Annotated in this window: 57 protein-coding genes and 1 tRNA gene; 26 read left to right on the forward strand and 32 right to left on the reverse strand. The window is 68.2% G+C overall.

Translation table 11 applies throughout. The features are described from left to right. Window positions 1-25 precede the first annotated feature (25 nt). The 6 genes from rpmE to ACRDPN_RS05515 all read right to left on the reverse strand — a co-directional run bounded on the left by rpmE (window position 26) and on the right by ACRDPN_RS05515 (window position 6397). Complete coding sequence (rpmE, locus tag ACRDPN_RS05490) at window positions 26-232, reverse strand: 50S ribosomal protein L31 (RefSeq protein WP_431446365.1); 207 nt, start codon at window positions 230-232, stop codon at window positions 26-28. A 342-nt stretch (window positions 233-574) separates the two neighbouring features. Continuing rightward, complete coding sequence (locus tag ACRDPN_RS05495; RefSeq protein WP_431446366.1) at window positions 575-1057, reverse strand: glutathione peroxidase; 483 nt, start codon at window positions 1055-1057, stop codon at window positions 575-577. Window positions 1058-1124: 67 nt separating this feature from the next. After that, window positions 1125-2948: a transcription termination factor Rho gene (gene rho / locus ACRDPN_RS05500; RefSeq protein WP_431446367.1), complete on the reverse strand. Its 1824-nt coding sequence runs from the start codon at window positions 2946-2948 to the stop codon at window positions 1125-1127. A 145-nt stretch (window positions 2949-3093) separates the two neighbouring features. After that, entirely contained in the window at window positions 3094-4014 is a 921-nt protein-coding gene (gene thrB / locus ACRDPN_RS05505) for a homoserine kinase (protein WP_431446368.1), read from the reverse strand. Beyond that, window positions 4011-5075 (reverse strand): threonine synthase, encoded by a 1065-nt coding sequence (gene thrC, locus ACRDPN_RS05510; RefSeq protein ID WP_431446369.1) that lies wholly within the window; start codon window positions 5073-5075, stop codon window positions 4011-4013. Before thrC ends, thrB begins: the two co-directional genes overlap by 4 nt. Further along, entirely contained in the window at window positions 5075-6397 is a 1323-nt protein-coding gene (locus ACRDPN_RS05515) for a homoserine dehydrogenase (RefSeq protein WP_431446418.1), read from the reverse strand. The genes thrC and ACRDPN_RS05515 overlap by 1 nt, the downstream gene beginning before the upstream one ends. Window positions 6398-6553: 156 nt before the next feature. Between ACRDPN_RS05515 and soxR the strand changes: the two genes are divergently transcribed. After that, window positions 6554-7012 carry a redox-sensitive transcriptional activator SoxR gene (gene soxR, locus ACRDPN_RS05520; RefSeq protein ID WP_431446370.1) on the forward strand — a complete coding sequence of 153 codons (459 nt, stop codon included), beginning with the start codon at window positions 6554-6556 and terminating at the stop codon, window positions 7010-7012. Here soxR and lysA read toward each other — a convergent pair. Genes lysA through ACRDPN_RS05535 form a run of 3 tightly spaced genes read right to left on the reverse strand, consistent with a single transcriptional unit; the run spans window position 7009 to window position 10512 of the window. Next, entirely contained in the window at window positions 7009-8403 is a 1395-nt protein-coding gene (gene lysA, locus ACRDPN_RS05525) for a diaminopimelate decarboxylase (protein WP_431446371.1), read from the reverse strand. The two genes, soxR and lysA, sit on opposite strands and share 4 nt — an antisense overlap. Before the next feature lie 4 nt (window positions 8404-8407). Then, window positions 8408-10072 (reverse strand): arginine--tRNA ligase, encoded by a 1665-nt coding sequence (gene argS / locus ACRDPN_RS05530; RefSeq protein WP_431446372.1) that lies wholly within the window; start codon window positions 10070-10072, stop codon window positions 8408-8410. Window positions 10073-10128: 56 nt separating this feature from the next. After that, complete coding sequence (locus ACRDPN_RS05535) at window positions 10129-10512, reverse strand: response regulator transcription factor (RefSeq protein WP_431446373.1); 384 nt, start codon at window positions 10510-10512, stop codon at window positions 10129-10131. A 75-nt stretch (window positions 10513-10587) separates the two neighbouring features. On the opposite strand from ACRDPN_RS05535, the gene ACRDPN_RS05540 reads away from it, so the two are divergent. From ACRDPN_RS05540 to ACRDPN_RS05560, 5 genes are all read left to right on the forward strand, one after another. Beyond that, window positions 10588-10662 (forward strand) — tRNA-Arg (locus ACRDPN_RS05540). A 283-nt stretch (window positions 10663-10945) separates the two neighbouring features. Continuing rightward, window positions 10946-11389: an OsmC family peroxiredoxin gene (locus ACRDPN_RS05545; protein ID WP_431446374.1), complete on the forward strand. Its 444-nt coding sequence runs from the start codon at window positions 10946-10948 to the stop codon at window positions 11387-11389. 234 nt (window positions 11390-11623) lie between these two features. Continuing rightward, window positions 11624-15358, forward strand: a complete 3735-nt coding sequence (locus ACRDPN_RS05550; protein ID WP_431446419.1) for a multifunctional oxoglutarate decarboxylase/oxoglutarate dehydrogenase thiamine pyrophosphate-binding subunit/dihydrolipoyllysine-residue succinyltransferase subunit — start codon at window positions 11624-11626, stop codon at window positions 15356-15358. A 3-nt stretch (window positions 15359-15361) separates the two neighbouring features. Continuing rightward, window positions 15362-15541 carry a DUF6104 family protein gene (locus tag ACRDPN_RS05555; protein WP_431446375.1) on the forward strand — a complete coding sequence of 60 codons (180 nt, stop codon included), beginning with the start codon at window positions 15362-15364 and terminating at the stop codon, window positions 15539-15541. Next, window positions 15525-16292, forward strand: coding sequence for a TSUP family transporter (locus tag ACRDPN_RS05560; RefSeq protein WP_431446376.1), 768 nt, complete (start codon window positions 15525-15527; stop codon window positions 16290-16292). The genes ACRDPN_RS05555 and ACRDPN_RS05560 overlap by 17 nt, the downstream gene beginning before the upstream one ends. A gap of 5 nt (window positions 16293-16297) precedes the next feature. Here the strand turns inward: ACRDPN_RS05560 and ACRDPN_RS05565 are convergent, their stop codons facing one another. The 3 genes from ACRDPN_RS05565 to ACRDPN_RS05575 all read right to left on the reverse strand — a co-directional run bounded on the left by ACRDPN_RS05565 (window position 16298) and on the right by ACRDPN_RS05575 (window position 19037). Beyond that, window positions 16298-17263, reverse strand: coding sequence for a zinc-binding dehydrogenase (locus ACRDPN_RS05565; protein ID WP_431446377.1), 966 nt, complete (start codon window positions 17261-17263; stop codon window positions 16298-16300). 38 nt (window positions 17264-17301) lie between these two features. Then, window positions 17302-18504 (reverse strand): NAD(P)-dependent malic enzyme, encoded by a 1203-nt coding sequence (locus tag ACRDPN_RS05570; protein WP_431446378.1) that lies wholly within the window; start codon window positions 18502-18504, stop codon window positions 17302-17304. Window positions 18505-18659: 155 nt separating this feature from the next. Then, complete coding sequence (locus ACRDPN_RS05575) at window positions 18660-19037, reverse strand: hypothetical protein (RefSeq protein ID WP_431446379.1); 378 nt, start codon at window positions 19035-19037, stop codon at window positions 18660-18662. 150 nt (window positions 19038-19187) lie between these two features. Between ACRDPN_RS05575 and ACRDPN_RS05580 the strand changes: the two genes are divergently transcribed. Continuing rightward, window positions 19188-19439: a WhiB family transcriptional regulator gene (locus tag ACRDPN_RS05580; RefSeq protein WP_147685963.1), complete on the forward strand. Its 252-nt coding sequence runs from the start codon at window positions 19188-19190 to the stop codon at window positions 19437-19439. A gap of 64 nt (window positions 19440-19503) precedes the next feature. Here ACRDPN_RS05580 and ACRDPN_RS05585 read toward each other — a convergent pair whose 3' ends face one another. Further along, on the reverse strand, window positions 19504-20970 hold the full coding sequence (locus ACRDPN_RS05585) for a sensor histidine kinase (protein ID WP_431446380.1): 1467 nt from the start codon (window positions 20968-20970) through the stop codon (window positions 19504-19506). Window positions 20971-21026: 56 nt separating this feature from the next. On the opposite strand from ACRDPN_RS05585, the gene ACRDPN_RS05590 reads away from it, so the two are divergent. The 5 genes from ACRDPN_RS05590 to ACRDPN_RS05610 are packed head-to-tail and all read left to right on the forward strand — an operon-like array spanning window position 21027 to window position 24699. Further along, complete coding sequence (locus ACRDPN_RS05590) at window positions 21027-21944, forward strand: DUF2785 domain-containing protein (protein ID WP_431446381.1); 918 nt, start codon at window positions 21027-21029, stop codon at window positions 21942-21944. A 20-nt stretch (window positions 21945-21964) separates the two neighbouring features. Further along, complete coding sequence (locus tag ACRDPN_RS05595; RefSeq protein ID WP_431446382.1) at window positions 21965-23686, forward strand: acetolactate synthase; 1722 nt, start codon at window positions 21965-21967, stop codon at window positions 23684-23686. Then, on the forward strand, window positions 23667-24197 hold the full coding sequence (locus tag ACRDPN_RS05600; protein WP_431446383.1) for a GNAT family N-acetyltransferase: 531 nt from the start codon (window positions 23667-23669) through the stop codon (window positions 24195-24197). The genes ACRDPN_RS05595 and ACRDPN_RS05600 overlap by 20 nt, the downstream gene beginning before the upstream one ends. Before the next feature lie 3 nt (window positions 24198-24200). Continuing rightward, window positions 24201-24590 carry a thioesterase family protein gene (locus ACRDPN_RS05605; protein ID WP_431446384.1) on the forward strand — a complete coding sequence of 130 codons (390 nt, stop codon included), beginning with the start codon at window positions 24201-24203 and terminating at the stop codon, window positions 24588-24590. A gap of 34 nt (window positions 24591-24624) precedes the next feature. Beyond that, window positions 24625-24699 (forward strand): 50S ribosomal protein bL37, encoded by a 75-nt coding sequence (locus ACRDPN_RS05610; RefSeq protein WP_373887156.1) that lies wholly within the window; start codon window positions 24625-24627, stop codon window positions 24697-24699. A gap of 35 nt (window positions 24700-24734) precedes the next feature. Here ACRDPN_RS05610 and rsrA read toward each other — a convergent pair whose 3' ends face one another. From rsrA to ACRDPN_RS05625, 3 genes are all read right to left on the reverse strand, one after another. Continuing rightward, window positions 24735-24992 carry a mycothiol system anti-sigma-R factor gene (gene rsrA, locus ACRDPN_RS05615; protein WP_431446385.1) on the reverse strand — a complete coding sequence of 86 codons (258 nt, stop codon included), beginning with the start codon at window positions 24990-24992 and terminating at the stop codon, window positions 24735-24737. Further along, complete coding sequence (locus tag ACRDPN_RS05620; RefSeq protein ID WP_431446386.1) at window positions 24989-25648, reverse strand: sigma-70 family RNA polymerase sigma factor; 660 nt, start codon at window positions 25646-25648, stop codon at window positions 24989-24991. Before ACRDPN_RS05620 ends, rsrA begins: the two co-directional genes overlap by 4 nt. Before the next feature lie 147 nt (window positions 25649-25795). Further along, window positions 25796-26518, reverse strand: coding sequence for an SOS response-associated peptidase (locus ACRDPN_RS05625; protein WP_431446387.1), 723 nt, complete (start codon window positions 26516-26518; stop codon window positions 25796-25798). A gap of 77 nt (window positions 26519-26595) precedes the next feature. On the opposite strand from ACRDPN_RS05625, the gene ACRDPN_RS05630 reads away from it, so the two are divergent. Genes ACRDPN_RS05630 through rsgA form a run of 3 tightly spaced genes read left to right on the forward strand, consistent with a single transcriptional unit; the run spans window position 26596 to window position 29367 of the window. Then, window positions 26596-27060, forward strand: coding sequence for a DoxX family protein (locus tag ACRDPN_RS05630; protein ID WP_431446388.1), 465 nt, complete (start codon window positions 26596-26598; stop codon window positions 27058-27060). Between the two features lie 37 nt (window positions 27061-27097). Then, complete coding sequence (gene aroA / locus ACRDPN_RS05635; RefSeq protein WP_431446389.1) at window positions 27098-28390, forward strand: 3-phosphoshikimate 1-carboxyvinyltransferase; 1293 nt, start codon at window positions 27098-27100, stop codon at window positions 28388-28390. Further along, entirely contained in the window at window positions 28387-29367 is a 981-nt protein-coding gene (gene rsgA / locus ACRDPN_RS05640; RefSeq protein ID WP_431446390.1) for a ribosome small subunit-dependent GTPase A, read from the forward strand. The genes aroA and rsgA overlap by 4 nt, the downstream gene beginning before the upstream one ends. Before the next feature lie 6 nt (window positions 29368-29373). Here rsgA and ACRDPN_RS05645 read toward each other — a convergent pair whose 3' ends face one another. Next, window positions 29374-29859 carry a DUF2231 domain-containing protein gene (locus ACRDPN_RS05645; protein ID WP_431446391.1) on the reverse strand — a complete coding sequence of 162 codons (486 nt, stop codon included), beginning with the start codon at window positions 29857-29859 and terminating at the stop codon, window positions 29374-29376. A 61-nt stretch (window positions 29860-29920) separates the two neighbouring features. On the opposite strand from ACRDPN_RS05645, the gene ACRDPN_RS05650 reads away from it, so the two are divergent. The 3 genes from ACRDPN_RS05650 to ACRDPN_RS05660 all read left to right on the forward strand — a co-directional run bounded on the left by ACRDPN_RS05650 (window position 29921) and on the right by ACRDPN_RS05660 (window position 32001). After that, entirely contained in the window at window positions 29921-30853 is a 933-nt protein-coding gene (locus ACRDPN_RS05650; protein ID WP_431446392.1) for an inositol monophosphatase family protein, read from the forward strand. Between the two features lie 59 nt (window positions 30854-30912). Beyond that, on the forward strand, window positions 30913-31344 hold the full coding sequence (locus ACRDPN_RS05655; protein WP_431446393.1) for a CBS domain-containing protein: 432 nt from the start codon (window positions 30913-30915) through the stop codon (window positions 31342-31344). A 72-nt stretch (window positions 31345-31416) separates the two neighbouring features. Continuing rightward, a complete protein-coding gene (locus ACRDPN_RS05660) occupies window positions 31417-32001 on the forward strand; it encodes a PadR family transcriptional regulator (RefSeq protein ID WP_431446394.1) in 585 nt (194 codons plus the stop codon). 64 nt (window positions 32002-32065) lie between these two features. On the opposite strand, the gene ACRDPN_RS05665 is transcribed toward ACRDPN_RS05660, so the two are convergent. Then, on the reverse strand, window positions 32066-32635 hold the full coding sequence (locus tag ACRDPN_RS05665; protein ID WP_431446395.1) for a hypothetical protein: 570 nt from the start codon (window positions 32633-32635) through the stop codon (window positions 32066-32068). Between the two features lie 92 nt (window positions 32636-32727). On the opposite strand from ACRDPN_RS05665, the gene arfB reads away from it, so the two are divergent. Then, a complete protein-coding gene (arfB, locus tag ACRDPN_RS05670) occupies window positions 32728-33138 on the forward strand; it encodes an alternative ribosome rescue aminoacyl-tRNA hydrolase ArfB (protein WP_431446396.1) in 411 nt (136 codons plus the stop codon). Here the strand turns inward: arfB and ACRDPN_RS05675 are convergent. The 3 genes from ACRDPN_RS05675 to ACRDPN_RS05685 form a co-directional block, all read right to left on the reverse strand. Then, window positions 33107-34030, reverse strand: coding sequence for a GNAT family N-acetyltransferase (locus ACRDPN_RS05675; protein ID WP_431446397.1), 924 nt, complete (start codon window positions 34028-34030; stop codon window positions 33107-33109). The two genes, arfB and ACRDPN_RS05675, sit on opposite strands and share 32 nt — an antisense overlap. Window positions 34031-34038: 8 nt before the next feature. After that, window positions 34039-34425, reverse strand: a complete 387-nt coding sequence (locus ACRDPN_RS05680) for a hypothetical protein (protein WP_431446398.1) — start codon at window positions 34423-34425, stop codon at window positions 34039-34041. Window positions 34426-34527: 102 nt separating this feature from the next. After that, a complete protein-coding gene (locus tag ACRDPN_RS05685; RefSeq protein ID WP_431446399.1) occupies window positions 34528-35304 on the reverse strand; it encodes a 3-hydroxyacyl-CoA dehydrogenase in 777 nt (258 codons plus the stop codon). Between the two features lie 55 nt (window positions 35305-35359). Here ACRDPN_RS05685 and ACRDPN_RS05690 point away from each other — a divergent pair, with 55 nt between their 5' ends. Both ACRDPN_RS05690 and ACRDPN_RS05695 read left to right on the forward strand, forming a co-directional pair. Further along, window positions 35360-36178, forward strand: coding sequence for an enoyl-CoA hydratase (locus ACRDPN_RS05690; protein WP_431446400.1), 819 nt, complete (start codon window positions 35360-35362; stop codon window positions 36176-36178). An 11-nt stretch (window positions 36179-36189) separates the two neighbouring features. Then, window positions 36190-36909, forward strand: coding sequence for an acetoacetate decarboxylase family protein (locus ACRDPN_RS05695; protein WP_431446401.1), 720 nt, complete (start codon window positions 36190-36192; stop codon window positions 36907-36909). A 4-nt stretch (window positions 36910-36913) separates the two neighbouring features. Here ACRDPN_RS05695 and ACRDPN_RS05700 read toward each other — a convergent pair whose 3' ends face one another. Together ACRDPN_RS05700 and ACRDPN_RS05705 are read right to left on the reverse strand one after the other, a co-directional pair. Beyond that, a complete protein-coding gene (locus ACRDPN_RS05700) occupies window positions 36914-38089 on the reverse strand; it encodes an NAD(P)/FAD-dependent oxidoreductase (protein ID WP_431446402.1) in 1176 nt (391 codons plus the stop codon). 92 nt (window positions 38090-38181) lie between these two features. After that, complete coding sequence (locus tag ACRDPN_RS05705; RefSeq protein ID WP_431446403.1) at window positions 38182-38538, reverse strand: hypothetical protein; 357 nt, start codon at window positions 38536-38538, stop codon at window positions 38182-38184. 144 nt (window positions 38539-38682) lie between these two features. Here ACRDPN_RS05705 and ACRDPN_RS05710 point away from each other — a divergent pair, with 144 nt between their 5' ends. After that, entirely contained in the window at window positions 38683-39762 is a 1080-nt protein-coding gene (locus ACRDPN_RS05710) for an ABC transporter ATP-binding protein (protein WP_431446404.1), read from the forward strand. A gap of 7 nt (window positions 39763-39769) precedes the next feature. On the opposite strand, the gene ACRDPN_RS05715 is transcribed toward ACRDPN_RS05710, so the two are convergent. Then, complete coding sequence (locus ACRDPN_RS05715) at window positions 39770-41254, reverse strand: adenylate/guanylate cyclase domain-containing protein (RefSeq protein WP_431446405.1); 1485 nt, start codon at window positions 41252-41254, stop codon at window positions 39770-39772. Between the two features lie 102 nt (window positions 41255-41356). Between ACRDPN_RS05715 and ACRDPN_RS05720 the strand changes: the two genes are divergently transcribed. Continuing rightward, complete coding sequence (locus ACRDPN_RS05720) at window positions 41357-42484, forward strand: NAD(P)/FAD-dependent oxidoreductase (protein WP_431446406.1); 1128 nt, start codon at window positions 41357-41359, stop codon at window positions 42482-42484. On the opposite strand, the gene ACRDPN_RS05725 is transcribed toward ACRDPN_RS05720, so the two are convergent. After that, window positions 42485-43444 (reverse strand): S1C family serine protease, encoded by a 960-nt coding sequence (locus tag ACRDPN_RS05725; protein WP_431446407.1) that lies wholly within the window; start codon window positions 43442-43444, stop codon window positions 42485-42487. Between the two features lie 76 nt (window positions 43445-43520). Between ACRDPN_RS05725 and ACRDPN_RS05730 the strand changes: the two genes are divergently transcribed. Both ACRDPN_RS05730 and ACRDPN_RS05735 read left to right on the forward strand, forming a co-directional pair. Further along, window positions 43521-44192 (forward strand): SDR family NAD(P)-dependent oxidoreductase, encoded by a 672-nt coding sequence (locus ACRDPN_RS05730; RefSeq protein ID WP_431446408.1) that lies wholly within the window; start codon window positions 43521-43523, stop codon window positions 44190-44192. Window positions 44193-44296: 104 nt separating this feature from the next. Continuing rightward, window positions 44297-44581, forward strand: coding sequence for a hypothetical protein (locus ACRDPN_RS05735; RefSeq protein WP_431446409.1), 285 nt, complete (start codon window positions 44297-44299; stop codon window positions 44579-44581). 165 nt (window positions 44582-44746) lie between these two features. Here ACRDPN_RS05735 and ACRDPN_RS05740 read toward each other — a convergent pair whose 3' ends face one another. From ACRDPN_RS05740 to ACRDPN_RS05760, 5 genes are all read right to left on the reverse strand, one after another. Then, complete coding sequence (locus ACRDPN_RS05740) at window positions 44747-45214, reverse strand: ZIP family metal transporter (protein WP_431446410.1); 468 nt, start codon at window positions 45212-45214, stop codon at window positions 44747-44749. A gap of 291 nt (window positions 45215-45505) precedes the next feature. Then, window positions 45506-46153 carry a hypothetical protein gene (locus ACRDPN_RS05745; RefSeq protein WP_431446411.1) on the reverse strand — a complete coding sequence of 216 codons (648 nt, stop codon included), beginning with the start codon at window positions 46151-46153 and terminating at the stop codon, window positions 45506-45508. Continuing rightward, window positions 46137-46958 (reverse strand): hypothetical protein, encoded by an 822-nt coding sequence (locus ACRDPN_RS05750; RefSeq protein WP_431446412.1) that lies wholly within the window; start codon window positions 46956-46958, stop codon window positions 46137-46139. The genes ACRDPN_RS05745 and ACRDPN_RS05750 overlap by 17 nt, the downstream gene beginning before the upstream one ends. Window positions 46959-46985: 27 nt before the next feature. Then, window positions 46986-47270, reverse strand: coding sequence for an SHOCT domain-containing protein (locus ACRDPN_RS05755; RefSeq protein WP_431446413.1), 285 nt, complete (start codon window positions 47268-47270; stop codon window positions 46986-46988). Window positions 47271-47293: 23 nt separating this feature from the next. After that, window positions 47294-47749 (reverse strand): DUF6325 family protein, encoded by a 456-nt coding sequence (locus ACRDPN_RS05760; protein ID WP_431446414.1) that lies wholly within the window; start codon window positions 47747-47749, stop codon window positions 47294-47296. Between the two features lie 332 nt (window positions 47750-48081). Here ACRDPN_RS05760 and ACRDPN_RS05765 point away from each other — a divergent pair, with 332 nt between their 5' ends. After that, on the forward strand, window positions 48082-49368 hold the full coding sequence (locus ACRDPN_RS05765; RefSeq protein ID WP_431446415.1) for a YhjD/YihY/BrkB family envelope integrity protein: 1287 nt from the start codon (window positions 48082-48084) through the stop codon (window positions 49366-49368). A 71-nt stretch (window positions 49369-49439) separates the two neighbouring features. Here ACRDPN_RS05765 and ACRDPN_RS05770 read toward each other — a convergent pair whose 3' ends face one another. Continuing rightward, a complete protein-coding gene (locus ACRDPN_RS05770) occupies window positions 49440-49868 on the reverse strand; it encodes an RDD family protein (RefSeq protein WP_431446416.1) in 429 nt (142 codons plus the stop codon). Window positions 49869-49933: 65 nt separating this feature from the next. Then, window positions 49934-50533, reverse strand: coding sequence for a hypothetical protein (locus tag ACRDPN_RS05775; RefSeq protein WP_431446417.1), 600 nt, complete (start codon window positions 50531-50533; stop codon window positions 49934-49936). Window positions 50534-50999: the final 466 nt, after the last annotated feature.

Genomic DNA, 50999 nt, shown 5'->3' on the forward strand with positions numbered 1-50999 from the left:
GGAGTGGGTCGGCGCCGAGTCGAAGCTATTTCTTGCCGTACCGCTTCTCGAACCGGGCCACGCGGCCGCCGGTGTCGAGGATCTTCTGCTTGCCCGTGTAGAACGGGTGGCAGGCCGAGCACACCTCGGAGCGGATGGTGCCCTCGGTGGCGGTGCTACGGGTGGTGAACGAGTTGCCACAGGTGCAGGTGACCTGGGTCTCGACGTACTCAGGATGGATGTCGCGCTTCATGGAGTCCTCTCGTGGCCGCTGGGTCGTTCCGCGTCGCAGACCGTGAACCAGAACCAAGGATTGATTGTGCCTGAAAGGCACACGTATAAGGAAATCGAGCCCTGGAGTATTCCGCTGCCCGCGCCTCAAGCGTCAAAGCCTGCGAAACCCAGTGCCGAGCTCGTGAGCGACTTCAGCACCATCGATGAGCCCGACGACGAGCCGCGGGAGTATCTCGAGGAATCCTTGTCGATGGTGCGGAGTCTCTCGCGAGCGGACGCAACCCGTCACCGACGGATGAAGTCTCTCGCGACCGGGCACTTTCTCTCTCGCGACCGGGCACTTTCTCTCTCGCGAACGTGGCTATGCGGGGAGGAGCGCCTCGATGTCGTCGGCGATCTGGTCGGGCGTGGTCGTGGTGCCGTAGCGCTTGACGACGTTGCCCTCGGGGTCGATCAGGAACTTGGTGAAGTTCCAGCGGATCTTGTTGCCGACGATGCCGCCCTTCTCCGAGCGCAGCCACTGGTACAGGGGGTGCGCCCCGCTTCCGTTGACGTCGACCTTGGCGAAGAGCGGGAAGGTGACCCCGAAGTTGCGCTCGCAGAACGTGGCGATCTCTTCTTCGTCGCCGGGCTCCTGGTTGCCGAACTGGTCGCAAGGGAAGCCGAGCACGACGAGGCCCCGGTCCGCGTACGTGCGGTACAGCTCCTCGAGGCCCTTGTACTGGCCCGTGTAGCCACACTGGGAGGCAGTGTTGACGACGAGGATCACCTGACCCTTGTATTCGGCGAGATGTTGCTCGTCGCCGTCGATCGAGGTGGCCGAGAAGTCGAACGCAGTAGTCATGTCGATGAGCCTACGGGCGCGTCCCAGAGATCGCAGACCAAGCTGCGTTCTCCGGCACGTGCTCCGATCAGTCCTCGCCGTTCGACGTGCCCTGCGGCATCGTCTTGTTGATCGACATGAGGAACTCGACGTTGCTGGACGCCTTCTTGAGCCGGTCGAGCATGAGCTCGAGGCCCTGCTGTCCCTCGAGGCCGGACAGCACGCGACGCAGCTTCCAGACGACGGCGAGCTCGTCCTTGGCCATCAGCAGCTCCTCGCGACGGGTGCTCGACGCGTCGACGTCGATGGCCGGGAAGATGCGCTTGTCGGCGAAGTCGCGGCGCAGCCGCAGCTCCATGTTGCCGGTGCCCTTGAACTCCTCGAAGATCACCTCGTCCATGCGGGAGCCGGTCTCGACCAGCGCGGTGGCGATGATCGTCAGCGAGCCGCCGTCCTCGATGTTGCGCGCCGCACCGAAGAACTTCTTGGGTGGGTAGAGCGCCGAGGAATCGACACCGCCGGACATGATCCGTCCGCTGGCCGGTGCCGCGAGGTTGTAGGCACGACCGAGGCGGGTGATCGAGTCGAGCAGCACCACAACGTCGTGACCCAGCTCGACGAGCCGCTTGGCTCGCTCGATGGACAGCTCGGCGATCGTGGTGTGGTCGGAGGCCGGGCGGTCGAACGTCGAGGCGATGACCTCGCCCTTGACCGTCCGCTGCATGTCGGTGACCTCTTCGGGACGCTCGTCGACGAGGACGACCATCAGGTGGCACTCGGGGTTGTTCTCGGCGATCGCGTTGGCGATGGCCTGCATGATCATCGTCTTTCCGGCCTTGGGCGGGGACACGATGAGTCCGCGCTGTCCCTTGCCGATCGGGGACATGATGTCCATGATCCGCGTGGTCATGATGTGTGGCTCGGTCTCGAGACGCAGCCGCTCGGTGGGGAACAGCGGCGTGAGCTTGGAGAAGTCGACGCGCTTCTGCGCCTCGTCGATCGTCATGCCGTTGACCGAGTCGACCCGCACCATCGGGTTGAATTTCTCCTTGCGCTCGCCCTCGCGGGGCTGACGCACCTGGCCGACCACTGCATCGCCCTTGCGAAGGCCCCACTTGCGGACCATCGAGAGCGAGAGGTACACGTCGTTCTCGCTCGGCAGGTAACCGGTGGTGCGAACGAACGCGTAGTTCTCGAGGATGTCGAGGATGCCGGCGGCCGGCACGAGGACGTCGTCGTCGGTGTAGGTGGGCTCGCCTTCCGGACCGCGGTTGCCGCGGTTGCGACCACGACGGTTGCGCCGGCGACCGCCTCCCGCGCCGAAGTCGTCGTCGTTGCGGTTGCCGCCATCCTGGCCGCCGCCACCTTGGTTGCGGTTGTCGCCACCCTTGTTGCGGTTGTCGCCCTGGTTGCGGTTGTCGCCGCGCTGGCTGCGATTTCCGCCGCCCTGGTTGCGGTTGCCGGAGTCATTCCGCTGGTCGTTCTTCTGACCGTCGCCGGACTTCGGCTTCTGGTCGTCGGGCTTCTCATCGGTGTCCGGAGCGTTGAACTCCTGGTCCGTGTCACCCTGTGGAGCCTCGTCACCGCTCTGGGACTTTGCGCCGCCGCGTGGCTCTCTGGCCTTGCCGGCCCCGCCCTGGACGGGCTTGTCGGTCTCGGCCTGGGCCGTCTTGTCGGCCCCGCCTTGCGCGGCCTTGATGGCGTCGATCAGCTCGCCTTTGCGCATCTTGGACGCGCCGGAGATGTTGAGCCCTCCGGCGATCTCCTGGAGCTCGGCGAGCACCTTGCCGCCCAGTCCACCACCGCTGCGGCGGGGTTTGGACTGCTGGGCCGTCTCTGGCTGCTCAGCAGCGGGAGGGACGGGCTGGGTCGTGGTGTCTGTCACGTGGGTTTCCTTGCTGAGGCCACACATCTTCCGGGGGTTCCCGGATCTCAGGGATGGTGCCTCGTCAACAGGCTGGGCCCGCAGAACGGGCTGAGTGAATGATTCTTGTCGGGGAGATGTTCTCGACTCCGACGTCAACAACTGTAACACCTCGAGTCGGGTGAGGATTCCCCTATTCGACTATGCCGTCAGCCGCCGTTGGACCAGCGCCCACGCCGGTGTCGACGTGTGCCCCGCGCGGCTCGACGTCGAGCTCGTGCGCGGCCCATCCGGTCGGCACGACCCCTTCGAGGCCGCGTCCGAACGCAAGCACGGTCGGCCCGGCACCGGAGATGACAGCCGGGACGCCGGCGGAGCGCAGGCCCTGCACCAGCTCGTGCGACGCCGGCATTGCCTCGGCCCGATACGACTGGTGCAGGAAGTCCTCGGTGGCGGCGAGCAAGTGCGTGGGGTCGCTGGTGAGTGCAGCGACGAGGAGCGCCGCTCGAGCGCCGTTGGCGGCCGCGTCACCGTGTGGAACCTGACTCGGCAGAAGATTGCGAGCGGTCATGGTCGAGACCGGCTCGGGTGGCACCAGAACCGTGACGCGGGCGGCGACGTCGAGCCGTTGCACCGATGCCACCGTTCCGTCTAGCCAGGCGATCGTGAAGCCGCCGAACATCGCGGCCGCCACGTTGTCCGGATGGCCCTCCAGGTCGGAGGCCAGCTGGTACGCGCCGGCGTCGTTCAAGCGTTCGTCGCCCCCCTCCACGAGGGCCCGGGCGAGCACGATGCCGCCGACGATCGCCGCGGACGACGACCCGAGTCCACGAGCGTGGGGAATCACGTTGTCGCATGTCAGGCGCAAACCGGGGGGACGCTCACCGAGGAGATCGAATGCGGCGTCCATCGCGCGGACCACGAGGTGGTCGCGGTCGCGTGGCACGTCGTCGGCGCCCTCTCCCGTCACGTCGACCTCGAGCCCGTCAGCGAGGACCTCGGCCTCGAGCCGGTCGTGCATTGCGAGCGCCAGGCCCAGGGCGTCGTAGCCCGGCCCGAGGTTGGCAGCCGACGCAGGCGTGCGGACTGCGACCGGCCCCTTCACCAGAGTCATGCCAGGCCGGCGATCACGGCGGCTTCGCGGACGTCGACGTCGATGACCGAGTCGACGATGGAGTCGACGCCCGCCATCGCCGTCTCGATGTCCTTCAAGCCGTGCCCGGTGACGGTGACCGTGATCGTGAGGCCGGGCTCGACGTCACCGGCTTCGGTGGCCGCGATCAGGCCTGCGACCCCGGCTGCAGACGCGGGCTCGACGAAGACACCCTCCTTTGAGCCCAGCTCGCGTTGCGCGGCCAGAATCTGCTCGTCGGACACCGCGTCGATCCGGCCGCCGGAGTCGTCGCGCGCCGACTCCGCGAGCAGCCAAGACGCCGGGTTGCCGATGCGGATGGCCGAGGCGACCGTCTCCGGGTTCGCGACCGGCTCGCCGAGCACGAGCGGGGCGGCGCCCTCGGCCTGGAATCCCCACAGGTGCGGAGTCCGGTCCGCGAGACCGGCCTTCTCGTACTGCTTGAAACCGATCCAGTACGCGGAGATGTTTCCTGCGTTGCCCACCGGCAGGACATGCATGTCTGGAGCGTGACCCAGCGCGTCGATGATCTCGAAGGCAGCCGTCTTCTGGCCTTGCAGTCGCAACGGATTGACCGAGTTGACGAGCTCGACCGGATACTGCTCGGCCAGCTCGCGGGAGATCTGGAGGCACTCGTCGAACCCGCCGCGCACCTGGATGACCTCGGCTCCGTGCATGACCGTCTGCGCCATCTTGCCCGCGGCGATGCGACCGTGGGGCACGAGCACGATCGGGGTGAGCCCGGCGCGGGCCGCGTAGGCGGTCATCGATGCCGACGTGTTGCCGGTGGAGGCGCAGACGACCGCCTTGGCACCCTTACCGGCGGCGACCGAGATGGCCGCGGTCATGCCGCGGTCCTTAAACGAGCCGGTCGGGTTGTCGCCCTCGACCTTGAGCCAGACGTCGCCGCTGACCAGCCCGGACAGCCATGAGGAGTGCACGAGTGGTGTACCGCCCTCACCGAGCGTGACGACCGGAGTGTGCTCGTCGACGGGCAGCCACTCGCGGTACTCCTCGATGACTCCGCGCCAGAGGCGTGCCATCAGGAGACCCCCTCGACCCGCATGACCGACGAGATGTCGCGCACCATGTCGAGTCCCCGCAGTGCCGCCACCGTGGACGACAGCGCAGCGTCGTCGGCCTCGTGGGTGACGATGACGAGCTGGGCGTCCGAACCATGACCCTCCTGCCGCACGGTCTTGATGGAGACGCCGTACTCGGCGAACGCATGGGCGACAGTGGCGAGCACCCCGGCGCGGTCGTCGACGTCGATGGCGATGTGGTATCTCGTGCGGGCCTGACCCATGCCGAGGACCTCGAGCTCGGCGTGGGTCGACTCGCCGGGTCCGACGACACCACGGACGCGGTTGCGCGCCACCGAGACGACGTCGCCCAGCACGGCGCTCGCCGTTGGCGCACCGCCGGCGCCGGGGCCGTAGAACATCAGCTGGCCGGCGGACTCACTCTCGACGAACACGGCGTTGTAGGCGCCGCGGACGCTCGCCAGAGGATGGGTGTCGGGGATCATCGCGGGGTGTACGCGCGCCGAGATGGCAGGGCCGTCCGGAGTGTCGAGCTTCTCGCAGATGGCCAGCAGCTTGACGACGCAACCCATCTCGCTGGCCGATGCGACGTCGGCAGCGGTGACCTCGGTGATGCCCTCGCGATGGACATCGCCGATCGATACGCGCGTGTGGAAGGCGAGCCCGGCCAGGATGGCCGCCTTCGAGGCGGCGTCGAAGCCTTCGATGTCGGCGGTGGGGTCGGCTTCGGCGTAACCGAGGCGCTGGGCCTCGTCGAGCGCCTCGGAGTAACCCGAGCCTGTCGTGGTCATGGCGTCGAGGACGAAGTTGGTGGTGCCGTTGACGATGCCGAGCACGCGCGTGACGGCGTCACCGGCCAGCGACTCGCGCAGCGGGCGGACGATCGGGATGGCTCCGGCGACGGCTGCCTCGAACGCGAGGTCACGCTCGGCCTTCTCCGCGGCCTCGTAGAGCGTCGCGGCGTCCTCGGCGAGCAGCGCCTTGTTGGCGGTGACGACCGAGGCGCCATGGTCGAGGGCACTCAGGATCAGCTCGCGGGCCGGCTCGATGCCGCCGATGACCTCCACGACAACGTCGATGTCACCGCGGGCGACGAGGCCGGCGGCATCGGTGGTGAAGAGATCCGTGGGCAGGTCAACAGCACGTTCGCGGTCGATCCTGCGGACCGCGATGCCGCCGAGCTCGATCGGCGACCCGACCCGTTGGGCGAGTTCCGCCGCGTCGCGGGTGAGCAGCCGGGCCACCTCGGTGCCCACCACTCCGCAGCCCAGCAGGGCGACCCTGATGGGTCGGTCGATGCTGTGCCGCTCAGGAACGGGCAGGCTGCTGGGGGGCGAAATGCTCACCTGTCAAGGGTATCGGCGCAGCACCCTGTCCATAGCCCGGCACTGCCACGGACGAACCCCGAACAGTCGTGGTCTGGACAGGCTGAGCCTTACTCGCCAGACCTCAGGTAAACTTGAGGTCCGGAGGACACCATGTCGAACGTCACGATCCGCCAACGCGAGCTCACCCCCGGTGAGGTGGCCGAACGCGCCGGAGTGACCGTGTCCGCGTTGCACTTCTACGAGCGCGAGGGCCTCATCTCGAGCCGCCGGACCAGCGGCAACCAGCGTCGCTACCACCGTGACGTGCTCCGCCGCGTCGCGTTCATCCGGTTCTCCCAGCGACTTGGCATCTCGCTGCACGACGTCGGCGTGGCGCTGGACACCTTGCCCGCCGGGCACACCCCGACCTCGGCGGACTGGTCGCGGCTGTCCGAACGCTGGCGCACGGACCTCGACGGCCGCATTGCGCGGCTGCAGAACCTGCGCGACAACCTCGACGGCTGCATCGGCTGCGGCTGCCTGTCACTGGAGACCTGCGCGATCTACAACTACGAGGACGCGCTCGCGACCCTCGGCCCGGGGCCGCGCCGAGGGCTGGAGCCTGCCTAGCCCTGGTCGAGTGACAAGAGGTCCTGTTCTGTCTCGCGGCGCAGCAACAGCCGGGCCTCGCCGTCGCGGACCGCGACCACGGCGGCGCGCGGCACGTGGTTGTAGTTGCTGGCCAGCGAGCGGCAGTAGGCACCGGTGCCAGGGACGGCGAGCAGGTCACCGGCCCGCACGTCGTTGGGGAGGTACTCGTCCTTGACGACGATGTCGCCGGACTCACAGTGCTTGCCGACCACCCGGCTCAGCACCGGCGGGGCGTGTGAGGACCGGGAAGCCAGCGTGCACGAGTAGTCGGCGCTGTAGAGCGCCGGACGGATGTTGTCGCTCATCCCCCCATCGACCGAGATGTAGCGGCGGGATGCGCCGCCATCGAGGGCGACCTCCTTGGTGGTGCCGACCTCGTAGAGCGTAAACGTGGACGGACCGGCGATGGCGCGGCCCGGCTCGACCGAGAGGCGCGGTACCGCGACACCCATCGCGGCGCACTCGTCGTCGACGATCTTGCGCATTCCTCGGGCGAGGTCGTCAGGCGACGACGGGTCATCCTGGGTGGTGTAGGCGATGCCGAAGCCGCCGCCGAGGTCGAGCTCGGGAAGCTCGACGCCGAGCGTCCTCGCGATGTCGGCGTGCAGGAGCAGGACCCGCCTCGCCGCCACCTCGAAGCCATCGGTGACGAAGATCTGCGATCCGATGTGCGAGTGCAGCCCCAGCAGTCTCAGCCCGGGCTGGGCCAGGATGCGGCGGACCGCGTCGAGAGCGTCGCCGCCGGTGATGGAGAAGCCGAACTTCTGGTCCTCGTGCGAGGTGGAGATGTACTCGTGCGTGTGGGCCTCGACCCCGGCGGTGACGCGGACCATGACCGGCGCCTCAATACCCAGCTCGGACGTGAGGGCCGCCAATCGCTCGATCTCCTCGACCGAGTCGACGATGATCCGCCCGACGCCGGCCTCGAGCGCGCTGCGCAGCTCGTCGGTCGACTTGTTGTTGCCGTGCACACCGATGCGGTCCGGCGGGAACTCCGCGCGCAGCGCGACGGCGAGCTCGCCCCCGGTGCACACGTCGAGACTCAGCCCCTCCTCGGCGATCCATCGCGCTGTCGCCACGCACAGGAAGGCCTTGCCGGCGTAGTAGACGTCGGCACCCTCGAACGCGTCACCGAACGCTCGCGCCCGGGACCGGAAGTCGTCCTCGTCGACGACGTACAGGGGTGTGCCGAACTCGGACGCGAGATCGGGAGCCGACTCCCCCGCGACGGTGAGCACTCCGTCGACCTTGGAGACGCCGGAGGCCCACAGATGGGGAACGAGCTCGTCAGCGTCCTCGGGCACCCGCAGCCAGGCCGGACCGCGATCGCCGGCCTGTCCGTGGAGAGCACCTGCCTCGTGCGAACGCATGCCGTCACATCCGATCCGGGGCGTCGACGCCGAGCAGCGCGAGTCCGTTCGCGAGGACCTGACGGGTGGCGCCGACGAGGACCAGTCGGGCGCGATGCCGGTCGGTGACGTCCTCGTCGCCCTGCGGGAGCACCCGGCAGGTGTCGTAGAACTTGTGGAAGGTCGAGGCGGTGTCCTCGAGATAGCGCGAGACGCGGTGGGGCTCACGCAGCTCGGCCGCCCGCGCCACGATGCGCGGATACTCGGCCAGCGCGCGCAGCAGGTCGCCCTCGCGGTCGGTGGCCAGCTGGCCGGGGTCGAACGCGTCGGGGTCCAGGTGCACACCGAGGTCGGCGGCGTTGCGCATGATGCTGGACAGCCGCGCGTGGGCGTACTGGACGTAGTAGACGGGGTTGTCGTTGTTCTTGGCCGTCATCTCGGCCACGTCCAGCGTCAGCGGCGAGTCGACCGGGTACCGGATCAGGGTGTATCGCAACGGGTCGACCCCGATGAGGTCGATGAGCTCGCGCAGCGTCACGACGGTGCCTGCGCGCTTGGAGAGCTTGAGCTCCTCGCCGTCCTGGATGATCTTGACGAGCTGGCCGATGAGCACCTCGAGCTGCTGGCCCGGGTTGTCGCCGACGCAGGCGGCCATCGCCTGGAGGCGGCCGACGTAGCCGTGGTGGTCCGCTCCGAGCAGGTACATGCAAGGGTCGAACCCACGCTCGCGCTTGTTCACGTAGTACGCGGTGTCGGACGCGAAGTAGGTGAGGGCTCCGTCGGTGCGGACGAGCACGCGATCTTTGTCGTCACCGAAGTCGGTGGTGCGCATCCACGTGGCGCCGTCGGCCTCGAACAGATGCCCTTGCTCCTTCAGCTTCGCGAAGCCGTGCTCGACGGCGTCGGACTCGTGGAGCGAGTGCTCGGAGAACCAGACGTCGAAATGTGTGCGCATCTCGTCCAGCTCGGCCTTCTGCTCGTCGAGCTGGAACTGGAACCCGATGTCGCGGAAGGTGGCGATCTGCTGGTCGTCGTCCTGCTCGAGAACCGCCGGCTCCTGCGCCACGACACGCGCCGCGAGATCGGCGATGTCCTTGCCGTGATAGCCGTCCTCGGGTGGCTCCTGGCCGTGGGCGCGGGCCCTGAGCGAGGCGCCGAACTTGTCCATCTGCCCGCCGCGGTCGTTGATGTAGAACTCACGGGTGACAGCCGCGCCGGTGGCTTCGAGCACCCTGGCGATCGCATCACCGACGGCCGCCCACCGGGTGTGGCCGAGATGGAGTGGCCCGGTGGGGTTGGCACTGATGAACTCGAGATTGATGCGACGGCCCGCATTGACGTCGCTCGTGCCGTAGGCGTCACCAGCGCGCACGATGTCGGCGGCCAACGCTCCTTGGGCGCCCGCGGCGACCCGCACGTTGAGGAATCCGGGACCGGCGACCTCGACCGACGCGACGCCAGGGTGCTCGGTCAACCGCTCGGCCAGCATGGCGGCGAGGTCACGCGAGTCGAGTCCGGCCCGCTTGCCGAGGCGCAGCGCGACGTTGGTGGCGTAGTCGCCGTGCTCCCTGACCTTCGGACGCTCCACCAGCACCTGCGACGGGACGCCATCGGGCAGGGCGACGACACCCTCGGACACGAGGTCCGAGAGGGCGGCGACGAACACGTCGGAGAGTTGCTCAGGGGTCACCGGAACAGGGTATCGGCCACGTCCCGCGCCTCAGTCCCGAGCGCGAACGCGCCCTTTCAATCGCTGCCGCGACGGTGAACCGTTTCGCGCACCGTGGCGACCAGGTCGTCGGGGTCGAACGGCTTCGTCACGTACGCGTCGACTCCTGCGCGCAGGCCGCGCTGGACGTCGGCCGGATGGTTCTGCGTGGTGACCATGACGATGCCGATGTCGGCCGTGCGCGGATCGGACCGGATCGCCGCGGCCGTGGCCACACCGTCCTGTCTGGGCATCATCACGTCGACGGTGACGACGTCCGGAAGGGTCTCGGTCGCGGCGAGATACTCGAGGCAGTCGACGCCGTCGACGGACTCGTCGACGTCGAATCCGGCCAGCTCGAGATTGGTGCGAATGAGGAGTCGCATCGACGGGGCGTCGTCGACGACGAGCACTCTGGGCACGCCTCTCACCGTAGTGCGGGTGGGGTAGGCTCGCACCGCACTTGGCCGTTAGGTAGCCCGTGTGTCGGCCGAGAGGCCCCCGTAGCTCAGGGGATAGAGCACCGCCCTCCGGAGGCGGGAGCGCAGGTTCGAATCCTGCCGGGGGCGCCATCATTATCCGCTGGTTTTCCAGCGGTTTTGCCTTGGCCTTGTAGGCGACCAAGTCGACCACATCGGCGTTGGCAACCTGCAAGGTGATGGCTTCGGCCTCGTTCATCACGGCTACCTCCAGCGTGCTCAATATCGCCCCTCTGGTCGGGGTGCGCCACAGCACGCAGGATCCTGCCTGGGGCCCGCACCGGGAGTCGCCTCGTCTCGCGCCGGACACGTGGACAGCGCACGACCTGAGGTCGCGATAGCGTCGAAGCACAGAGAGTCGACGAAAGGGAATGACATGCCCACACGTACCGCCCGCACCGCCTGGGACGGCGGGTTCACCGACGGCTCCGGTCAGGTCGAGCTCACGAGCTCCGGTCTCGCCACATTCGACGTCTCTTGGCCCAAACGGATCGACGAAGGCAACTCCGACACCACCACCCCGGAGGAGCTGCTCGGAGCTTCGCACGCGTCCTGCTACTCGATGCAGTTCGCGCACGAGCTCGAGGACAAGGGCGGGACTCCCAAGTCGCTCGACGTGACAGCCGACGTCACTTTCGGCCAGCCCCCGTCCGGTGGGTTCGCCATCACCGGCATCGCGCTCACCGTGCGCGGCGAGGTCGAAGGCATCGACGATGCCGCCTTCAAGGAGGCCGCCGAGTCCGCGAAGACCGGCTGTCCCGTCAGCAGGGCGCTCGCCGGCGTCGAGATCACCCTCGACGCTGCGCTCGAGTCGGCCTGACGCCAGGCCGTCAGGCGGCAGCTTCGGCTCCAGGAATCAGAGAGGATGTCCCTCGAGACACGAACCACCTGAGGTCACCGGTCGCTCACGGCAAACCGGCCCGCTGACGAGCGGGGCGCGGCACCTTGGAGAGTGCCTCCCGGGTCGCGCGAACCTGCCTGCTGACGGCTCGCGTGTCGCGCTACCCTGAGAGCGCACATTTCACCACTGCACAGGCATTGAACGGGAGAGGCGATTCACGCCGTGGCCGAGTCCTCACAAGAACCAGCAAACCCTGATTTCGGCACCAATCAGTGGCTCGTCGAGGAGATGTACGACCGGTACCAGGAGGACCCGAAGTCGGTCGACGCTTCCTGGGTGGCGTTCTTCGAGAACGGCAACGTACCTACCGACAACGGCGCCGACAACGCCACGAGCGCCAAGGCCACGACCAAGACGGAGAAGAGCGAGCCGGCCCCCAGCAAGAAGGCCGAAGCCAAGGCGGCCCCGCCGCCCAAGCCGGCCCCGAAGGTCGAGCCGGTCGAGAAGAGCGAGCCGGTCAAGCAGGAGTCGACGAGCACGACCTCGAAGTCCGAACCGCCGCAGCCAGAGAAGAAGGGGTCCGGTCCGGGCGACGTCGAGCAGGTCACCCTGCGCGGTGCAGCCGCCCGCACGGTCCAGAACATGGACACCAGCCTGACCGTGCCCACGGCCACCAGCGTCCGCGCAGTGCCGGTCAAGCTGCTCTTCGACAACCGCACCGTCATCAACAACCACCTGCGACGCGCCCGAGGCGGCAAGGTCTCCTTCACGCACCTCATCGGCTACGCGGTCGTCAAGGCCCTCGGCGCGATGCCGGAGATGAACACCGGCTTCGACGTCGTCGACGGCAAGCCCACCCAGCTCAAGCCCGAGCACGTCAACTTCGGCCTCGCGATCGACCTCCAGAAGCCGAACGGAACCCGTCAGCTCGTGGTCCCGTCGATCAAGGGCGCCGAGAAGATGGGCTTCGCCGAGTTCTGGCAGTCCTACGAGACGATGGTGCGCAAGGCACGCGACAACAAGCTCGAAGTCGCCGATTTCATGGGGACCACGGCCAGTCTCACCAACCCCGGCGGCATCGGCACCAACCACTCGGTGCCGCGCCTGATGTCGGGCCAGGGCGTCATCGTCGGCGTGGGATCGATGGACTACCCGCCGGAGTTCCAGGGCGCATCCGAGTACACCATCGCCCAGATGGCCGTCTCGAAGATGATGACGCTCACCTCCACGTACGACCACCGCGTCATCCAGGGCGCCCAGTCCGGCGAGTTCCTCCGCCGCATCCACGAGCTCCTGCTCGGCGAGGAAGGCTTCTACGACGAGATCTTCCAGGCACTCCGCATCCCTTACGAGCCCATCCGCTGGGCCCAGGACATCGCCGTCAGCCACGACGACGAGGTGCACCGGCAGGCGCGCGTGCTCGAGATGATCCACGCCTTCCGCGTACGCGGTCACCTGATGGCCGACACGAACCCGTTGGAGTACAGGCAACGAAGCCACCCCGACCTCGACACCGCGTCACACGGCCTCACCCTGTGGGACCTCGACCGCGAGTTCGCCACCGGATCGTTCTCCAGTCAGTCGGGCAAGCGGTTCATGAAGCTGCGAGAGATCCTCGGCGTGCTGCGCGACTCCTACTGCCGCACCATCGGCCTGGAGTACATGCACATCCAGGACCCGGTCGAGCGCCAGTGGCTGCAGGACCACATCGAGATCGGCCACACCAAGCCGCCACGGGAGGAGCAGCTGCGAATCCTGCTCAAGCTCAACCAGGCCGAGGCGTTCGAGACGTTCCTGCAGACGAAGTTCGTCGGGCAGAAACGCTTCAGTCTCGAGGGCGGAGAGACGACGGTGCCACTGCTCGACGAGATCTGCGAGGCCGCCGCCGAGGACGGGCTCGACGAGGTCTGCATCGGCATGGCGCACCGCGGTCGTCTCAACGTCCTGGTCAACATCGCCGGCAAGAATCCGGCCCAGGTGTTCCGGGAGTTCGAGGGCAACCTCGACCCGCGCACCGTGCAGGGTTCCGGCGACGTCAAGTACCACCTCGGCGTCGAGGGTGAGTTCACCGCCGACAACGGCGACAGCATCAAGGTGTCGGTCGCGGCCAACCCGTCACACCTCGAAGTGGTCGACCCTGTCCTGGAGGGAATCACCCGCGCCAAGCAGGACAAGCTCAACCGGGGTGCGGACTACCCGGTGCTCCCCGTTCTCGTGCACGGCGACGCGGCGTTCGCCGGGCAGGGAGTCGTGGCCGAGACGCTCAACCTCTCCCAGCTGCGGGGTTACCGCACCGGCGGCACCATCCACGTCATCGTCAACAACCAGGTCGGCTTCACGACGGCGCCGTCGTCGTTGCGCTCGTCGGTCTACTGCTCTGACGTGGCGAAGATGATCCAGGCGCCGATCTTCCACGTCAACGGCGACGACCCGGAGGCCTGCATCCGCATCGCGCGGCTCGCCTACGAGTACCGCAAGGAGTTCAACAAGGACATCGTCATCGACCTCGTCTGTTACCGCCGCCGCGGCCACAACGAGGGCGACGACCCCAGCTTCACCCAGCCACTGATGTACGACACGATCAACGGCAAGAAATCGGTCCGCAAGCTGTACACCGAGGCTCTGGTCGGACGTGGCGACATCAGTCTCGAGGAGGCCGAGGAAGCGCTGGCCGACTACCAGTCGAAGCTCGAGCGTAACTTCAAGGACGTCAAGGACGACTCGGAAGACCCGGCCTACATGCGAACACCGGACTACCCCGAGAAGCCCGAGCACGACGGTGAGAGGCAGACCGCGGTCACGCCCGAGACGTTGAAGGCCGTCGCGGACTCCTATACCAACGTGCCTGACAACTTCACGGTCCACCCGAAGGTCGGGCCGCAGCTGCAGCGGCGCGCCGCGTCCATCACTGCGGGCCCGATCGACTGGGGCACCGGCGAGATCATCGCGCTCGGAGCGCTGCTGCTCGACGGTCGCCCGATCCGGATCTCCGGTCAGGACACCCGCCGTGGCACGTTCTCGTCGCGTTTCGCGACGATCATCGACCGCAACAATGCAGCCGAGTGGACCCCGCTGTCACACATCGACGAAGACCAGGCCACGTTCTACGTCTACGACTCGCTCCTCAGCGAGTACGCCGCGCTGGGCTTCGAGTACGGCTACTCGGTGGCCCGACCCGAAGCCCTGACGATCTGGGAGGCGCAGTTCGGCGACTTCATCAACGGCGCCCAGTCCGTCGTCGACGAGTACATCTCCGCCGGCGAGACCAAGTGGGGTCAGAAGTCGGGCGTTGTGCTGCTGCTCCCGCACGGCTACGAGGGCCAGGGCCCCGATCACTCGTCAGCTCGCATCGAGCGGTTCTTGGCGTTGTGCGCCGAGAACTCCATGAGGGTCGCCCAGCCGTCCACGCCGGCGTCGTACTTCCACCTCCTGCGCAAGCAGAGCCTCGATGCCGAGCACCGTCCGCTCATCGTCTTCACTCCCAAGTCGATGCTGCGCAACAAGGCCGCTGCCTCGCAGCCCGACGACTTCACGTCCGGCTCGTGGCGGCCGATCATCGGAGACGCCACTGTCAAGGCCGATCAGGTCGAGCGCGTGCTGCTCTGCTCGGGCAAGATCACCTGGGAGCTCATGGCCGAGCGCAAGAAGCGCGAAGAGGGGCAGAACCGCACCGCCATCGTTCGCATGGAGCAGCTCTACCCGAGGCCCCTGGAAGAGCTCAACGCCGAGCTGGCACGATTCCCGTCGGCCAAGGAGGTGCGCTGGGTGCAGGACGAACCGGCGAACCAGGGTCCTTGGCCGCACATCGCGCTGCACTACTCCGGCGCACTCGACCGCGGTCTCCCGCTCCTGCGCGTCTCACGGCCGGAGTCGTCCGCCCCGTCGGTCGGTTCGCACCACCGCCACGTCGTGGAGAACGAGACGCTCATCGAGCAGGCGTTCAGCTGAGCCGTGTACTTCACTGACCGCGGCATCGAAGAGCTCACGTCACGTCGAGGCGACGATGACGTCACGTTCGCCTGGCTTGCCGAACGACTCGTCGAGTTCGTCGACCTCAACCCGGAGTTCGAAGTCCCCGTCGAGCGCCTCGCCACGTGGTTGGCGCGGCTGGACGATGACGGAGACGAATGACACGGTCGTGACCGCGTCGATGCCGTTCGCCGATATCGACCCCGTCGTCTTGGCCGTCGTCGCCGCGACACTCGTCGTGGGCGCGGCCGTCCAGGGCCTCGTCGGTCTCGGGTTGGGACTGGTGGCCGCACCGGTCACGATGCTCCTGCAACCGTCTTTGATGCCCGACCTGCTGCTGTGGCTGGCGATGCTCTTCCCACTCGTCACCCTCACGCGTGAGCACGACGACATCGACTGGCGCGGGCTCGCGTGGTCGGTGAGCGCACGGATCCCGGGAACGGCAATGGGGGTCTACCTGCTCACGATCATCTCGAACCGCACGCTCGGCGTCGCCGTGGCACTCATGGTACTGGTGTCCGTCGCTACGACGGCTAGGGCGGTGGTGGTGCCGGTGAATCGGTCTAGCCTGGTCACCGCCGGGTTCACCTCGGGAGTCACGGGCACCGCCACCTCGATCGGCGGTCCGCCACTGGCGATCCTCTATCAGCATCGGTCCCCGGAGCAGATCCGGTCGACCTTGGGCGTCTACTTCGTGATCGGCGCGGCGCTCAGCCTGGCCGGGCTCGCCGTCGGCGGCGGGCTCGAGGCGAGCACGTTCGTCCTGGCCATGGCGTTCGCGCCGTGCCTGCTGGTCGGGTTTGTGATCACCCCCGTCCTCCGCGGCCTCGTGCCTCGGGGGTGGGTCCGAGTGGCCGTTCTCGTCGTGTGTGCGACGTCGGCTGTCGTCCTGCTGGTGCGCAGCATGCTCTGAGGCGCCTACAGGGTCAGCACGATCTTGCCGAACACGTCGCCGTCGGCGACGGCCTGCAGACCCTTCGCGGCCTCGGCCATCGGGAGCTCGCGGTCGATCAGCGGCCGGACGCCGGTGACGTCCATGAACTGGGCGAGCCGGTGCAGCTCGTCGCGGGTGCCCATCGTGGAGCCGTGCACGCGCATCTGCTGGAAGAAGATCCGCGTCAGCTCGGCCGGAGAAGCGTCACCGGAGGTCGCGCCACAGACGACAAGGGTGCCACCCGGACGCATGGACTTGATCGAGTGCGACCAGGTGGCGCCGCCGACGGTCTCCATCACCGCGTCGACCCTCGAGGGCAGGCGCTCGCCGGTCTCCACGACCTCGTGCGCGCCGATCTCGAGTGCACGCTTTCGCTTCTCCTCATCGCGACTGGTGGCGTAGACGCGGAACCCTGCTGCGCGGGCCAAACTGATGAGCGCCGTGGCAACGCCGCCGCCGGCTCCCTGCACGAGCACGGAGTCGCCCGGGTTCAGTCCGGACTGAGTGAAGAGCATGCGGTACGCGGTGAGCCACGCGGTCGGCAGGCACGCTGCTTCGGCGAACGACATTCCCTCCGGCTTCGGGACGACGTTGTGCCGCGGCACGGCGACCTTCTCGGCAAACGTGCCCTGGTGGCGCTCGGACAGCAGCGACCGCTTGGGGTCGAGGGTCTCGTCGCCCTTCCAGCCCGGGGTGCTGATGACGGCGTGCACGAGCACCTCGTTGCCGTCCTCGTCGAGCCCGGCGGCGTCACAACCGAGGATCATCGGCAGCGCCTCCTCGCGCAGGCCGACCCCGCGCAGGCTCCACACGTCATGGTGGTTGATCGCTGAGGCCTTGACCGTCACCGTCGTCCATCCGTCCGGCACCTCAGGCTCGGGACGTTCCCCGAGGCCGAGACCCGCGAGCGGATCATCCGTGCTGAAACCTGTGGCATAGACGGCGAACATGGAGCTCCTGTCGGTCGCGGAACGGTCGAGCGAGTGGATCAGTACGGGCGGCGGGCCAAGCCTTCACGGCGAGCGGTGTCGGTGACCGCGCGGGCTACGGCCGTCGCCACCCGAGGGTCGAACGGCGACGGGATGATGTAGGACTCGTCGAGGTCGTCGTCGTTGATTAAGGCCGCGATCGCCGTTGCGGCAGCCAGCTTCATCCCTTCCGAGATCCCGGTGGCCCGAACGTCAAGGGCGCCGCGGAAGATGCCGGGGAAAACGAGCACGTTGTTGATCTGGTTCGGGAAGTCCGACCGTCCGGTGGCGACGATGCGCGCATGACGGCGGGCGACATCTGGATGGATCTCCGGATTCGGATTCGCGAGGGCGAAAACGACGGAGTCAGGCGCCATCGAGGCGATGGCCTCCTCGGAAATGGTGCCGCCCGACACACCGATGAACACATCGGCGCCGGCCAGCGCGTCGGAGACCGTGCCCGGATCAGCCCAGTCGGACGTCTGCTCGGCCAGCCACTGCTTGACCTCGTTGAGGTCGGTCCGGCCGGGATGGATGACGCCCTGGCGATCGACGATGGTGATCTTGCGGACGCCGGCGGTGCGGAGCATCCGCGTGATCGCGACGCCCGCTGCGCCGGCTCCGGAGATGACCACCTTGAGGCCGTCGAGGTCGCGGTCGGTGATCCGGATGGCGTTGAGGAGCGCGGCAAGCACCACCACCGCAGTGCCGTGCTGGTCGTCATGGAAGACCGGGATGTCGAGCCGCTCGATGAGGCGACGCTCGATCTCGAAGCATCGCGGGCTGGAGATGTCCTCGAGGTTGACGCCGCCGAACGTCGGCGCCAGGCGCACGATCGTCTCGACGATCTCGTCGGTGTCGGTGGTGTCGAGGGCGACCGGGATGGCGTCCACACCGCCGAACTGCTTGAACAGCACGGCCTTGCCTTCCATCACCGGCATCGCGGCGGCCGGGCCGATGTCGCCGAGTCCCAGCACCGCCGTGCCGTCGGTGACGACCGCGACGGTGTTCGAGACCCACGTGTACTGGTGGGCGATCTCGGGATCGGCGGCGATCGCCTCGCACACCCTTGCCACGCCCGGCGTGTACGACAGCGACAGGTCGTGCGCATCGCGTAACGGCACCGTGGCTGCAACCTCCATCTTGCCGCCGCGATGCAGGGCGAAGATCGGGTCGTCCGGGTCCGGGGTGTCAGGTCGTGCGTCGATGTCAGTGGCAACCATCTTGTCGAAGATCCTGGGGCTGGGCAGTGTCAATCTGGACTGTTTCAGGCTGGGCCGGTGTCCGCGAACCGATCAGGTCCGGGGCGGCTCTCTCGGCCTCGTGACGGGCCCGCCGGAGCGGGGCCGAAGGGTGGTTGTGCCCGGCCGCCAGTCTCTCACACGGACTCGTTCGCGCTCAGTGCACGGGTGACCGGAGGCGCGAGCAGACACGCCAGCACGACCAGCGCCGACACGGCCAATCCGGGCGTCACCCACGCAGCTCCGTCGCGGGCGTCGTTCGCGAGCAGCAGCTGGATGAGCTGGGCGACGAGGATCGGTGCCCGTGCCCACCTCCGGCCCCGGCGCAACTGCCAGGTCGCGAAAAGCAGGCCGAAACCGTAGGCGATGAGCAGTGTCCCGACACCGAGCCCGACCCCGATCCGGGCGCCGGAAACGTCGGCGATTCCCAGCAATGCCACCGTGATCACGGCTAGCGCCTCGAGCGCGACCACCACGGTCACGATGCCGAGAAAGGTCCGGGCGGACGGGGTCACGCGCGCCAGATTACGGGTCCCTGTGATCCATCCGACAGCGTGGTTCCAACAGTAACTCTTGTCTAACCGAGGAATTGTTGAAAGCATGATCACGGCACCCCGCGACCCAGGACGGTCGGTTGCCATCCACCAAGGGAAGGAAATGTCGTCATGGATTGGCGCCATCACAGCGCATGCCTCGACGAAGACCCAGAGCTCTTCTTCCCCATCGGAAACACCGGGCCGGCGATTCTCCAGATCGAGGAAGCCAAGGTCGTCTGCCGTCGTTGTGACGTCCGAGACCAGTGCCTGCAGTGGGCGCTCGAGTCCGGACAGGATCATGGCGTCTGGGGAGGCATGAGCGAGGACGAACGTCGCGCGCTCAAGCGCCGCAACGCAAGGGCCCGCATCCGAACCGCCTGAGCCCCGGCCGTCTGGCCCACCTGCCAGAACCCCGTGCCGTTGGGCGCGGGGTTCTTTGCTCGCCTCACACGGTGAGGGTGATGGCCACAGTGGTGCCGCCTCGGGGACGCTGCTCGAAGCTCAGCGTGCCGCCGAGCTCGGACTCCACGAGGGTGCTGACGATCGACAGACCCAAGTTCTGCGTCGTGCCCGGCATCGAGGGGTCGAAGTCAGCCGGCAGACCAGCCCCGTCGTCGCTGATCCGCAGGCGAAGACGGTCGCGGATGCGGTTGACCGCGATCGTCAGGTGCCCACCCCCACGATCCGCACCGTCGCCGAACGCGTGCTGAGTGGCGTTCTGGATCAGCTCGGTCAGCACCATCGCCAAGGGTGTGGCGATGACGCCAGAGATCGACCCGAAGGAGCCGATGCGTTCCCCTTTGACACCTCCACCGGTGACGTCGAGCACGTTGCGCAGCAGCCGGTCGGCGATCTCGTTGAAGTCGACCGTCTCGTCGTAGGACTGGCTCAAGGTCTCGTGCACCAGAGCAATGGATCCGACGCGTCGCACCGCTTCATCCAGCGCCGCCCGCGCCTCAGGCACGTCGAGACGGCGGCCCTGGAGTCGCAGTAGCGCGGCCACTGTCTGCAGGTTGTTCTTGACCCGGTGGTGGATCTCCCGGATGGTCGCCTCTTTCGAGACCAGCTGCCGCTCGCGCAATCGCAGCTCGGTGACGTCGCGGAGCAGGACGATCGAACCGGCGGCCCGACCCTCGTGCAGCAGCGGGATGACGCGCAGCAGCAGGGAGGCAGTGGCGTTCTCGACCTCCGACTCCCCCTGGCCGCCCAGGGCCAGCAGTCCCCTGGCGCCTCGTTCGGTCGGACGATCGTCGACCAGATCCGCGGTGACGGCCGCCAGGTCGGCACCGACGAGGTCGCCGACCAGTCCGAGCCGCCGGAAGGCGGACTGGGCGTTGGGACTGGCGTACGTCACGAGTCCGTCGGCTCCGACACGCACGAAGCCGTCCCCGACCCGCAGGGAGTCGGCGAGGTCGGTCCGAGGTCCCGCCAGCGGGAACTCGCCCCGATGGATCATCTGGACGAGGTTGGCCGCTGACCCCCGATACGTGGCCTCGAGCGCACTGGACAACCGGGTGCCGGCGGCGACGCTGCGGAGGACGACCGCGCCGCACACGGCGCCCTTGCGGCGGACCGGCACGAGCTCCTCGTAGACCTCCGCTCCCTCGTGGTCATCGGCGGCTACCGACTCGCCCAGCTCGCCGATCTCGAGGGCCCGCTGCAGCGCCGGTGCCTTGCTGGCCGGCACGAACGTGCCGACGATGTCCTCCAGCAGCGTGGTCGGACCGGTGGTCGGGCGGATCTGCGCGGCCGCCCACATCCCCTTCGACTCCGTGTCGGGAACCCACAGGACGAGGTCGGAGAACGCAAGGTCGGCGATGATCTGCCAGTCGGTGACGAGCGCGTGCAACCAGGCGACGTCGCCATGCGACAACGTCGTTTGGAACCTGGCGATGTCGTCCAGCGTGGGCACGTTCTCAGGGTAATGCGGAGGTGAGGCGACTCCCGGCGTCTGGCACGATGGATCAGGTGTCCGAGGCTTACTGGCAGGCCGTGATGGCGACCGGCCGCGAGGTGCCGGTGGACCGTTCTCTCGACGAGCTGACGGTCGAGCTGGTGGAGATGCTGGGACACCCCAACCCGCGTCTGCGCGAGGATCTCGCGTACCCGCTCCTGACCACCTGGGTCACGAAGGGTGTGTACGACGACCTGCTCTCCGGGCTCGGCGACGGCATCGTGCCGGGGCTGCGCTACGGGCTCGGCCACGACGGCGACGTCTCGGTCATGCGCCGCAGCTACAGCGCCCTGATGCTGGCCGAGATCATCGGCCGCGACAACAACGCCCATCTGATGCCCGAGTCGTCCGTGCTCGACTGGGGCGACCGTGCCACGAGCTGGTACGTCCGCGAGCAGGACCATCGCGGCTGGCTACCCGAGCAGGGTTGGGCCCACGCCATCGCCCACGGCGCCGACCTCCTCGCGGCGCTCGCACGCTCACGACACTTCGGCCGGCTCGAGCTCACCGTGCTGCTCGACGTCATCGCCGACCGTGTGCTGACGCCCACCGCCTACATCTGGCGCCACGGGGAGGACGACCGACTGGCCTTCGCCGTCATGACCCTCCTGCACCGCAACGCCCTCGACCCGGGCATCGTCGAGCCGTGGCTGGCTCGCCTCGGCGGGGGCATCCAGCCGCCGCGCACACGTGGCCACGCCGAGGCAGAGTGGCCGTCGCCGGCGGCGGGAAACACGTCCTCCTTCCTCCGGGCGCTGCATCTCCAGCTGGCACTCGGGGTGCAGGGTCGTGCCGACCTGCTCAGGGACGCGGAGCTCTTCGCCGAGCAGCCCGCGCACCGTGCCGACCTACTGCTTGCGGTGCTTGACCAGATCCGCGCCGAGAGCCCGTGGCTGTATCGGCCGACCACTCGAGCCAAGCCGATCGAGTAGCCCGTCGATAGGGTGCCGACATGACCGAGCAGACCACGACCGACGACACGGCCACCGAGTCCCCGACCGCACAGAGTCATGATGCGCAGTCCGCGCATGGCGGAGTGCACGCCTTCGACGTCGCCCGTGCGCACGGGGTCTCGACCTTGTTCACGCTCTCCGGCGCGCACGTCTTCCCGATCTACGACGCCGCGGTGAAGGCCGAGCCGCCGATGCCGATCGTCGACGTGCGGCACGAGCCCACCGCCGTGTTCGCGGCCGAGGCCGTCGGCAAGCTGGCGCGCTCCCCAGGCCTCGCGGTACTGACCGCCGGTCCGGGTGTCACGAACGGCGTCAGCCCCGTTGCGCAGGCGAACTTCGCCGGATCGCCCCTCGTCGTCATCGGCGGTCGCGCGCCGGCAGCGCGCTGGGGCAGCGGCACCCTGCAGGAGCTCGACCATCCGCCGATCCTCGAGACGATCACCAAGTCGGCGACCACCGCCAACACGGTCGCGGACATCGCGCCGACCGTTGACGAGGCGCTCAGCCTCGCCGGGTCGTCGCACCGCGGCCCCACGTTCGTCGACATCCCGTTGGACGAGTTCTTCAGCAGCGCTCCGCTCGGCACACCCTCGGCCGGCAACACGACGCCCCGGATCGAGCCCGATCCCGACTCGTTGGCGAAGATCGCCGAGCTCATCCGGCAGTCGGATCGTCCCGTGCTCGTCCTGGGCACCGACGTCTGGGCCGACCACGCCGAGGAGGCCGCGCTGCACTTCGTGGAGGAGACCGGCATCCCGGTGATCTCCAACGGCATGGGTCGCGGCATCGTCCCCGGCGGCCATCCGCAGCTCGTGACCAAGGCGCGCTCGACCTCGTTCAACCAGGCCGACCTCGTGATCGTGGTCGGTACGCCCTTGGACTTCCGCCTCGGCTTCGGCGTCTTCGGCGGCAAGGACGGCGCCACCCCTGCGCGTACCATCCATGTCGCGGACTCCCCCGGCCAGGTCTCGACCCACGCGGAGCTCGCCGCTTCGGCGAGCGGCGACCTGACATCGTTCTTCACCGGCCTCTTCAACTCGCTCACCTCACCGCCTGCGCACGGCCGGCGTCCCGACTGGTCCTCATGGATCGGCACTCTCCAGGCCGAGGTCGCCGCGGCGACGGAACGCGACGCAGAGCTGCTGCACGCCGAGGCCGACCCCATTCACCCCGCGCGCATCTACGGCGAGCTGCTGCCACGCCTGGCCGACGACGCGATCGTCATCGGCGACGGCGGCGACTTCGTGTCGTTCGCCGGCAAGTTCGTCGAGCCGCAGCGGCCCGGAGGATGGCTCGACCCCGGTCCATACGGCTGCCTCGGCGCAGGTATGGGTGCGGCCATCGCCGCCCGCATCACGCGGCCGTCGAGCCAGGTCGTGCTGCTCTACGGCGACGGCGCAGCGGGCATGTCGATCATCGACGTCGACACCCTCGTGCGGCACAACCTGCCGGTGGTGATGATCGTGGGCAACAACTCCGCCTGGGGCCTGGAGAAGGGCCCGATGAACCTCCTCTACGGCTACGACGTCGCCGCCGACCTCGCGCCGAACACCCGCTACGACCAGGTTGCCATCGCACTCGGCGGCGGGGGCGAGATGGTCACCGACCCACGCGAGATCGGGCCGGCTCTCGACCGTGCGTTCGCGTCCGGAGTCCCCTACCTGGTCAACGTCATCACCGACGTCAACGCGATGTACCCGCGTGCCACCACCGGCATCTGACTTCCTTCTGCGTCGGGCACATCCGGACGAGGCCGACGCGGTCGGAGCTCTGACGGTGGCCGGCTACGACGCCGACGGCTATCTCGTGATGCCCGACGGAAGCTATGACCACCACTACGCCGGATGGCTCGCCGACGGAGGCACGCGAGCGCGCGACGGTGTTCTGATGGTCGCGGTCGACGGCGATCACCTGCTCGGCACCGTCACGTGGTGCCCGCCAGGCTCGCCGTTCCGCGAGCTCTCGACCCATGACGACCAGGCCGAGTTCCGCATGCTCAGCGTCGCCCCCGAGGCTCGTGAGCGTGGTGTCGGTTCGGCGCTCGTCGACTGGTGCATCGCGGAAGCGCGTTCCACCGGGATCGCGGAGATCCTGCTCTCCTCGCTGCCGGAGATGCTGCCCGCGCATCGCCTCTATGAGTCACGGGGGTTCATGCGGCGTGCCGATCTCGACTGGTCGCCGTTCCCCGGTGTCGAGCTCTGGGGTTTCTCCCTCGATCTCGTGGGAGAGTGAGCCATGACCTTCCAGCCCTCGACGTACGCAGTGACGCACGTTGTCACCGATGACGACACCGCTGCCGCAGTGGCTAGTGGCGACCTCGCGGTGCTCGCCACGCCGCGCCTGCTCGCATGGCTCGAGGAAGCGTCGTGCGGCGCCGTGGGTCTCGATGCCGCCAACACCAGTGTGAGCGCGCGCGTCGAGCTGGAGCACCTCGCGCCGAGCCCGGTCGGCGCCGAGGTGACCGCGACGGCCACCGTCGTGCACCGGGACGGCCGGTTGATCCGGTTCCAGGTCGTGGCGCACGACGCCCGAGGAACGGTGCTCGCCAAAGGCGAGGCTCAGCGCATCGTGGTCGACCGTGAGCGGTTCCTCTCGCAGGTGCCCGAGCCCGGTGTGGGAGACTGATCGCCGAACCTCGGCGTCACGGGAGGAGAGCATCATGGGCAAGACCGGCCGCAAACGTCGCGCGCGTCGCAAGAAGAACGCGAATCACGGCAAGCGCCCCAACGCGTGAGGAAACCCCCGTCATCGACGGGGGTTTTCTTCTTGTCAGCCGGGCTGCTCGGTGATCTGTACCTGGACTGAGCGAATCGAGTAGAGCACCTTGGCGCGCAGGGGTTCGGGCGCCTTCTCGGCGCAGGAGCGGGAGACGAGCGCCTTGACCACCCGCTCGAGGTCGTAGGCGGTCAGGCACGACGAGCAGTTGTCGATGTGGGCCTGGATCTCGTCGTGGCTGGCGGTGTCGATCTCCTCGTCGAGGAAGACGTAGAGCTTCTCCAGCGCCGTCTCGCAGTTGTCGCAGCTCACGACTGCTCACCCACGCCCGTGACGGCCATGCCGCGCTCGCGCGCGTAGTCGGAGAGGAGGTCGCGCAACATGCGGCGGCCGCGGTGCAGACGAGACATGACCGTGCCGATCGGCGTCTCCATGATCTCGGCGATCTCCTTGTACGGAAATCCCTCGACGTCCGCAAGGTAGACGGCGTACATGAAGTCCACAGGCAGCTGCTGCAGAGCCGCTTTGACGTCGCTGTCGGGCAGGTGCTCGAGCGCCTCCATCTCGGCGGACTTGAGGCCGGACGAGGAGTGCGACTCGGCGGCCGCGATCTGCCAGTCTTCGATCTCGTCGGTGATCTGCTGCGGCTGACGCTGCTTCTTGCGGTATGTGTTGATGTACGTGTTGGTGAGGATGCGGTACAGCCACGCCTTGAGGTTGGTGCCGGGCGTGAACTGGTGGAACGCGCTGAAAGCCTTGGCGTACGTCTCCTGGACGAGGTCCTCGGCGTCCTGGGGGCTGCGGGTCATGCGCAGGCCGGCCGAGTAGAGCTGGTCGAGGAAGGGCAGCGCGTCGGCCTCGAACCGGGCATACCGCTGCTCAGGCGTCTCGGTCTCGAGGTCGACGGGTTCGGGCTCGACGTCCGTGGTTTCCAGGTCGGCGTCGAGACTTGCGGAGGTGTCTGTCATCGCGTCCCAGCCTACTCTGGGCTGCTGACGGGCACTGACGCGGAGCGTCGCGGTGGACACCTCACGGGTGCGTTGAGCACATGCCTGCATGGCACCTCCTTTGGTGGAAGGAACAAGACCGGGAGGTGCGCTATTCCGTCGGCTGGGCTATTCGGTGGGCAGGGGATCGATGAGCTCGGGGCCGTTGTGGCGATGGTTGTTGACCGCTGTCGACACCGGCCAGGCGTCGAGGCGCCCCGGCGCGGCCGGGACCAGCAGCCCGAGGAGCTCATCGGTCGGGTGCGGCGTCGGGTCGAGCCAGGCCTCGTAGGCGTCAGGCTCGAGCATCAGTGGCATGCGATCGTGAAGGTGGCCGAGGTCATCGGCCGCGGTGGTGGTGAGGATCGTGTACGTGATGAGCCACTCCTCGGCGGCGTCGTCACGCCAGAACTCGTAAAGACCTGCCATCGCCAGCACCGACCGGTCCTTGGGCGTGATGTAGAAGGGCTGCTTGGGCGCCTTCTTCTTGCTGCTCGGATCTCCCTCGCCGGCGTACCACTCGTAGTAGCCGTCGGCCGGCACGATCGCCCGTCGCTTGCCGAACGCCCTCTTGAAGGCGGGTTTCTCGGCCACCGTCTCGGTGCGGGCGTTGATCATGCGGTTGCCGATGGACGGGTCCTTGGCCCAGCTGGGCACCAGACCCCACTTGGCGACGAGCAGCTCTCGCGTTGGCGGTCCGTCGTCTGCGGGGCGGGCGATGACCAGCGGCGCGAGCTTGGTGGGGGCCATGTTGAAGTCGGCCTCGAGCTCGACGAAGGAGTCGGCCAGCTCCGCTCCGAAGGCGTCGTTGAGGGAGGCGGACGTTCGGGTGGTGGCATAGCGGCCGCACATGGATCCAGCCTTCCACAGGCCGCAGACAGCGAGGCGCTCGTTTCGACAGTCTTCGCGCGCCGGGACAGAATGAGGACATGACCGTTCTGCGCACCATCGCCCGTCCGATGCTCGCCTCGATGTTCGTGTATGGAGGGGTGAACGCGCTCCGCAACGCTCCGGCGATGGCACCCAAGGCCGAGCCGGTCGCCGACCTGCTGCGCAAGGTGGCACCCGACGTGAAGGTGTCCGACGCCAACCTGGTGCGCATCAACGGCGCCATCCACGTGACCGCAGGAACTGCGTTGGCCACCGGGCACGTGCCACGACTGGCCGCCTTCGTCCTCGCCGGCACCCTGGTGCCCACCACCGCAGTCGGCCACCCGTTCTGGAACCACGGCGACACGGCAGCGCGCCAGAACCAGACCATCCACTTCCTCAAGAACGTGTCGATGATCGGCGGCCTGCTGATGGCAACCCTCGACCCGGACCCGCACAAGAAGTTCATCGGACGTCGCGCGAAGGACAAGGTCCACGAGGGCATCGACCAGCTTCGCGGGTAGGCCCTCCGGTCGCGCTCGCACGACTAGAGTGAGCGCGATGAACGCCGCCCAGACCCGGTCTGCCCGGCCTTGGCCTGCGCCGCAACGGACGACACCCCTCGAGGCGCAGGTACTCGTCCCGGGCTCGAAGTCCCTCACCAACCGGCTGCTCGTGCTCGCGGCCCTCGGTGACGATCCGTCGGCGCTGACCCTTCCACTGGCGTCGCGCGACACCGACCTCATGGTCGACGCGCTGACGTCACTCGGCGCTCGCGTCGAGCGCGACGGTGCGGTCTGGACGGTCATTCCGGCCACGCATGGCGTGATGGGCGACGTCGCCGTCGACTGCGGCCTGGCCGGTACCGTCATGCGTTTCGTGCCTCCGATCGCGGCTTTGAGCCGGGCCTCGGTCACGCTCGACGGCGACGAACGCGCCCGCGTCCGTCCCATGTCGACCACGATCACAGCCCTGCGCGCCCTCGGCGTCGAGGTCGAGGATGGCGGGCACCCGGCGCTGCCGTTCACGGTGCACGGAACCGGCCACGTGAAGGGTGGCGAGCTCCAGATCGACGCGTCGGCGTCCAGCCAGTTCGTGTCTGCCTTGCTCCTCACCGCGCCGCGCTTCGACCTGGGACTCGACCTCCACCACACCGGCCCGCCGATGCCGTCCCATCCGCACGTCGAGATGACCGTCACCGAGCTCCGACGACGAGGGGTCGACGTCGACGACTCCGCTTCCGACCGCTGGGTCGTCCGCCCCGGCCCGATCGCTTCGCTCGACGCAGTCGTGGAGCCCGACCTGTCGAACGCCGGCCCGTTCGTGGCCGCTGCGCTGGTCACCGGCGGGTCGGTACGTGTCCGCAGCTGGCCCGAGTCGACGACACAGGCCGGCGACGCATGGCGGTCCATCGCCGATTCGTTCGGAGGGCACGCTGAGCGCGACGGCGGCGACATGATCTTCAGTGCCGGCGAGACGCTCGCGGGCGTCGAGCTCGATCTTCACGAGATCGGAGAGCTGACGCCGGTCGTCGCTGCCGTTGCGGCCCTGGCCGAGAGCGAGACCCGGTTGAGCGGAGTGGCCCATCTTCGCGGACACGAGACCGACCGACTTGCCGCCATCGCCGCGGAGATCAACCGCCTCGGCGGCGACGTCCAAGAGCGCGAGGACGGCCTGATCATCCGGCCGCGGCCGCTGCACAGCGGCGTGGTCAGCACGTACGACGACCACCGCATGGCCCAGGCCGCCGTGGTCCTCGGCCTGCGGGTGCCGGGGCTGCTCGTCGAGAACGTCGGCACGACGGCGAAGACGTACCCGGACTTCGCCTCCGTGTGGGAGCGGTTCGTCGCGTGAGGGAGGACGACGAGCACGCCGCCTTCGAGCGTCCGCGCCGTCGCACGCGGCCACGCACCAAGGACCGTCCCAACTACGACGACGCCGCGGTCGGCCGCGTCATCACGGTCGACCGGGGTCGCTACACCGTCGTGGTGGGTGACGAGCAACGAGTCGTCACGGCCATGAAGTCACGGCCCCTCGGACGCCAGGGGGTCGTGGTCGGCGACGAGGTTCGGATCGTCGGCGACATCACCGGCGCCGAAGGCTCGCTGGCCCGCATCGTGGAGGTGCTCCCCCGTCGCACCGTGCTGCGCCGCACCGCCGACGACGACGACCCGATCGAGCGGGTCGTGGTGGCCAACGCCGATCAGCTCGTCGTCGTCGCGGCGCTCGCCCATCCGCCGCTGCGCCTGGCGCTCGTCGATCGGTGCCTGGTGGCGGCATTCGACGCCGGCATGGCGCCGGTCGTGTGCCTCACCAAGGCGGACATCGCACCGTCGGAGGAAGTCGTCGAGCTCTTGGAGCCACTGGACGTCCGCGTCATCGTGACCCAGCGCGGCGGAGATCTCGGCGAGATCCGCGATGCACTCCGCGACCACACCAGTGTGCTCGTGGGGCACAGCGGAGTCGGCAAGTCCACGCTGGTCAACGCCCTGGTTCCGGATGCCTACCGCGCCACCAGCCACGTCAATGCGGTCACCGGCCGCGGCCGCCAGACGTCGACGTCGGCCATGGTGCTCGAGCTACCTGCCGGCGGCTGGATCATCGACACGCCGGGATTCCGTTCGTTCGGGCTGGCCCATGTCGAGGTGCAGGACATCATCAAGGCCTTTCCCGACCTCGACGACGTCAGTGTCGACTGTCCTCGAGGCTGCACCCACGCGGTGACCGAGCCGGAGTGCGCCCTCGACGTCGCGGTGGCTGACGCGCGCCTGCGTCTTGATCGGGTCGAGTCGTTCCGCCGCATCCTCGCCAGTCGCGAGACGGCCGGCTGACCACACCTACCCGCCGGAGTAGTCGATGGATCCGTCGGGGTTCCAGACGGCCTTCGAGCCCTGGTGGCCGGTCAGGCCGACCATCACGATGACGACGACCGCGAGCGCGGCCACGATGATCGCGGCGCCGCCGCCGGCGAGCGGGTTGGTCAGCCGCGGGAACACGAAGGCCGCGATGACGGTGACGGCGAGGAACACCAGGAGCCAGATCCATAGTTGATCGGCCAGCTGTTCGTGGCGATCGACGACCTTGCCGGCGGCGTTGTCCTTGAGCTGGTCGCCGAGAGCTTCCTTGAACACCTTGCCGCTCTCGCGGGCGACGTAGACCGTGACCGTGGCGAGGGCCGTGGCCGCAACCAGGGGCCATCGAAGCCGCATGCGCCACGGCGGATACACGATGACGATGCCGAGCAGGGCCGCGAGCGGGACGAGGACGACGGAGCCGTGCACGACCAGCGCGTGGATCGGAAGTCCGAAGAATGAACCGAACACCGGGCGCCTCCGAGAGGGTCAAGACCGTGGTCGCGGTCGATGTCACCGTACCCTAAGCCGCATGGGCCACTCCTGGAACGACGACGTCCGGCTGGCGCACGTGCTCGCCGACAACGCCGACAACCTGTCGATGGATCGCTTCGGGGCGATCGACCTCGAGGTGTCGACGAAGCCGGACCTGACCTACGTCACCGAGTCCGACGAGGCCGTCGAGAAGGCCATCCGCCGTCAGCTTCACCTGGCCCGCACCCGCGACGTCGTCCTCGGCGAGGAGCATGGCGAGGTCGAGGGATCCACCGGGTCGCACGAGCGGCGCTGGATCATCGACCCCATCGACGGCACGGCCAACTTCGTCCGCGGCGTCCCGGTGTGGGCGACGCTGATCGCCCTCGAGGAAGCCGGCGAGATCGTCGCCGGCTGCGTCTCCGCGCCGGCGATCGGCCGGCGCTGGTGGGCCTCCAAGGGCGGTGGAGCGTTCACCGGCAAGTCGGTCATGCACCCGCGCGAGATCCGCGTCTCGCAGGTGTCCGACCTCGATGCCGCCTCGATGTCCTACAGCTCGGCCACCAGCTGGGAGCAGATCGACAAGGCCGAAGGCTTCGCGGCTCTGCTGCGGCGCTGCTGGCGTACTCGCGCCTACGGCGACTTCTGGTCGTACATGATGGTGGCGGAGGGAGCGGTCGACATCGCCGCCGAGCCCGACCTGAAGCTGTGGGACATGGCCGCCCTCGACATCATCGTGCGAGAGGCCGGCGGCTCGTTCACCAGCCTGGCCGGACAGCCGGGACCATGGGGACCGAACGCGCTGGCCACCAACGGTCGCCTGCACGACGCAGCCATGGCCTACCTCGGACACTTCCCCGACGACGGTCCGCCCGATGCGTCGTGGACCGATGAGCCCGAGGACGCGATGGACGACGAATCGGGCAACGGTGACGACAACGTCCGCACGCTCGACTTCTCCCGTTCGTGGGGCGAGCCCGACGTGCCTTGAACCCTCGCCGTGGTTCACGCCCGGGGATAGAGTTGAGATCCAAGAAGAAGGGTGACTTAATGCGCGTGAGTGATGTCCTGTCGTCCAAGGGATCCGGCTCGGTCTACACGATCCGTCCCGAGGCCACCATGGCCGAGCTGCTCGATGCCTTGGCCGAGTACAACGTCGGTGCGCTCGTGGTGAGCCACGACGGCACCTCGATGGTCGGCATCGTCTCCGAGCGCGATGTCGTGCGCAAGGTCCGCGACTTCGACCATCCGAGCAGCATCACCGTCGAGCAGATCATGACGTCCGACGTGCAGGTGTGCTCACCCGAGGACTCGTTCGGCTCGCTCATGGCGATCATGACCGAGCACCGGGTGCGACACGTGCCGGTGCTCGACGGCGGGTCGCTCGTCGGCGTGCTGAGCATCGGCGACGCCGTGAAGCACCGGATGGACCAGCTCGAGTTCGAGCGCGACCAGCTCAACAACTACGTGTCGCGCGGCTGAGGAGCCGAGCCAGCCAGTCGATTTCGATACCTTTCCGATATATCGTTTATGTATCGGAAAGGAACGATGATCATGCGAAAGAACGACCCCCACCAGTGCCACCCCGATGACCGTCGGCGTGGCCGACGAGAAGATCTTCCCTATCTCGGTGTCGACCTCGGCGGCGGCTTCGGGTACTCCGGCCGGCGACGCGGCAGACGCCGCGGCGGACGCGGAGGTGACGTCCGGGCGGCAGCCCTGCTGCTCCTCGCGAACCAGCCGGCCCACGGCTACCAGCTGATCCAGGAGATCGGCGAGCTCAGCAAGGGCGCCTGGACGCCCAGCCCGGGCTCCATCTACCCCGTCCTGCAGCAACTCGAGGACGAGGGCCTGATCGAGTTCGACCGGGTCGAAGGCCGCAAGACGGCCACGCTCACCGACGCCGGCCGCGAGTACGTCGAGGAGCATCGCGACGAGCTGGGCATCCCATGGGAAGACGCCACGCGCGCCGACGAAAGATCCGTGGGCCGTGAGGCCGGCGAGGCGCTCAAGGGACTGGTCGTGGCCTGGCGTCAGGTGATGCACACCGGGAACCCGGCCCAGCAGACCCGCGCCAGCGCGGTGCTCGACGACGCCCGCCGCGCGATGTACGGCATCTTGGCGGACGAGGAGTCCTAGGGCGTCTCCCTATTCCGATCCGGGTTCGCGTGGCGCCCCTCGAACCGGAGTAGGGAGGCACGCCCTAGCGGCCGCTCAGCGCACCGTCGATGAGCGTGAGCACGTCGATGGTCCGCGCCTCGAGGATGTGCGGCTTCTCGACCTCGCGAGCGACGTACTTGGCAACGAAGCGTCGGAGCTCGCCCTTGACGTCGGCGACCTCCTTCACCACGGACGCTCCGAGCCCGTCGGCGTGGAGGTCGATGTCGATCTCCTTGGGGGCCGGCGTCTCGACGTGGATGAACACCGTCAGCGGCGGGGCCGCCACGGCGGTGAGCACCAGCGGAATGTCGAGCACGGCGGAGAAGTGATGGGTACTCACCTGCAGATCGAGCGAGAAGTCGACGTCGACCGGCAGTCGGACGAGGTACCGGACAGGGTCGTCGCCACGCCGCTCGGCAACCGGCTGCCCGACCCGGCCGGATGCGGAGACGCTGGCAACGCGCCCGGGCCCGACCCTCATCGGGCCGAACTCGATCGGCTCGCCGGCGAGCACGGAGATCGGACCGAGGATGCGTCCCTCGCTGATTGCATGCTGGAAGAAGGCAACTCCCCACTGCTCGTACGTCATGGGCGTCGGATCACTGATGGTCACGATGTCCCCTCTTGTCGACCTCCAGATCCTACCCGACGGTAGGAATCCGTGCGAAGGATGCTGGCAGGATGCGTTGCGGCATCCTTGGCCCGGTGAGTCAACACGGAAGGATGCACCTGCCTGACAGTGAGATGTCGTGGCGGTTCTCGCGGTCGTCGGGTGCAGGCGGACAACACGTCAACACGACGGACACCCGCGTCGAGCTGAGCTGGTCGCTCGATGCCACGTCTGCGCTCACCGACGCACAGAAGGAGCTCGCCGCCCGACGACTTCGCTCCCGCCTCGTGGACGGAACGATCACGGTGGTTTCGTCGCGCTACCGCTCCCAGCACCGCAACCGGGAGGCCGCGCGAGTTCGGCTCGAGGAGCTCGTCACGCAGGCGCTCGTGCCTCCGAAACCGCGGCGCGCCACCCGGCCGACCCGCGCGTCGGTCGAGCGACGGCTCGGCGCCAAGAAACGTCGTGGCGACGTCAAGAAGTCGCGTCGGGCTCGCTGGGACTGAGGGGCCTCTCCCACACATGCATCGTCGCCTGCACCCTCATGCCGAGACGCTCGTACAAACCCAGCGCGCCGGTGCGGCTGTCGGTACCTAGCGCGGCCCTGGCCACCCCCCGCGCCCTCGCCGCCTCGAACGACGCCGCCATCAGCTCCTGGCCGATACCCATTCCACGGTGGTCGCCGCGGACCGCCAGCTGATAGACCCAGGCGGTGTCGTCGCTGTCGTGCACGATGCTCGCGCCCACGACCTCGCCGTCGTTCGTCGCGACGCGATGGTGGCTGGGATCGCCACCTTCGCGGTCCAGGTTCTCGATCGACCACTCGTCGAGCGTGGTGCGCTCACGGCCGATCCAGGCGCTGAACGCATCCTCGACCACGGCGTGGACTGCCTCCGCGTCGGCCAGCTCGAACGTGCGGACCTGAACTCCGTCGGGAAGTGCGCGATGCGCGATGGCATGGCCATCGTCCATCCTGAGCACCCAGCTGGTCCACGACAGCGCGTAGCCCCGCTCTTCGAGCAACCTCGCCGCGGCCGTGTCAGGCTCCAGGACGACTTGTTGCGCGGTGGCGTTTCCTCGGGTGGCGAGGGCACGCTCGGTCCACCGCGTCAACGCCGTGCCGAGGCCACGACCGGTGTGAGCCCGGTCGACCGTGACGTAGCCACGGTTGCGTGAGATCTCGGCGCAGGCGACGAGCACGCCGTCCGCCGCGACGCCGCACGATCCCGTGACGAGATCGGTCGTCGGGAGGGCCCACTCGGCGGAGACGTCCGCGCGGTCGATGAACGACTCGCCGAAGAGCGACTCCTCGTTGCGCCGCATCAGCTCGACGACGGCGTCGATGTCGTCGGGGGTGAGCGGGCGGGCGGTGAGATCCGCGGGCAGGTCGGTGAGCACCAGCTGTCTCAGGCGGGTTCGGCCGGCTTGGTCGGAGCACCGATGTCATCGGTGGGATCGGAGCCGTCGTCGCCGGAATCCTCCTCGCCGGAGTCGCCGTCGTCATCCTCGGCGTCGTCCGAGTTCTCCCCCAATTCGTCCGAAGTCCCGGCCTCCTGGTCGGTCTCGGCCATCTCCTCGGTGTCGTCGTCGCCCTCGTCACCGGGATCGGCTCCCTCGACGCCCTCGGTTCCCTCCGGCTGCTCAGTGGTGGGGTGCTTCGGGGTGTCGGGCGGCCCGCTCTCGTTCGGATCCTCGGGAACGTCCGGACCGGCCGAGTCGTCGGGCACGCCGGCGTCGTCGGCGTCGACCTCCTCGCCGGCCTGAGCCTCATTCTCCTGTGGTGTCTCGGTCATCCTGACCTCTCGAGTCCAGGGACGCTGACCTGCGCCCTCCTCGACATCGTCCGATGAATCCGAGGGCCCCGCGAGTCGAGCGCTGCAGCCAGCCCGGGTCGATCAACGAGGGGCCATGCGGATGGCTCCGTCGAGACGAATGGTCTCGCCGTTGAGCATCGGATTCTCGACGATGTGCGCCGCCAGAGATGCGAACTCGGACGGGTCGCCCAGCCTGCTCGGGTGCGGCACCTGCTGGCCGAGGGAGGCCAGGGCCTCCTCGGGCAACGACGACAGCAGCGGGGTGTGGAACAGCCCCGGCGCGATGGTGACGACACGGATGCCCAGCGACGCCAGGTCGCGGGCGATCGGCAGCGTCATACCGACGATGCCGCCCTTGGAAGCCGAGTAAGCTGCCTGACCGATCTGACCGTCGAAGGCAGCGATCGACGCCGTGTTGACGATGACCCCCCGTTCTTCGACTTTGGGCTCCTCGCCGACCATGTCGAGGGCGCTCATGCGTTCGGCGGCGAGGCGGATGACGTTGAACGTGCCGATGAGGTTGATGTCGATGATCCGCTGGAACGCGTCGAGCGGATACGCACCCTTCTTGCCCACCGTCTTGATGGCATCGCCGGTGCCGGCACAGTTGACGACGACGCGAAGGTCGCCGAGCTCTGCGGCCACGTCGAGGGCTTGCGTGACGGCATCGGTGTCGCGGACATCGGCGGGAGCGAAGCGCACCGCGTCGCCGAGGGTCGCGGCGACCTCCTCGCCGGGCGAACCGGGCAGATCGACGATCACGACGTTGGCTCCGGCGTCGACGAACGTCTCGACGGTGGCGCGACCGAGCCCGGAGGCCCCACCGGTGACGAGGGCGACTTGGTTGCTGATGTCCATGAAGAACTATCCTTCGAAAGCGAGCGAAGCGGTCGAGACGAGCGGAGTGGACAGTATGACAAGCACGACGGACAACAGGACGGGCACCCGCAGCGGCGACCAGCTCCGCGTGACCGTCCACGACGGCGCGATGCGCATCGAGATCAACCGCCCCGACTCGCTCAACGCAGTCACGGCCGACGTTCTCGAGGACATGGCCGACGCGGTCGAGCAGGCGGGCGAGCGGCCCGACGTCCACGTCGTCGTCCTGTCCGGTGCCGGCCGCGCGTTCTGCTCGGGAGCCGACATCGGCGATGGTGGCGAGCTCGACGCCGGCGAGGGCCCCGCCGCGACACTCGACGGCGCCAGTCGCCTCGTCGCCGCGATCCGCGATCTTCCGCGCCCGGTCGTCAGCGTCGTCCAAGGGCCGTGCGCCGGCGTCGGGGTGTCCATCGCCCTGTCCTGCGACCTCGTGCTCGCGAGCTCCAAGGCGTTCTTCATGCTCGCCTTCACCAAGATCGGGCTCATGCCCGATGGCGGCGCGACCGCCCTGGTGGCGGCTTCTGCGGGCCGCGCCAAGGCCATGCGGATGGCCCTGCTCGGAGAGCGGCTCCACGCCGATGGGGCCGAGTCGTTGGGGCTCGTCACGCACCTGTTCGACGCCGACAGCTTCGACGAGGACGTCGAGGGCGTCCTCTCCGTGCTCCGTGCCGGCCCGATGGTCGGCTACGCGCGCACCAAGCACGCCGTCAACGCGGCGACCCTGGGCCCACTCGACGCGGCGTTCGCCCTCGAACGCGAAGGTCAGCTCGGCCTGCTTGCCGCCGCGGACTTCGCCGAGGGGACGGCCGCCTTCAAGGAGAAGCGCAGCCCCACCTTCAGCGACATCCCCTGAAGACGACCACGATGGCTACCCACCCCGCCCCCGACGTCTGGGAGGTCCAAGGCCGGCAGATCGATCTGCCGGTCAAGATCGAGTCGGCATCGTTCGCCGGCGCCCTGTGGCGCCCGTCGCGGACTGCCGTCGACGCCCAGCTCGAGCAGTACGGACTGCGGTCGGCGGGCTTCCGCGACGGCGGGCTCGCGCTGCTGATGCTGGTCGTCTACCGCGAGTTCGTGCTCGGAACCTACGACGAGGTCGGACTCGCCGTGCTCGCCAGTGGTCCGGGCGGCCCCGGGATGTTCACCCTCGAGCTCCCGGTCACCCAGGGTTTCACGCGCGAGGCCGGCAGGGAGATCTGGGGCCTTCCCAAGTGGCTGATGACGTCGAGGGCCCACGTCGGCGGCGCCCGATCCACCCTGTCGATGAGCGACGGCGATGTCGCTGTCATGGACGCGACGATCCAGACCGGGCACCGTCCCCTTCCGATCCCGGTGCCGCTGATCACCCCCACGTTGGCCCGCGCCGAGGACGGCCCGCACGCCGGGCGACTGCTGCGCGGCAAGGCGTTGATGCGAGGACACCGGGTGCGGATCGGTCGTGGACGCGGCACCACGTTCGGCTGGGGCGAGCACCCGATGGCCGATCGAGCCCGCGCACTCGGGATGGACCGGCCGCCCTTCGCCACGATCTCGGCAGAGCGGCTGACCGGCTCGCTCGGCGAGTCGCGGGCCGTCGACGGCTGACCAGTCACGCGGGTCGCGCGAGCGCGATCAGCTCCTTGCGGAGACGAACGAACAGCCGGGGCTTGCCGAGCACGGCCGCGGCCACGAGCTCGTCCCCGCGATACCACCCGTAGGCCGCCTTGGGGTCTTCGTCATCGACCTCGAGCCAGCCGTCGCTGTCGCCCAGCTCGGGCCAGCCGATGAGCTGGACCTTGACACCGGGCTGGTCGGTCCAGAAGTACGGCGGCGACTCCATGAAGCGCGGCGCCTCGAGCCCGACGATCGCGTGGGCGACGATCGCCGACTGGTCGCTGGCCGACGACCAGTGCTCGCGACGCACGTGCCGGCCCGACCTCGGGTCGTACCACGCCGACACGTCGCCGACCGCCCACAGGCCCGGGTGGCCCACGACGCGTCCGTGGTCGTCGCAGTGGACGCCGTCAGGGCCGGCGAGCTCGCCGAGCACCTCGGAGTTGATTCGGGCTCCGAACCCCGCGACGACGAGGTCGGCGGAGAGCACGCGTCCATCGGCCAGCTCGACGGACGCGCCGTCGTCATGGGCGTCGACCGACGTGACTGGCGTGCCCGTGAGCACCCGGGTGCCGGCGTCCTGATGGATCTGCCGAACCACCCCGCCCACCTCTGCGCCGAGAGGGGTGAGCAGGCCGGGCAGCGCCTCGACGATGGTGGCGTCGGTGCCGTGGGCCCTGGCCGCAGCAGCGACCTCCGCACCGATGAACCCGCCGCCGAGCACCAGCACCGAATCGGCACGCCCCAGGTCGCCCGCCAGGGAGACGGAGTCGCCGAGCTTGCGAAGCATGCGTACGGCGGGTTGGTCGGCCACGAGGCCGGGCACGGCGGCGCGAGCACCGGTGGCGATGACCACGGCGTCGGCCTCCAACCGCTCTCCGTCTGCGGTCTCGACCTGGCCGGCGGTGACCGACGTGACGTGCACGCCGCGTCGTAGCTCGATCTCGAGGGTGGCGATCTCGTCCTCGGAGGTGAGGTGGACGGACTCGGGTTCCCGCTCGCCGGTGAGGACCTGCTTCGACAGTGGTGGCCGGTCGTACGGGAGCTCGTCCTCGTCGCCGATGACCGTGATGGGGCCCTCGAATCCCGCTTTCCGGGTCTCCTTCGCTGTTCTCCAGCCGGCAATCCCGGCGCCGACGACCAGCAGCGATCGGGGCTCGGAACGGGTCATCGACTCTCCTCCGGACGGTCGGGCCAATGTTAACGGCGATGCGGATGTGACCTCGACGCACGTCACCGCTACGGTGGGTCACGTTGTCGTGATCATCCGCCACGTCCAGGAGAACCCACAGTGCCGGCCAACAAGCTGTACAAGTTCACCGCTGCGACCGTGATGTCCATCGTCGCCCTCGCCACCGTCGTCACCTTCACGAGCTCCGATGCCGCCGATTCCTCACCCATCGCCGCCATCGTTCCGAACGTGCCGAGCAACGATTCTGCTGCCCCCACCGTCGACACCAGCGACGAGCCGTCGGTGACCCCGACGCCTTCCGTGGACGCGGCCAGGGTCACGGCTCCGCCGCCGAGCCCCGAGCCGACCGAGTCGACCGACCGCTCGTCCGATCGTGACGACGACAAGTCGTCATCGAAGTCGAAGAAGTCGGACTCGAAGCAAGACAAGTCGTCTCCGTCACCCTCCTCGTCGCCCTCGCCCTCGCCCTCAGGAGGCGGCCTCGGCGGCCTCCTCCGCGGCCTGCTCGGCGGCTAGGCAGCTCTAGCAGCCGAGCCTGCTTCGACGGCCGCGGCCGCGCGAAGGAACACCACATGGCCGCCGTCGTCTACGAGAACGCGACACTGCAGTACCCCGGGGCGTCGCAACCCGCAGTCGACGACCTCAGCCTCGAGATCGGCGACGGCGAGCTCATGGTGCTCGTCGGCCCCTCCGGCTGCGGCAAGTCCACCAGCCTGCGGATGCTGGCAGGACTGGAGGAGGTCACCAGCGGCTCGGTCCGTATAGGCGTCCGCGACGTGACGCACTTGCGCCCGAAGGAGCGGGACGTCGCGATGGTCTTCCAGAACTACGCGTTGTATCCGCACATGAGCGTCGCCGACAACATGGCGTTCTCGCTCAAGATCGCCGGCATCGGCAAGGACGACCGCCTCGCGCGAGTCCGCGACGCAGCAGGTCTGCTCGGTCTGGAGGACCTGCTCGATCGCAAGCCCAGATCCCTGTCGGGTGGCCAGCGGCAACGCGTGGCGATGGGCCGGGCGATCGTCCGGCAACCACAAGTCTTCTGCATGGACGAGCCGCTGTCCAACCTCGACGCGAAGCTCCGCGTCTCGACGCGCACCCAGATCGCCGCCTTGCAGCAACGGCTGGGCGTCACGACCGTGTACGTCACGCACGACCAGGTCGAGGCCATGACCATGGGCGACCGGGTGGCCGTGCTCAAGGACGGACTCCTGCAGCAGGTCGACACACCTCTCGGTCTGTACGACCGGCCCTCGAACCTGTTCGTCGCCGGCTTCATCGGCTCTCCGGCCATGAATCTCCTCTCGGCGACGGTGGCGGAAGGTGTCGCTCGCATCGGCAGGTACGAGGTGCCGGTCGACCGGGAAGCGGCGTCGAGCTCCAGCGGTCCGATCACGGTCGGGGTGCGTCCGGAGTCGTGGCGGATGGTCGACGAGGGCACCGGATTGCCCGTCACGGTGCTCGTGATCGAGGAGCTCGGGTCCGACGCCTTCGTATACGGCACCTGTGATGTCGAAGGAACGCCCGAGCAGATCGTCGTCCGTGTCGAGGCTCGGCGATTCCTGGTGAAGGGATCGACGATCCACGTGTCCGCCGACCCGCACCATGTCCATGTCTTCGACACCGCCACGGGCGCGAACCTCGCTCTGTAACGGAACGTCAGCGCGGCACGGCGAGGGTCGTCGGTTCCAACCTGCCGCGCAGCAGCAACGGTTCCAGCAGCCGCCACAGCTCGCGCTCGCCTGATTCGGCGCTCTCCACGATCCGCTGCGAGGCGATCACCCGGCCCGGATGTTCCTTGGCCTGCTCGGTGAGGCGGGCCGCCTCGTTCACCGGGTCGCCGATCACGGTGTACTCGAGCCGCTCGGTGGCCCCGATGTTGCCGGCGATGACCAGCCCCTGGGAGACGCCGATCCCCGCATCGAGCTCCGGCACCTCGTCCTTCAGGCGCCGCGACATCTCGCGGGCGGCTCCGAGGGCGTTCGCCGCAGGATCGGGCAGGACGAGCGGGGCGCCGAAGATGCACAGGGCGGCGTCACCCTCGAACTTGTTCACCAGCCCGCCGTACGACCCGACCACGTCGACGACGACCTCGAAGAACCGGTTCAGCGCCGTCACCACCTCGGCCGGAGACCGGGTGGCGGCGAACGTCGTGCTGCCGATGACGTCGACGAAGAGCGCCGCCGCCTCGCGCTCCTCGCCGCCCAGCTCGACCCCGTGCTCGAGCGCCAGACGCGCGACGTCGACACCGACATGGCGTCCGAACAGGTCCCGCAGCTGCTCGCGCTCGTGCAACGCCGTGACCATCCGGTTCAGACCGGCCTGCATCTGACCGATCTCTCCGTTGTCGTCCACCGCCACGTGGACCCCGAGGTTGCCGTTCTCCACGTCGGCCAGCGCCGTCGTGAGCTCGCCCAGCGGCTCGCCGATCGACTTGGCGAACAGGACGGTGGCGAACAGCCCGCCCGTGAGCACGATCAGCCCGACCACGAGACCGCTGATCGAGATCCGTTCAAGGGACGCTCCGGAGAAGGGCGAGAACGCGACCAGCAGCACCAGTGCCAGCAGCGGTACTCCGGTGGTCAGGCCCCAGGTGAAGATCGCACGCTCGCCGACGCCGGCGGTCGTCCCCTGTTCAGGTGGGTGGAGCTCGAGAACCCGGGCCGTCGCCGGGCGGAGCAACCGGTTGACCAGCAGGTACGACGTCGTCGCCGTGGCAAGTCCGGCGCTGAGCACTGCTCCCCCGGCCAGGAATCCGAAGGCTGTGTCGATCGGCAGGTCGAGGACCAGGAACGCCACGGTGGAGAGCGTCCACAGGACCACCTGCATCTTGAACAGGAACCAGGGCAACCCGAGCGTGAGCGCCTGCTGCTCGGGATCCGGATCGGTACCGCTGACCGTCCACGCGAGCGCCCGGTGGGTGCGGGGCACGCCAGCGACGGCGAGCACCACCCAGGCGATCACCGTGCACACGAGGCCCAGCACGACGTTGTCCCGCGTCACGTCATCGCCCGTGGCCGCCGGCGGGAGCGGGAACACGAACAGGTACTGGACCATGAGCAGTGACGTGCCCACCAGGTTGGCGAGCCACACGTCCGCCACGACGCGCCACGGTCGAACGCCCTTGACCGGATGAAGTCTCATGCGCTGATGCTGTCGGAGTGGCGCGACCCTGCGCAACGATCCGAAAACGTCTGATCCGCCCGGGCCATGCGCGACGGGCTTCCCGCACGGCATGCTGAGGACATGAAGACGAAGGTCCTGATCCTGGGGGCTGGTTTCGGCGGGCTCGAGCTGAGCAGCCTCCTGTCCGAGCGCCTCGCCGACGAGGTCGAGGTCACGCTCATCGACCAGGACGACGCGTTCGTCTTCGGGTTCTCGAAGCTCGAGGTCCTCTTCGGTCGCCAGACCCGCGACGAGGTGCGGCTCCCCTACCGCCACATCGCCAAGCCGGGCGTCGAGTTCCGACAGGAAAGCGTCCTCTCGATCGACCCGCAGACGCGACGCGTCATCACCGACGCGGCGGAGTACGACCCGGACGTCCTCGTCGTCGCGCTGGGTGCCGACTACGACCACGGGGCCACGCCGGGATTCGTCGAGGGCGGGTTCGAGTTCTACACGGTCGGCGGGGCGGAGCGGCTACGCGACGAGCTCGCCACCTTCGGCGGCGGACAGGTTCTGCTCGCAGTCCTCTCGATCCCGTTCAAGTGCCCGCCCGCCCCGTACGAGGCGATCCTGCTGCTGCACGACCAGCTCGTCGAGCGAGGCGTCCGCGACGCCACCGAGATCACCGTGATCAGCCCGCAACCGGCGCCTATCCCGGTCTCACCCGATGCATCGGGCGCCGTCGAGCGGACGATGGCCGACCGCGGGATCGAGTACGTCAAGCGCCACCGCGTGCGCGGCATCGACGCGGATGCGAAGGTCGCGCACCTCAAGGACCACGACGAGTCGTACGACCTGTTCATCGGCATCCCTGTGCACAAGGCGCCGGACGTGATTCTCGAGTCCGGCCTGGCTACGGATGGCTGGGTCGAGGTCGACCCGTTCACCCTGGCCACCGGGTTCCCCGGTGTTTATGCGATCGGGGACTGCACGGGGACCGGCATGCCGAAGGCGGGCGTCTTCGCCGAACGTGCGGCCATCGCGGTCGCGGATGCCGTCGCCGCCACGATCAGAGGTGGTGACGCGCGCCCGTACAGCGGGACCGGACTCTGCTTCGTGGAGTTCGGGCACGGCGAGGTGGGGAAGGTCGACATCGACTTCCACGCCGAGGGCGGGCCCACCGCTACTCTGTTCGGCCCCGACGTGGTGCACACCGCCGAGAAGGCCGAGTTCGGTGCGTCCCGGCGAAACCGCTGGTTCGGGCTCTGATCAGGCCGTTTCGTCCAGCTCCCGGGGGATGGCGATCACGTCGACGAGGGCGCCGTTGCGCATGACCGTGATCTCCACCGGCTCGCCGATCGCATCCTCGACCATGAATCGCTGCAGGTCGGTGGCCGAGGCGACGGGCTTTCCTGCCGCGGCGACGATCAGGTCGCCCAGATGCAGACCCGATGCGGCCGCCGGACTGTCCGCGACGACCTGTGCGATCAAGAGACCGGTTCGCTGGTGCGTGCGCTCGGCGAGGTCCGGCGGCAGCGGTCGCTGGGAGCTGGCGACCCCGAGCCAGGCCCGGCGGACCCGGCCGCGGGTGGTGAGGGCGGTGATGATGCTCCGGGTCGTCTCGTTGATCGGAACCGCCAGACCCAGGCCGATACCGGCAACGGCGGTGTTCACGCCGACGAGCCGACCTCGGCTGTCGGCGAGCGCGCCTCCGCTGTTGCCGGGATTCAGGGCGGCGTCGGTCTGGATCACCTCGTCGACCACCCGTCCCGCCTTCGTCGGCAGAGACCGCCCGAGGGCGGACACGATGCCGGCGGTGACGCTCCCGGCCAGACCGTTCGGGTTACCGAGCGCGATCACGATCTGGCCGACCTGGAGGCGACTCGCGTCGCCGAGGGGAACGGCGGGCGGGACGTCATCACGCGCACGGAGCACCGCCAGGTCGGAGAGGGGATCCCTGCCCACGACGTCAACCGTCGTCTCGCTGCCATCAGCGAACTCGGCGACGGCGCGGCGGGCGTCGTGGACGACGTGGGCGCTCGTCAGCAGGAGTCCGTCATCGGACAGGACACTGGCGCTTCCCACACCCTGGAAGTGGCGCGTTCGCACCGAGAGGCTGGCGACGCTGGGCGCCAAGGCCGCGGCCACGCGCGTCACGATGCTCGAGTAGGCATCCATGGCCAACTCGTCGACGGCGAGCTCGTCGCCGGGCTCCTCATCCGTGCCCATGACTCATTCAACCCTCTTGGGGTGCAGAAGTATCCGTCGTTCACTCTCAGCGGAACCCACCGCTACGGTGGGCGGGATGAGTGAATTCACAGGACGAACAGTCGTGGTGACCGGGGCCAGCGGTGCCCTCGGTGCCGGTCTGGCGGCAGCGTTCACCGACGCCGGTGCCGACGTGGTCGGGATCGATCGGGCCGCCCCCGACGACGGGGCCGTCGTCGACGGCGCCCGCTACGAGATCGTCGATCTCACCGACGATGCCGAGGTCACTTCGCTGCTCGACGCGATCGGCGCGCCATGGGCGGTCGTGAACACCGTCGGCGGATTCGCGCCGCACTCCCCGCTCGCGCAGCTGGATCCCGACGAGCTCGGACGGCAGCTGACCCTGAACCTGACAACCGCGGCCCTGGTCACCAAGCACGCGCTTCGCATGATGCAACCGGTCGGCGAGGGCCGGATCGTCCTCACGGCCAGCAAGGCCGCGACCGTCACCAAGGGCAACGGCTTCGCCTACTCGGTCAGCAAGCTCGGTGTACTGCACCTGGCGCGCATGGCTGCCGAGGAGGTCGCCGGCACCGGGATCACCGTCAACAGCGTCGTGCCCTCGATCATCGACACCCCGGCCAACCGCGCCTCGATGCCGGACTCCGACCACGACCGCTGGCCGAAGGTCCCCGACGTCGCACAGACCTACATCTTCCTCGCCTCGCCCGAGGCGAAGCTCGTCAACGGGGCCGCGCTGCCGGTGTGATCGTTTAACCCGAATTGGTTGTCATAATCTGTCGTCACAATGTTGTCGATGTGAACGGGTGGACGATGATTCTTCGGCTGTGGAGTGGTTTCACGGAGCCAGCGATGGGCCCTGACTACGACCGAGTCCTGAACAGTGACGTCGCGCCGGGCATCGTCTCTCGCCAGGTTGCCGGCCTCGAGCGATTCGAGGTGTGGCGTCGGCTGCCTGAAGAGGAGACGACCGAGCAGGAATTTCTGACTGCCATGAGGTTCACCGACCTCGCCGCCGTGGGGCGGTTCACCGGCGGCGACCCGCGAGGTTCAGTGGTGCCTCCCCAGGCACGTGCCTTGCTCAAGAGGTTCGACGAGCACTCGCGCCACTACGAGCTGCGCCACCGTCACTGCTGACCGGAGAGATTCGTCCGTAGTGCTTGCGGGTGATCGCCGTAGCGGCCTCGTATGTATGACCTCGGCCGCCGCGGTCACGAAGAGTCCGGTGGACAACCCCAGGAGGCCGCTTGCACCAGCGGAGGCTGCTGCAGCGAATCTGTCTGTCCGCGGCTGGTTCCGGCCTCAGCCGAGCGTGTGGATGGTCAAGGCAACGGCGAAGCCGAGGGTCGTGACGACCCCGACCAGCTTGCCACCGTGCTCGAACGCCTCCGGCATCATCGTGTTGGCGAGCATGGTGAGGATCGCACCTGCGGCGAAGGCAAGCACGAAGGCGACGGTGTCAGGCGAGGAGTCCTGGAAGAGTGCGTACCCGCTCAGGGAGGACAGTCCGCAGATCACCACGATCGCGATCCACATCCACAGGATCCGGGCGCTTGACCAGCCGCCCTTCGCGAGGCCCGTCGTGGCAGAGACGGACTCCGGCAGGTTGGATATGAAGACCGCGGCCAGGTAGGCGGCACCGACCTCCCCGCCCTCGTAGATGGTCAGGCCGATCACCGTCGCCTCCGGGATCCCGTCGAGCACCGTGCCGAGCACGATCGTCGAGCGAGGAGCCGCTGCCCTGATCCCCGGTCGCGTTCTTGCGCGCACCGCCACCGAACCGGTCGATCAGCTTGTCTCCGCCGAAGAAGACCAGGCAGCCGGCGAAGACTCCCATGACGACCGAGCCGGTGCCGGACGCCTGTTCGGCAGCCTCTTCGATCAGGTCGAACGACACGGCGTTGACCAGCAGGCCGTCACCGAATCCCATGATCAACCCGATGGCACGCAGCCCGATGTGGAAGCGAAGCGCGATCAGCGCGCCGATGACCAGCGAGGATGCCGCCAGGGCTCCCCAGACGAATGCTCCGCTCGACATGGCACGCCTCGGATGTCCATGCCTCAGACCGCCACGCTCACGGGGAAGGTCGAAAGCCACGCCAGCGCACCGAGGAGCACGACGCACCCGGCGATCGTCATCACCCAACGTGACCGCCGGTCCCGGAGTCGGGTGCTCATGCCTGCGAAGAACAGCACGACGGCATACAGCACGACAGTGAGCACGTAGTTGCTGGAGCGCTGGATGTTCAGGCGCACCTCGGCGGCTGACTTCTCGGCCGCTGCGTCGAGCCGCTCGGCCTCGTCCTTGGACGCCACCTGGTATTCGTCCATGGCGAACGGGGTCGACGGAGCATCGGCGTTCGTGAGCGGGTCGAGAGCGATCCACGCTTCGTGAGCCGACCGGAACTCGGGGCGGAACCGGTCCACGTAGAAGGCGGCGACCTTCGTCTCCCCCCGCTGGTCCGCGTCGGCCCAGGCAATGAACGTGGCGACATCGACCTGGGTCTGCGCCCGCGCCAGCCCGTCAGCCCGGGCCGCCTCGATCCTCACAGCGTTGGTGCGACCCGCGGCGGCGGCCTGTTCGCCGTTCCAACGGGTGGCCTGGTAGCTGCTCCACGACGTGGCCAGGGCCGCGACCACGAGCAGGACCGTGACGAGCAGCTCCTGCCAGCCGCGCCGGTCGTCCGGCGCTTCAGCTCGGCTTGCCATGCTCGTCGCAAGGAGGAGTGACGTCCAGGTCGATGGCCTCGAGCTGGGTGTCGATGAGACGCTGGGTTCGCTCCATCGCCGTCGGATGCAACCGGCCCACGCCGTCGCCGTGTGGGTGGTCGAAGAACATCAGGAGCAGCAGGAGGAGCGAGATCACCACCGTGACGCTGCCCATGAGCATGCCCTGCGTCACCCTGCCCTCGGCCGGGTCGGCGAAGAACAACAGGTAGGCGAAGACGACCCCGGAAATCAAGACGAGAGCCACCCACAGGGGGACGGGGATGATGCCTTCGGCCCCGTGGATGCGGGAGATCCGCGCCTGCTCGCGATCGGCGGTCTGGCTCATCCACCGGTCGTAGGCGGACTGCTCGGTCGCCGAGGCGGGGTCGACCGCCGAGATCGTGCGGAACATCTCCGCCCCCCAGGGGTTGATCTGGTCACCCAGTGTTCCCTCCCGAAGAGCGTCCCACTCGGGCCCGACCACCGACCGGACGTAACACGTCAGCTCACCGGTGAGCTCCGCACTCGCGTCGGGAAGGAATTGTGCCGTCTGGACCTGCTGCGCCACGATGGTCGCCTCCGACTCGGCGCCTGTTCGCGACTCGTCGTAGGACGAGAACGCCAGGAAGATGATGAAGCCGAGCAGCACCGAGAAGCCCGTGGCGAGGACCCCGAAGACGCCCGAGGCGCGGTCACCGTCGGCGAAGTAGCTCCCCTCGGGGGCGCGCCGACGGACTGCGAGCATCGACGCGACCGTGACCGCGGTGATGACGAGGGTCACGATGATGCCCAGGAGGATGTTCATCGATATCCTCCCGCTCCGGGTTGTCGCTCAGCCGTTGAGGATGCGGTTCTTCTGCTGCTCGAACTCGGCCTCGTTGAGCACACCGGCTTCCTTGAGGTCGCCGAGCTCCTTGAGCTGAGCCAGCTTGCTCTCCATGTCGTTGTCCGGCGCAGCGGCTGCTGGCGGCGGAGGCGGAACGTACTGGGGCTCTGGAGCGTACTGCTGCTCTTGAGCGGCCCACCGGCCGGCCTGGCGTCGCGAGACCCGGTTGGACACCGCGGTAGCCGTACCGGCAACTACGGCGGTACGGGCCACTCCACGAAGAAGTCCCATGATTATGCCTCTCTCTCCTGTGCTCAGACTGCGGTGTCGGCGGACTCGGCTGCCTCCACGGACGCGAGCAACGCCTGGACTGGGATGCGACCACTGGCGACCAGACGCCCACCACCGCGTCTCAGCGCGCTGGCGAAGGGACCGGCCCACACGTTCTCGAAGACGAGGATGCCCGCTGAGCTGCCGGCCTCGAGAACCGTACCCGCATCTTCGACGTCTTCCTCGCCGAGCAACCCGGACGAAGCACCTTCGAACACGGCGAGGTCGAGTTTGCCATCTCCGTCGAGGTCGGAGATCGTCACGCTTCGGACCGACCCGTCGAGGTCCTTCGTGACGAACACCAGGTCGAGGATACGGATGATCCCCTTGTCGACGAGGTCGAGGAGAATAGGAAAGCCCTCTCCCGTCATCTTGTTGCCGGGGAACTCGACCACGATGTAGTCGATCGGACCCATCTGGTCCAAGTCGTCGTCGATCATGCATCCTCCTCGTAGTCTCAGACGGCCGTCACCACAACCCGCCTCGATCGGAGACTATGCAGCATGTTCGGGGCGTGACATCACCCGTGGCGGATGAGGACGCGACCGGCATGGTTCGAGATGTCGTGGTCATCCTTGCGATTTGGATGGCCCCAGGAGACCCGCCGGCGCCTCACCCGTGAGGGATGACGACACGCAGGTACCTGCGTCGGAGCATCGCAGCATCGCAGCAGCGTCGAGCCGCTCAGGGCGAAGGTGGTGTGGATGATGGCGTGGAGGGTGGTCGGTACGGCGCGCGTGTTGACCGGAGCCGGCTTCCTGTGGTGCCGCCCATGAGGTGGTTCCCTGACGAGCGCTCCGACGACCTCGCCGCCCTTTCCCTACGGGTGCAGGACTCCTTCGTCGGAAGAAGCATCCTGCGCTTCATCATGATGGAAGGCTTCGACCGCTGCATCGTCTTGTCCGCCCAGGCGTTCACCGCCATGATCCCGCTGTTCATCGTCGTCGCCAGCGCCGCTCCGGCCGGGCAGGAGGATGTGATCAGCCAGGGGATCATCAACCAGTTCGCTCTGACGGGTGCCTCGGCCGAGGCCGTGGAGCAGCTGTTCACCACGCCTGCTGGCGTGTCCAGCGATGTGACGGTCTTCAGCGCTCTGTTGCTGTTGTACTCAGGCGTTGCGTTCACGCGGCGCCTCCAGAGGATGTACAGCGCGGCGTGGGACCAGGAGAAGGCCGGTGCCCGCAGCATCCTCTTCGCCACGCTAGGCTTGGCGGCTCTGGTCCTGGAAGTGTTGGTCGCCTACGGGATTCGCAGCTTCACCAGCCACTTCCCGCTGGAGTGGCTCTGGGCCGTACTCATGTCGGCGGCGACCGGCTTGGTGCTCTGGACGTCGATCCCCTACCTGCTTCTCAACCGGCAGGTGCATTGGCGCCGTCTGCTGGTCGCCGGCGGGACGTCCGCAGTTGGGATGACCGTCTTCGCGATCGGGACGCCGATCTACATGCCAGGGGTGATGACCCGGGCCACCAACGACTTCGGTCTGTTCGGCATCACGATCACGATCATCGGATGGCTGTTGGCCGCTGCCTTCGTCCTGGTCGCCAGCACCTCCATCGGAGCCGAGTTCGACGCCTCGGACGCGCCGTGGCTCGTGCCCCTGAAGATCCGGTTCGGGCTCGTCGACCCTCGTGCGGAGGCTCCTGTCATCGCGGCAGCCGATCACCGGGGGCTCACCAGTGCTGACCTGCTGGCGCTGATCCGCGTCCTGATCAACTGGCTGATCATGACGGCGGCGGTCTGGGTTGCCACCGCCATCGTCCCGGGTATAAACGTCAGCGGCGGTCTCGGGACCTACCTCGCGATCTCCCTGCTCGGCGGGTTGGTCAACGCGGTGCTGGGTCCGTTGGTGTACTGGCTCGCGGGCTCACATTCCTGGATCCGCCTGGGTGTCCCCGCACTACTGGTCAACGCGATCCTGTTGGCCGCGACGGCGGGCGTGAGCGCGAACCTGAGCATCGACGGCCCTGGCAGCGCCATACTGGGCGCGTTGGTGGTGTCGGTGGCGGCAACCGTGCTCGAATTCGTGGTTCGCCCGATCCAGACCGCCAATTCGGCCTGAGCTCTGGTCGCCGAGCGACGAGATGCGCTGAATACGTCGAAGACTGTCCGTGACGTCGCGATGATCCGTCGCTACGTGATGGCGAGGGGTCCAGTTTCGCGTCGGGGACGCCAGTCGTAGACGACCGACGTACGGAGCACGGCGTCCTGCAGGGATCTCCGGGTACTCCCTGCACACCCCAGCAGTCCGATCGGGAACCCGACGCAGAAGATCGCGCGGACAAGAGCCGTCAGTGGGCCCACTGAGCCGCCATGTCGGCCGACAACACGCAGGCCCATCACGTGGTTGCCGTACGTCCGCCCGGTGGACCACCACGCCGCCGTCAGGTAGACGACGAGAACGCCCAAGAAAGTTCCCAGGCTGAGGAATGCCGAGACACGCGTGAACTCGAACCCGCGGGGGTTGACCATGAACAACAATGCGTTGAAACCCACGTAAGCGGCCAGGAGCCCGCCGCTCACACTCAACGCATCGATGGTGTTGGCGATGAGGCGCGTCACCAGCCCCGCCCGGCCCCCCTGATACGGACGGGCCTCGCGCGGAACAACTGAGATGCTCTCAACCATCACGGCGTCCGCAACGGTGCGTCGACATTCGACGAGGCTTCATTCTCCTGCCGCCCGTCTGGCGGCGCCCCTGTCTCACTCGGGGACGGCGCCGCTGGTCGACGGGCACGTCGCAGCCGGATTCGATCCGCGGCTCGTCCGATTGCGTCGTCCCCGGAGATGCTCCGCATCCGTACGCCGAGCAACGTGTCCGAGGCCATCGCACCAGTCGACTCACGGATGATCTCAGGCAGGTCGATCTCGGCGATCACCTGCTGAGCCAGGCCGGCCAGATCCACCTGGGCGATGACGGCCTCCAGATCGACGTGGCGCTGGATCAACTCGGTGAGGTCGAGGCGGCCCTCCAGCTCGACCGCGAGTGTCGACACGATCGAGTCGATCAGGTCTGCCAGGTCGTGCACGCTCGTACGGCGGTACGCAGCGCCGCGCCAGGCGAGCCCATTCAACCTGACCGCCGGGTGCAGTCGAGCAGGAAGGAGCGGTGGTTGAAGGACGACACGCGCCACCGGTGCGGCGAATGCACGAAGGGGTCGGCTCGCGGTGCCGGCGGCGGTCACGGCCAGAGCAGCCACACCGAATGCCATGTCCACGAGCAGCATGAGCTCACGCTCCGTCGGCTCACCAGCACTCTGATCGCTTGTCGCGCCTCGCTGCTCCATCTTGGGTGCCCTTTCGATGCGGTCACGGCCGCCCATGGAACCCGCCAGGAATGTCGCGGCCCAGTGACAAGGAATGGCCTGCGCCCAGCCTCACCGTCGTCACGCAGCGGCACCTCACCCCATGGGGGTGAGTGTGTTCGCGCCCGCTCGGGCCGACCTCGATCCACCTCCGCTAGCGATCAGCGCGGCGGCGGACTCACCCGAATGGGATGATGCGGGCGTTTCCCTGGCGGCACACCATCGGAGAGTCGCCCGCCGGTGGAGTAGTCATGGTTGTGCCCGCTGCTGGCACGACGCCGATCGATGGTCCCGAAACGTCACCCGCCGGAACCGAGCGCACTGCACCGCATGCGGGCATGTCCTGGATCCCGGGCGGCACCTTCCGGATGGGTTCCGAGGACCACTA

The organism is Aeromicrobium sp. (assembly GCF_050700635.1).
Lineage (GTDB): Bacteria > Actinomycetota > Actinomycetes > Propionibacteriales > Nocardioidaceae > Aeromicrobium.

Coding starts and splice junctions, on each gene's coding strand:
- ACRDPN_RS05730 (WP_431446408.1), top strand. CDS start 43,521: ATGAGTGAATTCACAGGACGAACAGTCGTGGTGACCGGGGCCAGCGGT.
- ACRDPN_RS05495 (WP_431446366.1), bottom strand. CDS start 1,057: ATGACTACTGCGTTCGACTTCTCGGCCACCTCGATCGACGGCGACGAG.
- ACRDPN_RS05720 (WP_431446406.1), top strand. CDS start 41,357: ATGAAGACGAAGGTCCTGATCCTGGGGGCTGGTTTCGGCGGGCTCGAG.
- ACRDPN_RS05625 (WP_431446387.1), bottom strand. CDS start 26,518: ATGTGCGGCCGCTATGCCACCACCCGAACGTCCGCCTCCCTCAACGAC.
- ACRDPN_RS05755 (WP_431446413.1), bottom strand. CDS start 47,270: ATGGGACTTCTTCGTGGAGTGGCCCGTACCGCCGTAGTTGCCGGTACG.
- thrC (WP_431446369.1), bottom strand. CDS start 5,075: ATGGCACGCCTCTGGCGCGGAGTCATCGAGGAGTACCGCGAGTGGCTG.
- aroA (WP_431446389.1), top strand. CDS start 27,098: ATGAACGCCGCCCAGACCCGGTCTGCCCGGCCTTGGCCTGCGCCGCAA.
- ACRDPN_RS05760 (WP_431446414.1), bottom strand. CDS start 47,749: ATGATCGACGACGACTTGGACCAGATGGGTCCGATCGACTACATCGTG.
- rpmE (WP_431446365.1), bottom strand. CDS start 232: ATGAAGCGCGACATCCATCCTGAGTACGTCGAGACCCAGGTCACCTGC.
- ACRDPN_RS05775 (WP_431446417.1), bottom strand. CDS start 50,533: ATGCTGCTCGTGGACATGGCATTCGGTGTGGCTGCTCTGGCCGTGACC.
- ACRDPN_RS05660 (WP_431446394.1), top strand. CDS start 31,417: ATGCGAAAGAACGACCCCCACCAGTGCCACCCCGATGACCGTCGGCGT.
- ACRDPN_RS05735 (WP_431446409.1), top strand. CDS start 44,297: ATGGGCCCTGACTACGACCGAGTCCTGAACAGTGACGTCGCGCCGGGC.
- ACRDPN_RS05595 (WP_431446382.1), top strand. CDS start 21,965: ATGACCGAGCAGACCACGACCGACGACACGGCCACCGAGTCCCCGACC.
- ACRDPN_RS05545 (WP_431446374.1), top strand. CDS start 10,946: ATGCCCACACGTACCGCCCGCACCGCCTGGGACGGCGGGTTCACCGAC.
- ACRDPN_RS05745 (WP_431446411.1), bottom strand. CDS start 46,153: ATGGCAAGCCGAGCTGAAGCGCCGGACGACCGGCGCGGCTGGCAGGAG.
- ACRDPN_RS05685 (WP_431446399.1), bottom strand. CDS start 35,304: ATGGACATCAGCAACCAAGTCGCCCTCGTCACCGGTGGGGCCTCCGGG.
- ACRDPN_RS05700 (WP_431446402.1), bottom strand. CDS start 38,089: ATGACCCGTTCCGAGCCCCGATCGCTGCTGGTCGTCGGCGCCGGGATT.
- ACRDPN_RS05765 (WP_431446415.1), top strand. CDS start 48,082: ATGAGGTGGTTCCCTGACGAGCGCTCCGACGACCTCGCCGCCCTTTCC.
- lysA (WP_431446371.1), bottom strand. CDS start 8,403: ATGCGTTCGCACGAGGCAGGTGCTCTCCACGGACAGGCCGGCGATCGC.
- ACRDPN_RS05680 (WP_431446398.1), bottom strand. CDS start 34,425: ATGACCGAGACACCACAGGAGAATGAGGCTCAGGCCGGCGAGGAGGTC.
- ACRDPN_RS05725 (WP_431446407.1), bottom strand. CDS start 43,444: ATGGGCACGGATGAGGAGCCCGGCGACGAGCTCGCCGTCGACGAGTTG.
- thrB (WP_431446368.1), bottom strand. CDS start 4,014: ATGACTCTGGTGAAGGGGCCGGTCGCAGTCCGCACGCCTGCGTCGGCT.
- ACRDPN_RS05565 (WP_431446377.1), bottom strand. CDS start 17,263: ATGTTCGCCGTCTATGCCACAGGTTTCAGCACGGATGATCCGCTCGCG.
- ACRDPN_RS05715 (WP_431446405.1), bottom strand. CDS start 41,254: ATGAGACTTCATCCGGTCAAGGGCGTTCGACCGTGGCGCGTCGTGGCG.
- ACRDPN_RS05690 (WP_431446400.1), top strand. CDS start 35,360: ATGACAAGCACGACGGACAACAGGACGGGCACCCGCAGCGGCGACCAG.
- ACRDPN_RS05570 (WP_431446378.1), bottom strand. CDS start 18,504: ATGGTTGCCACTGACATCGACGCACGACCTGACACCCCGGACCCGGAC.
- ACRDPN_RS05710 (WP_431446404.1), top strand. CDS start 38,683: ATGGCCGCCGTCGTCTACGAGAACGCGACACTGCAGTACCCCGGGGCG.
- ACRDPN_RS05750 (WP_431446412.1), bottom strand. CDS start 46,958: ATGAACATCCTCCTGGGCATCATCGTGACCCTCGTCATCACCGCGGTC.
- ACRDPN_RS05630 (WP_431446388.1), top strand. CDS start 26,596: ATGACCGTTCTGCGCACCATCGCCCGTCCGATGCTCGCCTCGATGTTC.
- ACRDPN_RS05650 (WP_431446392.1), top strand. CDS start 29,921: ATGGGCCACTCCTGGAACGACGACGTCCGGCTGGCGCACGTGCTCGCC.
- ACRDPN_RS05580 (WP_147685963.1), top strand. CDS start 19,188: ATGGATTGGCGCCATCACAGCGCATGCCTCGACGAAGACCCAGAGCTC.
- rho (WP_431446367.1), bottom strand. CDS start 2,948: ATGTGTGGCCTCAGCAAGGAAACCCACGTGACAGACACCACGACCCAG.
- ACRDPN_RS05620 (WP_431446386.1), bottom strand. CDS start 25,648: ATGACAGACACCTCCGCAAGTCTCGACGCCGACCTGGAAACCACGGAC.
- soxR (WP_431446370.1), top strand. CDS start 6,554: ATGTCGAACGTCACGATCCGCCAACGCGAGCTCACCCCCGGTGAGGTG.
- ACRDPN_RS05605 (WP_431446384.1), top strand. CDS start 24,201: ATGACCTTCCAGCCCTCGACGTACGCAGTGACGCACGTTGTCACCGAT.
- ACRDPN_RS05560 (WP_431446376.1), top strand. CDS start 15,525: ATGACGGAGACGAATGACACGGTCGTGACCGCGTCGATGCCGTTCGCC.
- ACRDPN_RS05655 (WP_431446393.1), top strand. CDS start 30,913: ATGCGCGTGAGTGATGTCCTGTCGTCCAAGGGATCCGGCTCGGTCTAC.
- ACRDPN_RS05695 (WP_431446401.1), top strand. CDS start 36,190: ATGGCTACCCACCCCGCCCCCGACGTCTGGGAGGTCCAAGGCCGGCAG.